The organism is Muricomes intestini, assembly GCF_004346165.1.
GTDB classification, from domain to species: Bacteria; Bacillota; Clostridia; order Lachnospirales; family Lachnospiraceae; genus Muricomes; species Muricomes intestini.
In genome coordinates, this window is the sequence record NZ_SLZZ01000008.1 from 1 (window position 1) to 53,980 (window position 53,980).

At 42.7% G+C, this 53,980-nt stretch carries 56 protein-coding genes; 9 read left to right on the forward strand and 47 right to left on the reverse strand.

What is annotated here, in order from left to right; translation table 11 throughout:
- On the reverse strand, positions 1-1,412 hold a 1,412-nt coding region (locus EDD59_RS07010; protein ID WP_132380367.1), incomplete at its 3' end, for an amino acid permease.
- 437 nt (positions 1,413-1,849) lie between these two features.
- On the opposite strand from EDD59_RS07010, the gene EDD59_RS07015 reads away from it, so the two are divergent.
- Positions 1,850-3,388, forward strand: coding sequence for an FGGY-family carbohydrate kinase (locus EDD59_RS07015; RefSeq protein ID WP_132380369.1), 1,539 nt, complete (start codon positions 1,850-1,852; stop codon positions 3,386-3,388).
- A 133-nt stretch (positions 3,389-3,521) separates the two neighbouring features.
- On the opposite strand, the gene EDD59_RS07020 is transcribed toward EDD59_RS07015, so the two are convergent.
- A complete protein-coding gene (locus EDD59_RS07020; protein WP_132380371.1) occupies positions 3,522-4,298 on the reverse strand; it encodes a GntR family transcriptional regulator in 777 nt (258 codons plus the stop codon).
- Positions 4,299-4,311: 13 nt separating this feature from the next.
- A complete protein-coding gene (locus tag EDD59_RS07025; protein ID WP_132380373.1) occupies positions 4,312-5,031 on the reverse strand; it encodes a GntR family transcriptional regulator in 720 nt (239 codons plus the stop codon).
- Positions 5,032-5,235: 204 nt separating this feature from the next.
- Here EDD59_RS07025 and EDD59_RS07030 point away from each other — a divergent pair, with 204 nt between their 5' ends.
- On the forward strand, positions 5,236-6,096 hold the full coding sequence (locus EDD59_RS07030) for a sugar phosphate isomerase/epimerase family protein (RefSeq protein WP_132380375.1): 861 nt from the start codon (positions 5,236-5,238) through the stop codon (positions 6,094-6,096).
- A 70-nt stretch (positions 6,097-6,166) separates the two neighbouring features.
- On the opposite strand, the gene EDD59_RS07035 is transcribed toward EDD59_RS07030, so the two are convergent.
- Genes EDD59_RS07035 through EDD59_RS07070 form a run of 8 tightly spaced genes read right to left on the reverse strand, consistent with a single transcriptional unit; the run spans position 6,167 to position 13,421 of the window.
- Positions 6,167-6,928, reverse strand: a complete 762-nt coding sequence (locus EDD59_RS07035) for an SDR family NAD(P)-dependent oxidoreductase (RefSeq protein WP_132380377.1) — start codon at positions 6,926-6,928, stop codon at positions 6,167-6,169.
- 37 nt (positions 6,929-6,965) lie between these two features.
- On the reverse strand, positions 6,966-7,487 hold the full coding sequence (locus EDD59_RS07040; RefSeq protein ID WP_132380379.1) for a nitroreductase family protein: 522 nt from the start codon (positions 7,485-7,487) through the stop codon (positions 6,966-6,968).
- Positions 7,488-7,515: 28 nt separating this feature from the next.
- Positions 7,516-8,886 (reverse strand): MATE family efflux transporter, encoded by a 1,371-nt coding sequence (locus tag EDD59_RS07045; protein WP_132380381.1) that lies wholly within the window; start codon positions 8,884-8,886, stop codon positions 7,516-7,518.
- 44 nt (positions 8,887-8,930) lie between these two features.
- On the reverse strand, positions 8,931-9,575 hold the full coding sequence (locus tag EDD59_RS07050) for a class II aldolase/adducin family protein (protein ID WP_132380383.1): 645 nt from the start codon (positions 9,573-9,575) through the stop codon (positions 8,931-8,933).
- Entirely contained in the window at positions 9,565-10,236 is a 672-nt protein-coding gene (locus EDD59_RS07055; protein ID WP_132380385.1) for a ribulose-phosphate 3-epimerase, read from the reverse strand. Before EDD59_RS07055 ends, EDD59_RS07050 begins: the two co-directional genes overlap by 11 nt.
- An 11-nt stretch (positions 10,237-10,247) precedes the next feature.
- Entirely contained in the window at positions 10,248-11,759 is a 1,512-nt protein-coding gene (locus tag EDD59_RS07060; RefSeq protein ID WP_165920884.1) for an FGGY-family carbohydrate kinase, read from the reverse strand.
- Positions 11,760-11,772: 13 nt separating this feature from the next.
- The gene (locus tag EDD59_RS07065) at positions 11,773-12,585 is read right to left on the reverse strand and encodes an HAD family hydrolase (RefSeq protein ID WP_132380389.1); all 813 of its coding nucleotides are present in this window, start codon (positions 12,583-12,585) and stop codon (positions 11,773-11,775) included.
- A gap of 23 nt (positions 12,586-12,608) precedes the next feature.
- Positions 12,609-13,421, reverse strand: a complete 813-nt coding sequence (locus EDD59_RS07070; RefSeq protein ID WP_132380391.1) for a BtpA/SgcQ family protein — start codon at positions 13,419-13,421, stop codon at positions 12,609-12,611.
- 441 nt (positions 13,422-13,862) lie between these two features.
- Here EDD59_RS07070 and EDD59_RS18650 point away from each other — a divergent pair, with 441 nt between their 5' ends.
- Both EDD59_RS18650 and EDD59_RS07080 read left to right on the forward strand, forming a co-directional pair.
- Positions 13,863-14,042, forward strand: a complete 180-nt coding sequence (locus EDD59_RS18650; protein WP_408632281.1) for a class II aldolase/adducin family protein — start codon at positions 13,863-13,865, stop codon at positions 14,040-14,042.
- An 18-nt stretch (positions 14,043-14,060) separates the two neighbouring features.
- Positions 14,061-14,990, forward strand: coding sequence for an FGGY family carbohydrate kinase (locus tag EDD59_RS07080; protein ID WP_132380395.1), 930 nt, complete (start codon positions 14,061-14,063; stop codon positions 14,988-14,990).
- Between the two features lie 221 nt (positions 14,991-15,211).
- On the opposite strand, the gene EDD59_RS07085 is transcribed toward EDD59_RS07080, so the two are convergent.
- From EDD59_RS07085 to frlD (EDD59_RS07125), 9 genes are all read right to left on the reverse strand, one after another.
- Positions 15,212-16,225, reverse strand: a complete 1,014-nt coding sequence (locus EDD59_RS07085; protein WP_132380397.1) for an SIS domain-containing protein — start codon at positions 16,223-16,225, stop codon at positions 15,212-15,214.
- A 1-nt stretch (position 16,226) separates the two neighbouring features.
- On the reverse strand, positions 16,227-16,997 hold the full coding sequence (locus tag EDD59_RS07090) for a GntR family transcriptional regulator (RefSeq protein ID WP_330571966.1): 771 nt from the start codon (positions 16,995-16,997) through the stop codon (positions 16,227-16,229).
- The gene (gene frlD / locus EDD59_RS07095; RefSeq protein ID WP_132380399.1) at positions 16,991-17,776 is read right to left on the reverse strand and encodes a fructoselysine 6-kinase; all 786 of its coding nucleotides are present in this window, start codon (positions 17,774-17,776) and stop codon (positions 16,991-16,993) included. Before frlD (EDD59_RS07095) ends, EDD59_RS07090 begins: the two co-directional genes overlap by 7 nt.
- 30 nt (positions 17,777-17,806) lie before the next feature.
- The gene (locus tag EDD59_RS07100; protein ID WP_132380401.1) at positions 17,807-18,535 is read right to left on the reverse strand and encodes a GntR family transcriptional regulator; all 729 of its coding nucleotides are present in this window, start codon (positions 18,533-18,535) and stop codon (positions 17,807-17,809) included.
- Positions 18,536-18,596: 61 nt separating this feature from the next.
- A complete protein-coding gene (locus EDD59_RS07105) occupies positions 18,597-19,952 on the reverse strand; it encodes an amino acid permease (RefSeq protein WP_132380403.1) in 1,356 nt (451 codons plus the stop codon).
- Between the two features lie 71 nt (positions 19,953-20,023).
- Complete coding sequence (locus tag EDD59_RS07110) at positions 20,024-20,452, reverse strand: secondary thiamine-phosphate synthase enzyme YjbQ (protein ID WP_132380405.1); 429 nt, start codon at positions 20,450-20,452, stop codon at positions 20,024-20,026.
- 12 nt (positions 20,453-20,464) lie between these two features.
- Positions 20,465-21,313 carry an amidohydrolase family protein gene (locus EDD59_RS07115; protein WP_132380407.1) on the reverse strand — a complete coding sequence of 283 codons (849 nt, stop codon included), beginning with the start codon at positions 21,311-21,313 and terminating at the stop codon, positions 20,465-20,467.
- 12 nt (positions 21,314-21,325) lie between these two features.
- Positions 21,326-22,156 carry a fructoselysine 3-epimerase gene (gene frlC, locus EDD59_RS07120; RefSeq protein ID WP_132380409.1) on the reverse strand — a complete coding sequence of 277 codons (831 nt, stop codon included), beginning with the start codon at positions 22,154-22,156 and terminating at the stop codon, positions 21,326-21,328.
- 12 nt (positions 22,157-22,168) lie between these two features.
- Positions 22,169-22,972, reverse strand: coding sequence for a fructoselysine 6-kinase (gene frlD / locus EDD59_RS07125; RefSeq protein WP_132380411.1), 804 nt, complete (start codon positions 22,970-22,972; stop codon positions 22,169-22,171).
- A 413-nt stretch (positions 22,973-23,385) separates the two neighbouring features.
- Here frlD (EDD59_RS07125) and EDD59_RS07130 point away from each other — a divergent pair, with 413 nt between their 5' ends.
- Entirely contained in the window at positions 23,386-24,921 is a 1,536-nt protein-coding gene (locus EDD59_RS07130) for an amidohydrolase (RefSeq protein WP_132380413.1), read from the forward strand.
- Positions 24,922-24,977: 56 nt separating this feature from the next.
- Here EDD59_RS07130 and EDD59_RS07135 read toward each other — a convergent pair whose 3' ends face one another.
- From EDD59_RS07135 to EDD59_RS07155, 5 genes are all read right to left on the reverse strand, one after another.
- Entirely contained in the window at positions 24,978-27,245 is a 2,268-nt protein-coding gene (locus EDD59_RS07135) for a hydratase (RefSeq protein ID WP_132380415.1), read from the reverse strand.
- Positions 27,246-27,263: 18 nt separating this feature from the next.
- Positions 27,264-27,845 carry an FHA domain-containing protein gene (locus EDD59_RS07140; protein ID WP_132380417.1) on the reverse strand — a complete coding sequence of 194 codons (582 nt, stop codon included), beginning with the start codon at positions 27,843-27,845 and terminating at the stop codon, positions 27,264-27,266.
- Positions 27,846-27,952: 107 nt separating this feature from the next.
- Positions 27,953-28,978: an aldo/keto reductase gene (locus EDD59_RS07145; RefSeq protein ID WP_132380419.1), complete on the reverse strand. Its 1,026-nt coding sequence runs from the start codon at positions 28,976-28,978 to the stop codon at positions 27,953-27,955.
- 297 nt (positions 28,979-29,275) lie between these two features.
- Positions 29,276-30,625 carry a glucose-6-phosphate isomerase gene (locus EDD59_RS07150; protein ID WP_132380421.1) on the reverse strand — a complete coding sequence of 450 codons (1,350 nt, stop codon included), beginning with the start codon at positions 30,623-30,625 and terminating at the stop codon, positions 29,276-29,278.
- A gap of 61 nt (positions 30,626-30,686) precedes the next feature.
- Positions 30,687-31,484 carry a hypothetical protein gene (locus EDD59_RS07155; protein WP_132380423.1) on the reverse strand — a complete coding sequence of 266 codons (798 nt, stop codon included), beginning with the start codon at positions 31,482-31,484 and terminating at the stop codon, positions 30,687-30,689.
- 429 nt (positions 31,485-31,913) lie between these two features.
- Between EDD59_RS07155 and EDD59_RS07160 the strand changes: the two genes are divergently transcribed.
- Positions 31,914-32,156, forward strand: coding sequence for a TIGR03905 family TSCPD domain-containing protein (locus EDD59_RS07160; protein WP_132380425.1), 243 nt, complete (start codon positions 31,914-31,916; stop codon positions 32,154-32,156).
- 190 nt (positions 32,157-32,346) lie between these two features.
- Here EDD59_RS07160 and EDD59_RS07165 read toward each other — a convergent pair whose 3' ends face one another.
- A complete protein-coding gene (locus tag EDD59_RS07165) occupies positions 32,347-32,853 on the reverse strand; it encodes a DUF6147 family protein (RefSeq protein WP_132380427.1) in 507 nt (168 codons plus the stop codon).
- 53 nt (positions 32,854-32,906) lie between these two features.
- Positions 32,907-33,908: a DUF4367 domain-containing protein gene (locus EDD59_RS07170; RefSeq protein ID WP_165920886.1), complete on the reverse strand. Its 1,002-nt coding sequence runs from the start codon at positions 33,906-33,908 to the stop codon at positions 32,907-32,909.
- 146 nt (positions 33,909-34,054) lie between these two features.
- Between EDD59_RS07170 and EDD59_RS07175 the strand changes: the two genes are divergently transcribed.
- Positions 34,055-35,122 carry an undecaprenyldiphospho-muramoylpentapeptide beta-N-acetylglucosaminyltransferase gene (locus EDD59_RS07175; protein WP_132380431.1) on the forward strand — a complete coding sequence of 356 codons (1,068 nt, stop codon included), beginning with the start codon at positions 34,055-34,057 and terminating at the stop codon, positions 35,120-35,122.
- A 56-nt stretch (positions 35,123-35,178) separates the two neighbouring features.
- Here the strand turns inward: EDD59_RS07175 and EDD59_RS07180 are convergent, their stop codons facing one another.
- Together EDD59_RS07180 and EDD59_RS07185 are read right to left on the reverse strand one after the other, a co-directional pair.
- A complete protein-coding gene (locus EDD59_RS07180) occupies positions 35,179-35,799 on the reverse strand; it encodes an RNA polymerase sigma factor (protein ID WP_330571967.1) in 621 nt (206 codons plus the stop codon).
- Positions 35,736-36,146: an HIT family protein gene (locus tag EDD59_RS07185; protein WP_132380435.1), complete on the reverse strand. Its 411-nt coding sequence runs from the start codon at positions 36,144-36,146 to the stop codon at positions 35,736-35,738. The genes EDD59_RS07180 and EDD59_RS07185 overlap by 64 nt, the downstream gene beginning before the upstream one ends.
- 223 nt (positions 36,147-36,369) lie before the next feature.
- On the opposite strand from EDD59_RS07185, the gene EDD59_RS07190 reads away from it, so the two are divergent.
- Positions 36,370-37,101 carry a sensor histidine kinase gene (locus EDD59_RS07190; RefSeq protein ID WP_132380437.1) on the forward strand — a complete coding sequence of 244 codons (732 nt, stop codon included), beginning with the start codon at positions 36,370-36,372 and terminating at the stop codon, positions 37,099-37,101.
- Positions 37,102-37,122: 21 nt separating this feature from the next.
- Here the strand turns inward: EDD59_RS07190 and EDD59_RS07195 are convergent, their stop codons facing one another.
- The 18 genes from EDD59_RS07195 to EDD59_RS07280 form a co-directional block, all read right to left on the reverse strand.
- Positions 37,123-37,728, reverse strand: a complete 606-nt coding sequence (locus EDD59_RS07195; protein WP_132380439.1) for a rhomboid family intramembrane serine protease — start codon at positions 37,726-37,728, stop codon at positions 37,123-37,125.
- Between the two features lie 60 nt (positions 37,729-37,788).
- Positions 37,789-38,562 carry a DUF6382 domain-containing protein gene (locus EDD59_RS07200; RefSeq protein WP_132380441.1) on the reverse strand — a complete coding sequence of 258 codons (774 nt, stop codon included), beginning with the start codon at positions 38,560-38,562 and terminating at the stop codon, positions 37,789-37,791.
- A complete protein-coding gene (locus tag EDD59_RS07205) occupies positions 38,559-38,984 on the reverse strand; it encodes a TadE/TadG family type IV pilus assembly protein (protein WP_132380443.1) in 426 nt (141 codons plus the stop codon). The genes EDD59_RS07200 and EDD59_RS07205 overlap by 4 nt, the downstream gene beginning before the upstream one ends.
- Positions 38,985-38,988: 4 nt before the next feature.
- A complete protein-coding gene (locus tag EDD59_RS07210; protein WP_132380445.1) occupies positions 38,989-39,426 on the reverse strand; it encodes a prepilin peptidase in 438 nt (145 codons plus the stop codon).
- Positions 39,427-39,450: 24 nt separating this feature from the next.
- The gene (locus tag EDD59_RS07215; RefSeq protein WP_132380447.1) at positions 39,451-40,248 is read right to left on the reverse strand and encodes a TadE family protein; all 798 of its coding nucleotides are present in this window, start codon (positions 40,246-40,248) and stop codon (positions 39,451-39,453) included.
- A 244-nt stretch (positions 40,249-40,492) separates the two neighbouring features.
- On the reverse strand, positions 40,493-41,767 hold the full coding sequence (locus tag EDD59_RS07220; protein WP_243117362.1) for a DUF5702 domain-containing protein: 1,275 nt from the start codon (positions 41,765-41,767) through the stop codon (positions 40,493-40,495).
- A gap of 94 nt (positions 41,768-41,861) precedes the next feature.
- Positions 41,862-42,062 carry a Flp1 family type IVb pilin gene (locus EDD59_RS07225; protein ID WP_132380451.1) on the reverse strand — a complete coding sequence of 67 codons (201 nt, stop codon included), beginning with the start codon at positions 42,060-42,062 and terminating at the stop codon, positions 41,862-41,864.
- 57 nt (positions 42,063-42,119) lie between these two features.
- Entirely contained in the window at positions 42,120-43,358 is a 1,239-nt protein-coding gene (locus EDD59_RS07230) for a type II secretion system F family protein (RefSeq protein WP_243117363.1), read from the reverse strand.
- Positions 43,355-44,041, reverse strand: a complete 687-nt coding sequence (locus EDD59_RS07235) for a type II secretion system F family protein (protein ID WP_330571968.1) — start codon at positions 44,039-44,041, stop codon at positions 43,355-43,357. The genes EDD59_RS07230 and EDD59_RS07235 overlap by 4 nt, the downstream gene beginning before the upstream one ends.
- A gap of 19 nt (positions 44,042-44,060) precedes the next feature.
- Positions 44,061-45,254 carry a TadA family conjugal transfer-associated ATPase gene (locus EDD59_RS07240; protein WP_330571969.1) on the reverse strand — a complete coding sequence of 398 codons (1,194 nt, stop codon included), beginning with the start codon at positions 45,252-45,254 and terminating at the stop codon, positions 44,061-44,063.
- A 14-nt stretch (positions 45,255-45,268) separates the two neighbouring features.
- Positions 45,269-46,201 (reverse strand): P-loop NTPase family protein, encoded by a 933-nt coding sequence (locus EDD59_RS07245; RefSeq protein WP_132380455.1) that lies wholly within the window; start codon positions 46,199-46,201, stop codon positions 45,269-45,271.
- A gap of 239 nt (positions 46,202-46,440) precedes the next feature.
- Positions 46,441-46,650 carry a pro-sigmaK processing inhibitor BofA family protein gene (locus EDD59_RS07250; protein WP_132380457.1) on the reverse strand — a complete coding sequence of 70 codons (210 nt, stop codon included), beginning with the start codon at positions 46,648-46,650 and terminating at the stop codon, positions 46,441-46,443.
- A gap of 73 nt (positions 46,651-46,723) precedes the next feature.
- Complete coding sequence (locus tag EDD59_RS07255) at positions 46,724-47,212, reverse strand: deoxycytidylate deaminase (protein WP_132380459.1); 489 nt, start codon at positions 47,210-47,212, stop codon at positions 46,724-46,726.
- A gap of 21 nt (positions 47,213-47,233) precedes the next feature.
- Entirely contained in the window at positions 47,234-47,863 is a 630-nt protein-coding gene (upp, locus tag EDD59_RS07260; protein ID WP_132380612.1) for a uracil phosphoribosyltransferase, read from the reverse strand.
- Positions 47,863-49,389: an L-threonylcarbamoyladenylate synthase gene (locus EDD59_RS07265; RefSeq protein ID WP_132380461.1), complete on the reverse strand. Its 1,527-nt coding sequence runs from the start codon at positions 49,387-49,389 to the stop codon at positions 47,863-47,865. The genes upp and EDD59_RS07265 overlap by 1 nt, the downstream gene beginning before the upstream one ends.
- Positions 49,390-49,466: 77 nt before the next feature.
- Positions 49,467-50,165 (reverse strand): N-acetylmuramoyl-L-alanine amidase family protein, encoded by a 699-nt coding sequence (locus EDD59_RS07270; RefSeq protein ID WP_132380463.1) that lies wholly within the window; start codon positions 50,163-50,165, stop codon positions 49,467-49,469.
- Positions 50,166-50,331: 166 nt separating this feature from the next.
- Positions 50,332-52,260, reverse strand: coding sequence for a glycosyl hydrolase family 18 protein (locus EDD59_RS07275; RefSeq protein ID WP_132380465.1), 1,929 nt, complete (start codon positions 52,258-52,260; stop codon positions 50,332-50,334).
- A gap of 101 nt (positions 52,261-52,361) precedes the next feature.
- Complete coding sequence (locus tag EDD59_RS07280) at positions 52,362-52,652, reverse strand: hypothetical protein (RefSeq protein WP_132380467.1); 291 nt, start codon at positions 52,650-52,652, stop codon at positions 52,362-52,364.
- Positions 52,653-53,157: 505 nt separating this feature from the next.
- Here EDD59_RS07280 and EDD59_RS07285 point away from each other — a divergent pair.
- The gene (locus tag EDD59_RS07285; RefSeq protein WP_132380469.1) at positions 53,158-53,877 is read left to right on the forward strand and encodes an adaptor protein MecA; all 720 of its coding nucleotides are present in this window, start codon (positions 53,158-53,160) and stop codon (positions 53,875-53,877) included.
- Positions 53,878-53,980 lie beyond the last annotated feature (103 nt).

The following is a 53,980-nucleotide window of genomic DNA, read 5'->3' on the forward strand; positions in this document are numbered from 1 at the left end:
TCCATATGCTCCAGGCATTGGAAAAATAAGAAATAGAAAAAAGAGTGATTTCTTGAAATTAACACTTGACAAGAGGTCACTTCATAACAGAAAGGTATCGCTGTACCAATAGCAGCCACCGCTGCAATTGTACCGAATAACGGTGCATCAATAAATGTTGTCACTACAAGAACCGCTGTGGGAACAATTGCCAGTATCGCCATTACAGGCCCGCCAGGCATTGTCCATGTTGGATGATAGTTCGCTTTCTTTCTCACCTTAAACCATGTACAGAAACAAAGGGCATTTCGGATCAGGCAAATTAATGTGAAATATCCAAGCAGGGTCTGAAGTGTTGAGAAAAATACAAGTACAATCGCAAATGCACTCTGCCACAGCATCGAAACATAGGGTGTCTTCCATACCGGATGAACCTTTCCCCATGACTTCCACCAATATCCTTCCGTTGCACATTTATACTCCATACGTGCCTGGAACATAATCAGGGATGATAGTGAGCCTGTAACAACAACGACTGCCAGAATTGCCGCAATTGTTCCGGCAGATTTTCCAATAAAAGGCACATTTTCGAATGCAGTAGCAACCGGAGCACTGGACGCAGCCAATGTAGAGACATCACTGAGTCCGACAGCTGCTGATGAAAGTCCCGTGTAAAGCAGAGTTACCAAAAGTACAGTACCAATCAATGCAATCGGCAGATTGCGGTGGGGATTTTTAATCTCCCCGGCCATCGTGCCGCAAGTCTGCATGCCATCATAGGACCAGGTGGTCGCCGCAATACCAGGCAGGAACGACATCACACCCGGGCTCACACCTGCGACTGCCGGAGCACTGTAGTTTGAGCCTGTGACGAAGAACAGACCAACCACTACAAGAAGAATAAATGGAACAATCTTAATACTAGTAATGACATTCTGGAATTTTGCCCCTGCATCCATCTTAATCATATGCAGAAGTGTAAATCCGACAATCAAAATGATAGAAACTGCACGGATTATGCCTGTAGACCAGCCCGTAAAATAGGCAAGGTAATTGGCCACAGTGAGCGCCATAATGGCAATACCCACAGGGTCTGTCGCCCAAAAACAGGACCAGCCTCCAAAGAATGATAAGAAATTCCATCCTGCCTCCCGGAAGTATACAACAAAAAGGCCATCCTCCGGATAAGCTGTCATCAGCTCTGTATAGCATAAGTTCTGTGGAATCATAATAATTCCGCCAATTAAAAAGGCCAATATTGTCAGCACCGGTGTGCCGGCTGTCCCCGCAACCACTCCCACTGAAGTAAAAATACCTGACCCTACTGTAGTGCCAACTCCTAAGACAAGCGCCGCCATCAGGCCCAGCTTACGGGCCAGCTCTTTTTCCCCTCCCATTTGTGTCCGGGGAACCTTCGGTTTATCTTTTGACATAACACACTCTCCTTCCTTAAATGAAATATCCCTAAAATCAATAAGTTCGCCTTAACAGGTCTTGTTTTGTATAATATTTCATTAACTTGTTTATTTCAATAGTTTTTTGTAAAACTTTGTTTTTTCTACATTTTCAACAAAATCGGCATTCATCTTTTGTATATATTTTCCACCATACATTTTTATTTTGTGCATATTTTATATATAATATTATCTTGCACACTTTCAATTGTATTATTTTGTCAAATATATTCCATGTTATCCTTTTTTTGTATATTGTTGTTTATTATTCACATGTGATTTGTAAAACATTAATAAGATATAGGTTTTTATAGTTAAATATATGTCATAAAGTTGTAATTTCACAATATATGTGGTATATTATTTTTACATCTTGTATATTCTTTTTTAAAGTATAGAGAAAGGAGAGTTTTAACATGGAAAAGGCTTACTTTATGGGAATTGATACCGGCACAAATTCTAGTAAGGGGGTATTAATTGATGAGAGCGGCAGCGTTATCTGTGAACATGCGACGGATCATGAGATGACCAATCCTGCTCCAGGTCATTACGAGCATGATGCCGTCAAAGACTGGTGGGGAGATTTCTGCATTATCAGTAAGGCGCTTATTAAAAAATCAGGTACTAAGCCTTCTGACATTAAAGCAGTGGGCCTAAGTGCCCTGGGTGCCGACTGCCTGCCTGTGGATGAGAATTGCCGGCCGCTTCGCAAGGCGATTCTGTACGGAATCGATGCACGTGCCACAGATGAAATGGCACAGCTCACGGAAATGTATGGAGAAGAACAGATTAGAAAATGGTACGGGCGCCCCCTTTGTTCCAGCGATGTTATGCCTAAGATTCTCTGGATCAAGAACAAGGAACCTGAAGTTTATGCAAAGACACACAAGTTTCTGACCGGTTCCAGTTTTATTGCTGCAAAATTAACTGAAAATTACGTCGTCGACCGGTTTCTTGGTCTGGCGAGCTTTAACCCGCTTTATTTTAACGATGGCACACCGAATCCCGAGACCTGTGCGCCCATCTGCCGCCCAGATCAGCTTGCCCAGGTGAGGGAAGCCAATGACATAGCCGGATATGTCACCGGGACTGCTGCCAGAGAAACCGGATTAGCCGCCGGAACTCCAGTCATTGTGGGCACAGATGATTCCGGAGCCGAAGCAATCAGCACCGGTGTTGTGGCACCGGGAAAAATGATGATACAATTTGGTTCTTCAATTTACATGATATTGGGGACCAAAAATTTAGTAGATGACGAACGGCTCTGGAGGGAAGAATTTATTGTTCCGGGTTTATGTGACATTTCTGCCGGGACAAACACAGCCGGATCCTTAACTAAATGGTACCGTGATAACTTCTTTGCGGATGCCATGGATTCAGAAAAAGCCGGAGGCCCGGATGCATATCAAACTATGATGCTGGGCATTGATGAAATCGCCCCGGGAAGTGGTGGACTGATTACACTTCCATATTTTGCAGGAGAAAGGACTCCGATTAACGATCCAAAAGCCAAAGGTATCCTGTTCGGTCTCACGCTGGGACATACACGCCGGCATATGTACCGCAGTGCCTTAGAGTCCATTGGTTACTCCGTAAATCAACAACTTATGCTTATGTTGAATCATAACATCCCTATTGATCAGATTTTTGCAGTCGGCGGCGGGGTTAAGAATGAACTCTGGATGCAGATTGTCGCAGATATCATTGGCAGGGAACTTAGTACCCCCGCTATTACAGTAGGTGCCAGTTTCGGTGATGCCCTTATGGCAGCATCCGGAATCAAGTATCCCGGATTTGAATCTTTCGCAGAACTTACGAATTTTATCAAGCCGGGCAAAACCTATATTCCGAATATAGAGAATCATGAAGCATACAAAAAATATCAGGCTATCTATGATGCTCTTTATCCTGTCACAGCAGACCTGATGCATCAGCTTGACAACACCTGCCTGTAATATACATATTTTTACCCGTCTCTTAAGTCAATAAACCAACATTAGAATAACCACAAATGAGGATGCTGCAAAATGAGTTTTTACATTCTGCAGCATCCTCAAAATAAATAAGTTTCTATTTATCCTGTGCTTTTCAACTATGTAGTTTGATGTTGAACGAGCTCTTATCACTCCTGATAAAAGAACGGCTATATGCGATTACCCTCCCGTTACTGTCCCGATGGTCGCAGGTCAGCATAATCAAAGCAACTCCATCCGGAACGTCAAGCATTTTTCTGAGTTTTGGCAGGCCCCTTATGATTTCCATAGTCTGCTGCATACTGGCAAGTTCCACCCCATAAAAGGCAAAAATGTCCTTTATCGAAAAAACAGAAGAATTTACCGCTTCCAATTCAGGCAGTACTTCCTGTGGAACAAAGATTTCCTCTGAAGAAAGGGGCTGCCCTTTAATAGTTGTAAAATGGCGCATATAAAAAATCAAATCATCCGGCTCAATATCAAAATAATTTGCATATTTATTTCCGGCCGGGCGAAGTGTCTTCGTCTGTTCCTTTACCGATGCATGCTTTTGTTCCGGGAAGACTGTGTTGACAAACCCACCATATCCTTCCAGGGATTCTTCATATTTATCCCCCACAACAAAGACTCCCTTGCCCTGAACTCTCTGGAGAACACCTTCATTGACCAAGGCCTCCACCGCATTGCGCACCGTGAGACGATTAATGCCGAAGGTTTCAGCAAGCTTATTTTCCGATGGTATCGCACTCCCAGGCAGATATTCCCCCTCTTCTATTCTGCTGCGCACAATTTCACGGAGCTGCAGATAAATTGGCATGCGGTAATCCAGCTCTCCGTCTGGCCTTTCGTTAGAACCTTCATTCTTTTCCTCTAATTCCAAACTTGTTCCCATAGTTCCCCTACTTTTACTCCTTGTTAATTACACTCACGAATTTAAACTGATCCGAACGGAACAGCTGTTTATAATATGTCACCGGCACTCCCTTCTCGTCTTTGACTACACCGGATGTAAAAAACAGAGGTGTGTCAGGCTCAATCTCAAACAGCTCTGCCTCATGTTCACTTGCATAGGTCACACTAATATTTTCCTCACCCGATTTCTGTTTCTTGTGGTAAATATTCTTTAATATATAATCCATAGATGTTTTCTCATTATAATATTCATCAAAATCCGGATATTGCTGGCCATCAATATATGTAGTCTCCAAAATACAGGGAACATAATCCACCTTGCGGAGCCTGATATATTCATGGACTTTCCTGCCCAGCGGGATCTTGAGCTTTCTTGAAATTTGCTTGGTGGCCTCGATCACCCGGGCACTGATAATCTTTTTTGACAAAAAGCTTCCCTGCTGGCGCAGTTCCCCGATCATAGAATCAACCCCCACCATATTGCGGTTCTTTTTGGGCACAGCCACATAAACGCCGGAGCCCCGCACCCTATACAAGACCCCCCAGCTCACCAATGTATCCACTGCCTGTCTGAGCGTAGAACGGCTCACGCCCCACATTTCGCATAAATCTCTCTCCGATGGTATTCTGGTATTCGCAGTAAGCCGGTTCACAACAATAAAATCTTCCAGTCTTTCAATGGCCTCTGTCCCTGGCGGTATATGATAATCCATCTGTATCACCTCTTAACAAATAAAATAACTATAACCTTTAAGTACTAACACGGTCTTGTTTTAGTTTATCATGAATTTTTAAATTTAACAATCAAATATCATTACAAAGTCTTGACTTTTATACATGGAGTGCTATTCTTATGTTATAATTGTATGTGTTTCTTTATACTTATTTGTTTTAAAATTGTAAATGGAGGTGTTATTATGTCAATTATCACAATGGGGCAGATAGCTGTCATGAGTGTACAGTATGTTCACTATACTTTTGATTATTATCTGGATTCTATGAAGCGCTGCAATGTACAGAACATTGATCTCTGGGGTGGTTCACCGCATTATTGCAGGCTCGACTATGCCACAAGTGCGGCTGCTGCGCGAAAAATTCGTGAAATGCGCCGTAAAGCAGAATCTCTCGGTATGAAAATTGTAATTTATACACCTGAAACATTAGGCTACCCCTACAGCATCAGCGCACCGGAGCAGAATATCCGTGACCGCACTTTAGACTACTTTGATCTGGCTATGGATGATACTTTAGAAATGGGCACAAACCGGCTGTTTATCAATAGCGGCTGCAGCCCCTTAGATATTCCCCGTGAAGAGGGCTGGAAGCGTGCCGTTGAAAGCATCCGCAAGATTTGCGATATGGCAGAAAAGCGTGGCATTGTTATGCTGCTGGAGCAGCTTCAGCCCTATGAGAGCAACCTGCTCACCAATCTGCCCCAGATGAGTGCCATGCTAAAAGAAGTAAACAGCCCGGCGCTCAAAACCTGTGTAGATCTGGTAGCAATGGAAGTTGCCGGAGAACATCTGGAGGACTACTATCAGGAATTAGGTGAAGATGTGATTCAGTTTATCCATTATGCAGATGGGAATCCCTCTGGGCACTATATCCTGGGAGATGGGAATCTGCCATTAAAGGAATACATCCAGACTCTGGAAAAGCATAATTATACAGGGATTGTTGATCTGGAAATTAATGATTCTATCTATTGGGACGATCCTCATACCTCTGTCCAGCGTTCTGTAGAATACTTAAGACAATTTCTTCCCGAGCATCCCTAAGATGCAGACGCTCCGTCAAATAAACTCCCACTGTTATTTTGCAGCAGTGGGAGTTTTTAATTGAGCACTCTCAGTCCGTTTCGATGGGCTGTCCCAACTGGAAGCCGGTTCCTCCGCCGTCAATGGCGATTTTGGCCCCGTTAATCATACCGGCCTCATCACTTGCCAAAAATACTACTACCTCAGCAACATCCCTGGGATATACAATCCGACCGAGAGGTGTAAAATATCCCTCATCCTTTGTAATATCCTCATCCTCCCGGAAGATTAAGGGCGTTGCCACTGCAGCAGGATGGATGGTGTTAGAGCGGACGTTCTGTTTACAAAATTCAGCTGCAGCTACTTGTGAAAGCATCGTAATCGCCGCTTTGCTGGCTCCGTAGGCTGCATGATTCACAAACCCCTTTGTCGCCGCATCCGATGCGGCATTAATAATTGAGCCACCGCCACTTTCTGCCATCAAGGGTGCAATATACTTAATCCCCAAAAAAGGACCCGTAGTGTTTACAGCCATCACTCTCTCAAATTCCTCCAGGGAAAGCTCTGTATAAGGTTTGCATACCGTGATGCCTGCATTGTTAAAAAAGGCATCCAGTTTCCCATACTTTTCCCGCACAGTATCCACTGCCCGCTTCCAATCTACTTCTTTCCGCACATCTAACTGCAGAGTCATAAATTTGCCTTCCAGAGTTTTTGCGGCCTCCTTAAGCATATCTTCGTTGATGTCACAGAGAATCACCTCCGCGCCCTCCCTCAGAAAACATTTTGTAGTTTCAAGCCCAATTCCGCTTGCAGCTCCGGTTATTAATGCTATCTTTCCCTTTAAACGCATAGTAAGACCTCCTTGTCAGTTTGTCTGTTCCTTAATGCTACCATACTTCCTTTTTCCACTTGCTGCTGTCGTACCTCTCGGCAGGTTTTTTCTCTTCTGCCTCTTTTATCACACCAATAGCGGCCATGCCGATGATATGGATGTCCTGTGGGATTCCCAATATATCCTTTACCTTTTTCGTCTCCTCTTCACTCTCACAAAGTCCCAGCCATACAGCCCCAAGTCCCAGGGCATGCGCTGCCAGCAGCATATTTTCCAACGCTGCTGAGCAACTGTTTATTTCAAGCTCCGCCGCCATATCGGTCATAACAGAAGGGTCAGCACACATAACAGTCAGCACTGCTGCCTTATCCAGCATTTTCCACCATCTTCCAATCTCCCTGACTGCCAGACGCTGTTCCTCATTTTCCACTGTCAGAATCCTCCATGGCTTACGGTCATGGGCCGAGGGCGCCGCCATTGCCGCCCTCACAATTTGCTCAAGCTGACCTCCTCTTAGTTTCTCACCTGTAAACTTCCGGACAGTTCTCCGATTTAAAATCCCTTCTAACAGTTCCATCCTCTATTCCTCCTTTTTTGAATATGTATCAGCGGGCCTTAAGCCAATTTCCCCGCAGATATACAATAGTTGAACAAAGACAGCGGCAACCTGTATCAGCTATCATGCACAGCCAGACTACAGTCAGCCCTTGTTTAAAGACAAATATACAAATCCATGAAAATAATAAGCGGACCCCCCACATTGAAAAAAGTGAGGTAAAAAACGGTACTTTCGTATACCCCGCACCATTATATATTCCTTCACAGATAATCACAACTGCAAAAACCGGCTCCGACAACGCCACCAGTCTCAGTACCCTTGCCCCCATGCGCACTACCTTCAGATCCGGAGTAAACAGTTTCATCATGGCCTCTGCTCCAAAAAATAGGAGTGCACCTCCGATTGTCATGATTATTACAGCACAACAGGCACTCAGTTTGCTGATCCTTCTAACTCTCTCCTCATCTTTCTCACCAAGTGCATTTCCTATCAGAGTAGAGACTGCTGCCTGCATCCCATAGCCTGGAATATAAAATGCCTGCTCTGCAGTCAGCGCAATGGTATGCGCCGCCAGGCAAACTGTTCCCAGGCTCGTCACAAAGGCTGTAAACACCACATGCCCCAGAGACACAAAGATTCTTTCAAAAGCCACAGGAAGGCCTATCTTAACGCAGGAGAGCATGGTCTCCCGGTCAAAGCGTATTTTTTCTTTATTGATGCCCAACTCCTGATTTGTGAGGAAAACTTCAGCCATCAACATTCCGCCAACGCTAAAAGAAATCGCAGTGGCCGTTGCCGCTCCCTCAACGCCAAAGTTGGCTCCCCATATATGAAGCTTCGTGTTGCCCAGAAGAACTGTTCGCGACGGGTAAATCAATAGAAAGTTAAGAAGTAGATGCAGAACATTTATCCCAATATTAATCCACATCGGCTTTTTCACTTCTCTTACCGCTCTGAGTCCTGCACCTAAAATCAGAACGCCTGCCCGAAAAATCATTGGTATACTGACAATTAGATAATAGTGGGACGCCGTCCTGCGGATAGCCGTCCCGGCACCCAATATATTGGGAATCACCGGGCTTATACCCACCATCAGTATACCCTCAGCCAGCCCGACTATTCCTGTCAGCCATACTGCCTGCATGGCAACTTTTTTTATCCTCTCCTTGTCCCCTTCCCCGGACGCCTGGGCAATATTTGCCAGAACCCCGACCCCCATCGAATATAAAGGGGCATTCGACAGCCACACCATTGTCGAGGTCACGCCGACTGAGGCCGAAGCTTCTGCCCCCAAATGGCCGACCATAGCAGTATCTACATACTGAACAACCGTCATCAAAAATTGCTCAATGACGGTCGGCAATGCCAGTGTTAATAACAAACGCAGCTCATTTCTGCTTTCGCTGTTTTCCTTCATCCAGCACCCTTCTTTTTTAATTTGCAGCCCCGTATCCTCCCATACTAAGGCTGCCCGTAATATCCTCTGGGCATGTCTTCCGCTTCAATCTGCTGCGGTGACAGTACTGGAATATCCTTCTTAACTGCCAACGCCGCCAAAAATACTTGACAAGTTTCTTCCAAATATACAGCTGCACTAAGTGCCTGCTCTATACAGTTTCCAAATGTAATAGCTCCATGCTGTTTTAATATAACGGCCCGTGCTTTTCCCACGTATTCCACCGCTGAAATTCCCATACCAACATCGCTGCTTATAGTGAAGGGCGCCACCAATACTTTGGCATGTATCTCATCCACCATCGTCGTAGAAATCACCGGCAGTTCATCTGCAACAAGACTTACTGCAACCGCCTGAGGCTGATGTGTATGAAGAACAACGTTCACCTCCGGCATATGCTGAAAGATATACAAAATAGCCCGCAGATCACTGGTAGGACGGCGTGATCCCTCCACAGTGTTTCCTTCTGTATTTACAAGTACGATATCGTCCGGAGTCATCGCATCATAAGACATGGCAGAAGGCGTTACCAGGAATGTACCGTGCCCCATCCGTCTGCTGGCATTTCCGCCGGAAAGTGTTACAAGCCCATGACTTTCCATCTGCTGTGCACACTCAATTAATTCCTGCCGTTCCTTCTCATACTGCATTTGAATCACGCTCCTTTTCATATCCTCTACCCAGCTCTAAAAGCTGCACATACGTATCTACTGGATTTTCCGAGCCAAATACCGCACGCCCAAGTACAACGCCATCCGCTCCGGCATCAACTACGCTCCGCAAATTTGACTTATTTACACCGCCATCCACCCAGATTTTTGTGTGCTCTTCTAATTTAAGTCTAGCTTCCGAAAGCTTCTTTAACACGCCCCTGCGAAAAGGCAGTCCATCCACATCTGCCTCACAGGAAACCAAAATCAACTGGTCAAGCTGATCCGCATATGGTTCTATATAAGCTATGGGTGTCTTTATATTCAGCGCCAGTCCTGCTTTTTTGCCGTAACGGTGTACACTGCTCAGAAACAAGCTGGGAAAATCCAAAACTTCCACATGCGCACATATTAATTCCACCCCGGCTCTGGCCAGAGGGGCTACATAATCCATCGGGTTAAGAACCTCCAGATGGGCATCAAGAGGGATATCTGTACATTCTGCCACTCCCTCGATGACATCCATCCCAAAACTGATTCCTCTGACAAAATTCCCGTCGTCCACATCAAGATGGAGATGCTCAAATCCTTCCAGTGATCTTAATACCTGCCGAATATTCAATAAGTCTGCCGAATAGAGAGACGGACTGATCGTAAACATAACTCTTCTCCTTACAGCCGCTCTGCAAGCAAATCTACTGCCCCCAGTGCGGCTTCATATCGCTTAAATTTTTCTGCATAAACCGAACCATATTCGGGCCGAGGCGTATATGTTTTCCCTATATGGACCATATGTGCCGCCGCATCCTCAAGATCCGCAAAAATACCACAGGCAACACCTGCTCCCATCGCAGCGCCCTTTGCTCCCGGTTCCCCGTCTTCCAGAGTCTCAATCGGAATCTGAAGAACATCACTCATCATCTGTGACCATACTTCACTGTTGGACACACCGCCCGAGAGTCTTGCCTTCGTATAAGATTCTATGGGCCGTTTCAAATTATATACATGATGTGTACTTGAAAATACAACTCCCTCATAAACCGCACGCAGCATCGCTCCTCTGTCATCACCGCCAGTCAGATTTAAAAAGGCCCCATGGGCATCCGGGTGTGTTGCACTTCCAAAAAGATAGGGGACAAAAATGACCTTACTATCCTCTGGTTTTGTGGACTCCACAAAACCGTTGCATTCATCATAAATTTGATTCATAGCCTTTTCCGGCCTGTCCGGGTGCAATAACGTCTTAATGAACCAATTAAAATTGCTCGCCGAAGTTGGCGTGGAATCCTCCATGATATAGTAATCTTTCAAATAACTTAATGTTACCGTATTCTGTTTATGTTTCATATCCCTCGGCGCATCTTTGCTTAAATATTCATTAATAGACCATGTCCCTGCAATCAGACAAAGTTCGTTTTCCGATAAAACACCGCTCGCCAGCGCATTTGCATCAATGTCAAAATATCCGGCTGCCACCGGAACCCCTGCTGCCAACCCTGTTTCCCGGGCCGCCGCCTCTGTGACATATCCGCTTACCTCAGTGCTTTCTAAAATTGGAGGCATTTTTCCATAACAGCCTTCAATGCCAAATGCCTCAAACAAAAACGGATCGTATTTTCTTGTATCCAAATTCACCAGACACCCTGAAGATGCATCTGTAATTTCACCGGCCAGTGCCCCTGTAAGACGAAGCCTGATAAAATCCTTCAGCGAAAGAACCCAACGGGTTTTCTCCAACACCTCCGGTTTGTGGTCGCGAAACCACGGAAGCAATGCTGCCGGCTGAGCCCCCCAGGTTGTCTGGAGAGTATACGGGAAAACTTTTTCTTCAATACCGCTCTCCTTAAACCGGCGGCAATAATCACCGGCACGATCATCGGTTGAAACGATCACCGGATATACTGCCTGAAACTGTTCGTCTATCAGCACCATACCATTCCCATAGCCTGTCAAACCCACGGCTGCCACTGAATCCCCGGATATATCAGCTTCCTTCAAAGCCTCCTGTATCACAGATACATTCGCCCGCCAGACTGCATCCGCATTTCGCTCAGTAAATCCCGGCTCCGGAATATTCATAGGCACCTGAGTGCCCGCAACCGCAATTTCACGGCCCTTCAAATCAAAAACTGCACACTTAATATCACTTCCGCCATTATCCACTCCGATTAAATATTGTTCCATACACATTCCTTTCTCATGATAGCGGAATATCAAATTTGTGGTCTAACATTTTAGAAATAATCTCGGCAACCGCATCATGGTTATTATCATTTTCTGTGATATAATCTGCTTCAGCTTTTACCGGTTCCAGTGAATTTGCCACAGCAATTCCCACAGCCGCATGCTGCAGCATATCGATATCATTATAATAATTGCCGGCTGTTATAATATCCTCGTGGCGGATTCCAAGGTGTTCTGCCAATATCTGAATTCCTTCCCACTTAGAAATACCTGCCGCCATAATATCAATACAGCCTGGCTCAGAATTCACATAATACACTTGTGGGAGAAACGCATCTATATACTCTGCCACACCATCCCAGTCCCGTGTGGCCATAAACCCTTCCAAACCATTCTGCCAGTCTGTCTCATTTAGCGAGCCTATGATCTCCGGTATAACTCCGACATCCTTTGCATACTCCATAGTTTCCTCTGTCATGCATGTGACCTGCCAGGTCAGACCGCTGCATATCTGCAGTTGTAAACCCTGATTCAGACAGTAGGTTATCAAACTTTTACACACTTCCGGAGTTATGAGTTTATTATAAAGTATATTCTTATCATGGCAGCGCAGTATTTTTCCTCCCGTGTTCAAAATGTGATAATCAACACCCCACTGTTCTTCACCCATAGTTAACATATCAATATCTCTCCGCCCTGACACGAATGCAATGATATGCCCCAGAGCCCTTGCTCTTGCAATTGCCTCTCTGCTGAGTTTCCCCATGCTGTAATCATCGCATACCGCTGTTCCGTCCAAATCCATGGCTAACAGTTTTCGTCTCATAGCCTTTACCTTTCCTGCCGGGCTTATAAGGTTTCACGATACTTATAAACAACATCCATAAACTCTTTCACACGGTTTACATCGACGCGGTTCTCAAACACGCCACCGGCCTTAAATGTAGTTCCCACGACTGCCGCATCCGCTGTAGAAAGCTTCCGCTCAACAGTATTCACGCGGCACCCCGTGTTGCACAGAACAACAATGTCCTCGTTGGCCTCTTTTACACTTGCTATCAGTGCATCATCTACATCCTGTCCCGCTGCATTTGCAGAAATGCACAGCCCATCCGGAGCCGCCTTTGCAATGGTAGATTTAGCAATATCTGAAAGAGGTCTTATATCCAGATTTCTGTCAGATTCCGGATTGATAAAATAAAGCATTTTTAGCTTATCTAGATGCAGAGCAGCTTTTCTGCGGAGCAAATGGCTGAAATCATTATCATATAAGCCCCCATCACCCACATAGACGCCGCTGAATGTACCGCGGACATACTGCGCCTTCACTGCTGCCGCCAATTCTAGACATGCCTGGCCGTCGCTGATCGCATCAACTCCAAAGGGAACCTTTATTTCCGATCGCAGACATCCTATTACATAAGCCATCGCCGCAGGGGTCACCATGTCCATCTTCCTCTGGTAAGGCAAACTGAATTCATTGCTGAATATAATCCCGTCTACACCGCCTTCCTGAAGTGCATGCAGATCAGCCCCTGCATGTTCAACTACCATGTCCATATCACCGTCATGCTTAAACATCGGATCCCCCGGAAGCGCGTCTAAATGCAGCATTGCAATAATAGGTTTTTTTACACCAAACATTTCCTCCGTCCACAGCATAATTCTTTCTCCTTTCCACTACATAACTTTTATTTTTTTAAAACATTTTTATGGTTATAATTATAGCACTTGAATACATATTGTCAATAATATCTTTCAGTCTCCATTAATCCAAATAAAAAGAAAATTTGTCACTGCGAATATAGCATTTCCCGTATTCGACAGTACATTCATAAGTGTCAATTGTAGGCAATTTTGCATACATGGCCTGGATTGAATCTGTAACTAAAAAAATTACATTTGCAGCAATGATAGGCGAGCCACAAATAATTGGATAAACAAAAAGGGGATTCATATGGAAAATTATAATACATTTCAAAAATATAAGGAGATTTTATTTAAGAATGAATGCGCACGGGGATACCAGCGTTCGTGATTTAGAAACAGGCTACATATATGTTTCCGGCAGCCCTTCCTGGTGTTTTCAACGAAATTTATTGGATGCAAGGGGTTGGGAGCGTTTCATTACTAACACTGAAGAGGAAATCTTTGTTCCTTGGAGCGAACCATGGTGCGGTATGTGTAGGAAAAACATTGGATGACGCTTTTTCCAAAGTTGCCTGGATGGAACAGGCCTGTGAAAAAGCATACTATACTTTACTTGCAGCAAAAAAACAATAAAAGGTGGGTTATAATACAATGCGTAAAGATTTGAATTTGATTGTCATGCTGACTTGGCATGATGTGACAGTAGCCAATGCCAAAGATATTTTCCTGGAAAGTAAGGGTTTTCTGGCATCTGATTGGGGATTTAAAGTAGCCGGAAGATGCGGTGCAGATCATTTACTTGGCACCATATATTACAAAAGTGTCCAGGAAGTGTGCCAGGAATACAATATGAGCTACTCTGCTTTTGTAGCTTTGGATGAAGATACAAGGATGCGGGCACCAATTGCGGATGTGGTTTCATCAGCGAAGGAGGCCGAAAAAAGAGGTGTCACAGGTATTTGTCTGTCTGCATTCAGATATTTAGGGGACGAACCAGAGGAGCTTTTGCTCGCGGTTGATAAAGCGGTAACTGCTCCCTTTTATATTGCAGGCAGCGTTAATAGTTACGAGCGTATTGATTGTCTTAAAACTTTGGCAAAATTACGCGGCTTTACTATTGGTGGCGCATTTTTCAAAAAAAATTTTGCACCATTCGCAGGAATACGAATTGATAAAGCCTTTGCCATGGATTCATCGGCAGAAACAATTGTCTTTTTGGATGAAAAAATGGAACCTCTCAATAATTTTTATGTTTGGTTAGACAGCCGTGCCGAAGAAGAGGCCGTTGAGATCAATACCCATTTTATAGCTTCGGAAATTGTAAACACTACCGGTCAGACCCCAATTGATCCGGTATATCCCGCAGCTAAAATTTTATGGTTTCGCAAAAACAAACCAGACCTATTTAAAAAAATCCAAATGATGTTTATGTGTGATGACTATATTCTTTGGAAAATGAGTGGCCAAATGATAAGTCATGGCTCTAGTTGGTGTACTTCTTATTTGTGGGATATCACGAAAAAGGAGTGGTGGCCGGATATGGGTATGGTGCCTTTTATTCAATTAATGATACAGCACTAGAATTTGCTAAAACAGATAACGTGTATATACCCAATGCCCATAACCGGAAAGTATACGATCAGTTATTGAAGAAATATGATTTGTTTATTGAATGCACTAAAGGCCATACCAAGGAACTCTCAAAAAGCTACCAGTGCATAGAAAACCTAAAAAACAATATTTTAAAAGTGTGGGGCTGCCGCGATACAAAAGCTTTTTCGCGGCAGCCCCACAGTCTGCTTTTAATATTCAAACTGGCGGTAATAGCGGCGGATCACCATAGGATGCCTGAACTCCTTCTCCAGGTGTACATCAACCCGGTTATTTACCGCATGCATTACTAAATGTGATACAGAGCCCCTGAATTCTTCGCTGATGCCCTTTAGCTCATATTCTTTGGAATCAATAATTGTATAGTTTTTACAGATCCTGGGGAGGAATTTGCTCACCCGCTCTGCCAGAGGTCTTTGCTCGTCCTCACCCATAAACAATGTCACCGGGGTTTCAGCTTCAATAATTTCTAATGTGCCATGCAGGAATTCAATGGCCGAAACAGATTTGGTTCTGATCCACAGCTGTTCTTCCCAGTAGCACATAGCGTATGAATAGGTTGCTCCCCACTGATTGCCGGCTCCGATGAAATAATACGGCATATCCGGATGTTCTTTTACATATTCGTAAATTTCCTTGGCATATTCTGCAGCCCATTCATCCGCACTCTTTTCTACTTCTACCAGTGCCTGGGGCAGAAACCTTTCCATTTCTTCATTGTAACACTCATATTCCGGAAACTCCCCATTATTGTGCATCAAACGGTTTGCTACCATATAAAACTTCAGTTGTTCATTTTCGGGATAAGAAACGCAGTCATCGCAAAATTCATGCAGCGGCGTATTCGGTTTGTCAATAAACCCAAATACATAGGCTCCTATTTCTTTTACTTTCTTTATTGCGCTTACCATCTCTGCGGTACTCCCGGTAACAGATGAAAAAATCACAACAGACTTATCAGTGAGGCGCTTATTGCCTGTAGTCAAAAACTCACCTGCATTTTCTACAAAAACCGGAAGTGTGCTTTTTCCTCTCATGTATACTTCCACCTGCATGCCGGATGCCCAGGTTCCGCCAATTCCCAGAAAATAGATTCCGTCGAACCCTTTGTTCTGTATTTTATCTACAACTTTTTCAATCTCCGGCCTTAGGGCCAACGCACCTTTCACGCTTTCAACTTTTTCATTCTCATCAAATTTTATCATATCAAACCTTCCTTTCATTATGAAAATGAACAGTAAAATTGCACTTATCCACTCTGGTATAAGATTTCGAATACTCAATAACTCTGTCATCTTCATCATAAGTTGTACAGGCAAACAAGAAAACTGTCTGCTCCTTATTAATATCAATGAGGCGTGAATCTGCCTGGGTAAGCCGGGCCAGGTCTAATGTCTGCCATGCTCTCATTGGATTTATCCTATAAAACTTATATATATCAAACATTTGAAATACACTTAAGTCAATTTCCTCTACATTGGGAACCAAAGTATAAGGTATAAAAATTTCCTCAATGGCGATAGGCTCACCATCAGCATAATCCAGTCTCTTTATATAGTAGAGCATCTCCCGTTCATCAATTTCAAAAATGGAAGCATATTTCTTCCCCGCCCGGCGCTGCCCTTTCTGCAGGATTTTCTTTGTAGAACGTACCTCTTTCTCAGCCATCGTCTGAGTAAATCCACCAAGCACTTCCAAATCTCTTTCAATCTGCTTCAGTACATAGACACCTTTCCCCTGTATTCTTTTAAGAAGCCCCTCTTTTACCAGTTCATCAATAGCATTCCGCACTGTAGAACGATTTATTCCATAAATACTCATAAGTTCATGCTCTGAAGGAATCGCCGTGCCCGGTGCATATTCGCCCTCTTCAATTTTTGAGCGGACAGCCTCCCGCAGCTGTACATAAATTGGTGAATTATAATCTACTTCCTGTGTCCTGGACAACGCGTAATCCTCCCTTTCTTTAATTACCATGCTCCTTGATATTCCAGTGTCTGACTGGCATTTGCAGCCCCCATCTTCATACACTCTTCTATCTCTTTATTTTCCAGACATCCCTTTAAAAATCCTGCAATATAACTGTCTCCTGCACCCATACTGTCCACTACATTGCATGGTATAATTCCAAATTTTTTATATTCTCTGCCATTGTATGCCAGGCTTCCCGCTTCACCCAGCGTTGCAATTACCAGCTCAGGGCCTTTTCCATAAAGCTCCTTCATCAGTTCACGTATTTCTTCCGTGTCTCCGTCATCCGACGCAAAAAAGAGATAATTCACATGGGGAATTGCTTCCTTTGCTGCAGGATCATCGGGTCTGGTAGCTGCATCAAATGCTATTTTTGTTCCTTTTTTCCTGATTTCTTCAAAATAACTCTGCACATTTCCCCAGAGTCCTGAAACCACTAAATCCTGACTGCACAAAAACTCAATATCTTCCGGAGTTAATTTAAAATCAGCTAAAACTCCTTCATCATAGTCTCCAAATACACGGTCCCCATCTATCAGTTCTACCTGAGTAATTGCCGTATTCCCTTCCTGTCTGCGCACATGAGAGACATCAACACCTTTTGCTTTGATCGACTCAATCATCAGTTCTCCGTATTTATCGGAGCCTACTACTCCCGTATATGAAGCTTCGCCACCCATCCTGACGAAATACACGGCTACATTTACCGGATTTCCTCCCGGATAGGCTTTTCCCAATTCTTCATAAACATCCATACAATTATCACCGACTGTGGCTATTTTCATTTATTTGTCCTCCATAAAATCCTGGAGAGACTATCCTTGTGTCCTCGTCAATTCGCTTGCAAAACGGATATACTCCGCATTTGTAAGCGATTTAAAACATTCCAAAACAGTATTTGCATCGTCAATCGTAACTCCCGACTGATAGATAACCGGTGCCCCCTGCTCTACCTTCAGGTAACGGGCCTCCTGCTCATCACAGTATGCTATGCTGAGCTTCTCGGAGCCTTCCAGAATATTCACTTTATAATGCTCTTTTAAAATATGGTACAAGGACAGTCTCGCAAAATCATAATCTTCCAGTCCCTCAAATCGTTCTGCATCCAGATGTGTCGTTTCATATATTACCGGAATATCATCCAGGTACCGGAGACGAGTGAGCCTCAACAACTTATGCCCAAGGGGCAGCCTCATCTTCTGTCCGATGTTTTTAGATGTTTCACAAAAGCTGACATCTATTACTTCTGTACTGACCTTGCGGTTCATTTTAACAACAGTGTCATAAAATCCATTTGTATCCTGAAGATTTCGAATGAGCTTTTCTTTTGCCACATAGGTCCCGGAGCCTGTTTTGCTGTATAGTTTTCCTTCCAGTGTCAATTGTTTAATCGCACTTCTCAATGTGGCTCTGTTATAATTCCACATCTTACACATTGCACGTTCTGAGGGAAGTCTGTCATCCTGTTTTAATTGATTCTCTAATATATAATTTTCTATTCTTTCCATCGCCCCTTCCCGGGGCCTCTGATTTTCCAAACTCATGGCAGGTGTCCTTCTAATGTTATAGTCTTCATCTTATAACATCTGCCAAAAAGTGTCAATCCTACTGGGTTTTCCGATTTCTCCTATCCCAGAAATAATATACCGGCAGTCCTGTCACTACTGCCACACCTGCTGAAATGAGTCCCGCTGCAGGTGCCCAGACAAAGGTCGACCAGATAAGTGTTCCTGTCATAATCATTGCCACAGCAACCATAAGGGGTCTTGCTGGCATTCTGTAAGCCGGTTTATAATTATCCTTTTTGCGCAGCACAATAATAGTTCCGAATGTAAGAAAGTTCTTCAATAATGCCACCAAGGTAAAGTATCCCAGCAAATCAGAGAGTGAAGTGGCAAATATTAACACAATCGCTACCATACACTGTACTATAATAGAAAAATAAGGCGTTTCATATTTCGGATGTACTTTTGCAAAAGATTTAAAGAATAATCCATCCTTTGCCATTGCATATTCAATTCTCGGCTGAAACATAATGCAGCTGGACAAAGAGCCGATAACTACAATAACAGCCATAATTGCCACTATTGTGCCCGCATAACTTCCGATAAACGGAATTTTAGATGCCAGCAGAGCAATCGGAGCATCCGAAGCGCTCAATTCATCTACAGTAAGCAAGCCAGATGCAACCAAAGTCAGACACACATAGAGCCCCAAAACAATAAATGCAGTTAAAATCAAGCCCTTCGGCATGTTCTTTTCCGGATTTTTAATCTCACCTGACATATAGCAGGGAGCGGCCATCCCGTCGAAGGACCAGGTTGTAGCGGAAATGCCGGCTAAAAGTGCAGTGATGCCGGTTGCACCGGCCGCTGCAAGGGGGGTGCTTGATAAGAATAAGTCTCCTCTAATAAAGAATGCACCAATACCGATAATTAATACAAAAGGTAGGATTTTTAATACTGTAATAATTGTCTGAAATTTTCCGCCTCCCTCTACAGAGCGCAAATGTACAAACATAAAAATGAGAACGAATACAACTGCCACTAACTTTAATATAAATCCATGTACCGGAATAAAGAATCCAAGATAGTTTGCAATTGCCAGCGCCATGATTGAAATGGACGGCGGGTCCGTTGCCCAGAAGCTGATCCAGCCGCATAAGAACGCTAAGGGCCTTGCACCAGCTTCCCTGAAATATACATATTGCCCTCCGTCTTCCGGGAATGCACTGGCCAATTCTGCATAGCAGAAGTTTGCCGGAATTTGAACGATACCTCCAATTAAAAAGGCCAATACCAAAAACAGACTGCTCCCCGCGGCTCCTGCAACTTCTCCCAATGAAGAGAATATTCCTGAACCGACTGTAGTTCCTACACCTATTGCGATTACCGCTCCCAGCCCAAGCTTTCTCTGTAATTCATTTGTTTTTTGTGCAGGGGTTTGTTCTAAATTGCTCATAATTCTCCCTCCTTTTCCTTTCTTGGATTTTAAGACTCCCGTCTTATATAACTCATACCCTCAGGGTATTGTTACTCTCCCATCACCTGTATTAAAATTGTCCGTTTCGCCGGACCATCAAACTCACAGAAGTAAATCTCCTGAGCCCCGCCTTTTACGATTTCGCCGTCTGCAATTAACATGTGGCAATGATTCCCAGTAAGCAGGGATTTTAAATGTCCCGTTGGGTTTCCCGCTGTCGAGCCATAGTCCTTAAGCATCCGGGCATGGGCGTAAGGATGATCTTCCGGCACAAGCCGCTGTAAGAACTCATTAATATCACTTTCCAGGCATTCCAGAGATTCATTTACCAGGACTCCTGTCGTTGTATGCTTTGACACAACATTGACAACGCCGTTTTTAATTCCACTTTCACGCACTGCCTGTTCCACTTCTTTTGTAATCAAAATCATTTGATTATATTTATTAGTCAGCATTGTGTGTGACACTAATCTAACCATGTCTGGCCTCCTCTAAATTCCGCCTAAAAATTCTATTGCGTTTTTCCCTTTTATCAGCTCCAGCGTTTCCTCCCGAAATCCCAGTTCTTCAATGGCTGCCGCCATCCGGATCTGTTCAAATCTCGGGTTACTGCTTCCAAACATCACCTGATGCCGCAAGCTGCGGTCAATCCACGTATATGGAATGTCCACGGTAAATATCTGTCTGTAAAATTCTCTTGCATTGTCAAAATACAGAACTCCCGTATCCGCATACACATTTGGGTATTTCAGCAATAGCATAGCAGTCTCTTTTACCCAGGGCCAACCAAACTGCCCCAGTGAAAATTTTAGGCCGGGCCTTTTTGCCGCCAGTTCTTCAAACTCTATCGGCCGTGAATATTTTGCCAGCGTATTCGGCTCCCAGGACAATCCACTGCTGAAAATAACTGGTTTATTATACTTCTCACAGATATCATAAAGTGGCTGTACTTTTTCCTCATAAGGATAAAATTTTTGTCTGGATGGATGTAGCTTTAATCCTTTGAGATGCAGCTCACTGAATGCATATTCTAATTTTCCTTCTGCCTTCTCATCAAAGGGATCCACTCCGGCAAAAGCAATAAACTTGTCAGGCGCCATATCTGCCAGCTTTTTAACCTCTTCATTCGTGACCACCGGCCGGCCTGTTTCACTTGTATAGTCATCTGGAAGAAGACACAGCCGATCCAGTCCCGCACAATTCATCTGGTTAAAAATATGCTCCAGCAGCGCAGTTCCATTCAAATGGATGTTCAGTACCTCATGCCGCATTTCTTCTAATTCTTCATCCTGATTGATCGGCTCATAAAAAGCCGGATTTACATGCATATCAATAAACACTTTTTTCTCCTCTTAATAACCTGCTTCCTTCATGTATTCACGTACCCTGTCAATGGCTCTTCTTGCATACAGCCTAGGCTCATTGATATAGCCCGTCACCAACTCCAGCGTAGCTGTTTTATTATAATTGACATATTTTAGCTCTTTTATAAGCTCAGGCAGTGGAATTGAGCCTTCTCCAGGGACAATATGACTATCCGTTCCCTGTTCTCCATCAATAATATGGAAATGGTACATTTTCCCTCCCAGAAGTTCCAGATATGACATAATACTTTCATGTTGTACAAACGGCGGAACAATATCGCACATCCCCACAAGATACGGAGAATCAATTTCGGCAAATAGCTGAACCATGTCCCTTGCATTTTTAAAAGCATTCGATTCATAGGGCGTTAATGACTCTATTACAATCTTTACACCTGTTTTTTCTGCATGCTCTGTCAAAGGCTTAACCGCTTCAATCAGTCTGCTCCAGATTTCTTCCTGGGTGACATAGTATCCCGCATGAGCAGGTGAAATCAGCATATAATCTGACCCAAGTTCTTTTGCCATATCAAGGCACAGCTTTAAGTATCCCACTGCATCTTCTCTCTGCCTCTGACTCCCTATCATAAAATTGTAGGGATAAGCATTGTGTTCCGGTGTGTATCCCAGAACCGGCATTTCATACTTTTCAATCAGTTTTTTGACCTCGCTGATCTCACCTGCTTTCAAATCCGGCGCAAAGGCATGAGGTCTTCCGCCCCAAAGCTCAATATAATCGTACCCAAATCTCTTTGCGTCCTCAAAACAATGTTCCAGCGGGTTGCGCTGATACCCTGAAGTAAACATTCCCAGTTTCATTTTCATTTCCTCCTATTCGTTTTCTGATACCCATGGTTCAAATACACCGACTACCTCGGCTGCTACTTTGGCTCCCTTGTCGAGAGCCGCCGCCACATCACCTCCCATTAATATTTCATAAAGAAATCCTGCAATAAAGCTGTCACCTGCACCTACTGTATTAACAACCTCAGCCGGATATACTCTGCCTTCGTAAAATGTCTTTCCGTCATAGGCAAGGCTGCCTTTCTCCCCAAAGGTTGCAACAGCCACCTTCATTCCCCGGCTGACCTTATCTTTTAGATATTCCGAGATAAACTCGTCTTTGCTCTTATGATAAGAAAAGAAACCATAATCTACAAAGGGAAGGGTCTTTTCCACCAGTTCATGATCCAGACGGTCGGCATAATCAAAACTAATAAGTGCCTTCGACAGCTTTTTTATCTGAGGAAGTGTATCTTCCGCCTTTCCCCACAAGGCTGTATGTACCAGGTCATGCCCGGCAGCATATTGAACATCTTCTTCACTGAATACAATATTTTCAAGCACACCCTCCACATAATCCCCGTGCACCCTGTCCAGGCCATCCATGTCCATATATGTCACAGCAGTTGCTCCCTCACCGACATGAAAATGGCTGAGCTCCAAATTTTCCTTTTTCAACGTATCAATCATCCATTTTCCATTTTCATCAGAACCTGTTGTACTGATAATTGATACAGGAATCCCCAGCTTCTGGATATTCACACCTGTGTCTACCACATTGCCGGTCGGATATTTTCGATTCAACCGCTCATAAACGTCAATACAGTTATCACCGATAGCTGCAACCTTCATTTTTTACACCTCCGTACATGTTATCAATATTCTTATACCAATTTTAAGTATATCAAAGTTGTTTTTGATCGTCAATTAACTATATTTCACATAATTGTCACTCTATTTTTGTCTATTTTTTCCTTTTAAATGTTCTCCTTAATACATGTTTTGGAGATTCTTATGCAAGTTATACGCTTTTTTAAACCACTTTTATCTTTTACATTTTTTGTGTTTGTGCCCTAGTTATAAGGCACAAACACAAATTCTCTGAATATTCTTCAAAATGTTCAATTCTATGCATATATCACAAACTGATTTTCATTTCTTAGTCTTCCTTGATTTATCATTTTTATTATGTTATCTTTAAAAAAATCGGTACAACTTTATCCAACACTTGTTTTATCCAAAACAATAAAATTTAGGAGGATATTATGAAAGCAGACAAAATTTTACGCTCCAATGCAATTTTTACTTCCCTAGACAAGGAACCTTTCCCAGGCTTTGTCGCTATAAAAGGGGATAAAATTATTGCTGTGGGAAACGGCAATGAAATGGATTACCTTGATTCATACACTGAAGTTACTGACCTGGGCGGCCAGCTGATCTGTCCGGGATTTGTAGATGTGCATTGCTTTTTCACCGGTTATCTATTAATGCAGACAGGCATAGATGTGAGTTCTTGTCCAACTGGTGAAAACGTATTGCAGGCAATTAGCAGCCATTCTAAGATGTTAAAATCAGGAAAACCCCTCTTGGCCAGAGGACTGAAACCCGAAATTTTCTTTTCCGTCCAGACATTAGATCACTTATTTCCTGACATTCCCATAATTATTTTTATAGAAGGACATGAAAACTGTTGTATGAACAGCCTGGCTATTTCAACTTACGGCTTTACTCCGGATAAATGTTACTCAGAGGCTTATTGGAAATTGTTAAGATATGTGTTATCAGATATTGAATATTCGCTTCGGAAATTCAAAGACTACCTTTCTATGCTGAACTCCAGGGGGATTACTTCTATAAAGGAAATGGGATTTGATGATTATTACAGCTTTACTGATATCCTCAAAAGCTTGGAAAGTCAGAGTGCCCTGACTGCACGAATCCATTTTATGAGCCAGCCGGTGGGGGCCCCGATGAATTTAGAATACGGAAAAGAAATGCGCAAAAAGTTCCAGGGGGATTTTGTTCGGTTTTCTGGATATAACCAGATGACCGACGGCTCTATCAGCCAGTTGGAAGCCGATATGAAGGAGCCTTATCTTATCGCGGATACTTGCTGCAAATTGAATATCAATTGGATTAAACTGGAGCAGGATACACTTACTGCCGACCAAAACGGCTTCCGTTTTTCATTGCATGCCCAGGGAGACGGTGCCATTCATAAAGTATTAAATATTTTTTCGAAATGCCGGAAGGCAAAAGATGGCACAATCTTACATCGCCACGCCATTACAGACCTGGAATGCTCTGATCCAGAAGATTTAGAATATATGGGCAAACTAGGAATAACAGCAGAGGTTTATCCGCAGATCATGTCCCTGGCCAGCCGCAGTGAAAAAGTAGCCGTGATCAACGAAACCATTGGCAGTGAACGGGGGAAAAATTATTGGAACCGCCGTAAAATGGAGGACAGCAATGTCACATTGTCGTGCGGTACCGATTTGCCATTACTTTTTGATGATATTCCTGAATCCATCTATCATGCCGTCTTCGGCTTATTTCCGGAAGGCGGTGAACCCTTCAATCCAGAGAATGCTCTTTCTATAGATGAGCTATTGAAGGCCTGGACTATTGGAGGTCAGTACAACCTCGGGCAGGATAACATCCTTGGAACTTTAGAACCCGGTAAAAAAGCTGATATTGCCGTTCTGGACCACAATGTATTCGAAGTGCCTATAGACGAAATGCGCAAGGTCAAGGTTTCACTGACTATGGTAGATGGGAAAATTGTATATCGCATTTAATTCTATGAAAAAGTGGCCGCCGATCATCATAATCAGCGGCCTCCATTCATTTTCTCTTACCCTTTGTAGTAATTAATCAGACATCCCTTTAATATAATCTCTCGTTCTGCATTTGTCAGGTCCCCAAGATGAAATTGAATTTTCTCCAGACCGTCATGTACAACATAAGCCTTTATCACATCTTCCTTCTCCTCCACTGCCTTTCTTATATCAGGAACAAAGATGTAATCTCCATTTTTAAAAGGAAGATTCTCATGATCAGTATCTGTCAGAAATGGCAGCATTCCCCAGTTGATCAGATTTGAACGATAGCGCTTAGTTGCATACTCATTGGCTATATTCGCCCAGCCGCCGAGCACTTTCTGGCAGGATGCCGCCTGCTCGCGGGCAGAACCATCTCCCGGTTTTACAGCAAAAATCGTACTTCCCACACCTATATTTCCTTCCCCGGCATACGGATATTTTTCACGCACCTTCGCCATCACGGGCTTTAGCTCCTCCAATACGTCCAATGGACATATATTTGCCTCAATTGCTTTCTGTGCAGCCTGCACTTCTTTCGCACGGCCTACATAGTCCGGATCCTTCCTGGAAAGCGTAAATTCCGCAAGTCCAAGAGGATTAGACCTGTAAGAAGATGTCTCCCCAGAAGGAATCAGTTCATCCGTAGTCGTTACCGGATCATGTATCTCAGAAACCACCTTCAAAACGAGATTCTCCGGCAGAGGAGACATTTTGGGCCAATCCTTAATGTTCGGACCGAACTGAATTTTTACGCTTGAATCTGCAACGCCTTTGCTGTCAAACACCCGGTTCTCGTAAATCCGCTTATCAAAATAATATTTTTGTCCCTTATACTCCACGTCCATAGCCTCAGCAGATGTCAGGAATCCTCTATTGGCTGCTGTCGCCGCGATAGAGCGTGCATCCATCAGTGCAACGGAAGCAATCTGCCCACTCTGGAGCTTAGAGCCTTCCCTGTTGGGGAAATTTCTCGTCGAATGCCGGATGGAAAAGGCATTATTGGCAGGTGTGTCTCCCGCACCGAAACACGGACCGCAGAACGCTGTCTTCACAACTGTTCCTGCCGCTATCAACTCGGCAGCCACACCATTTTTCACCAGTTCCATATAAATCGGCATACTTGCGGGATATACACTGAAAGTAAACTTATCGCTGCCGATGTTTTTCCCTTCTATAATATCAGCCGCAGCACATATATTCTCAAAGCCGCCGCCTGCACACCCTGCAATAATCCCCTGTTCAACATAAAGCTTTCCGCCCACAATCTTATCCTGCAGTGAATAGTCCACCGTGCTGCCCAGACTTACAAGTGCTTTCTTTTCCACTTCATGTAAAACATCTTTCAGATTTGCATTCACCTCATCTATAGTATATACGTTGCTTGGATGAAAGGGCATGGCAATCATAGGTTTAATCTCACTTAAATTTACATAAACCATACCGTCATAATATGCAACTACTCCTGGACTCAGCTCTTTATAGTCTCCGCTTCTCCCGTGAATTTCATAGTATTCATGAATTTTTTCATCCGTTTTCCAAATAGAGGACAGGCAAGTCGTTTCTGTTGTCATAACGTCAATGCCTATGCGGAAATCGGCACTCAATTTATCCACTCCCGGCCCGACAAATTCCATCACTTTATTGTTTACATAGCCATTTCCGAAGGTTGCTCCAATAATTTCCAGCGCCACATCCTGCGGTCCTACTCCCTTCGCCGGTTCTCCATCCAGATAAATACCGATAATGTCCGGCATCTTAATGTCATAAGTTTTATCCAGGAGCTGTTTTACAAGCTCCGGGCCGCCTTCACCCATAGCCATTGTCCCAAGGGCACCATAGCGGGTATGACTGTCGGAGCCAAGAATCATCTTACCGCCCCCTGCAAGCATCTCACGGGCATACTGATGAATCACCGCCTGATGAGGAGGTACATACACCCCGCCATATTTCTTTGCACAGGTCAGCCCAAACATATGGTCATCTTCATTAATCGTACCGCCCACCGCGCACAAGCTGTTGTGGCAGTTTGTCAATACATAGGGAATGGGAAACTTCTCAAGACCGGAAGCCCTTGCCGTCTGAATAATGCCGACAAATGTAATATCATGGGATGTCAGTGTGTCAAATTTAATCTGCAAATGTTCCATATCAGACACAGTATTATGGGCACTCAAAATGCCATAAGCAATCGTATTGCGGGCTGCCTCTTCCTTCGTTGCCGGGATGTTAACATTGCCTGTATCTTCAACTATTTCAGTGCCGTTCTTCAGATAGACACCGTTTTCATATAGTTTTATCAAACCTTAGTCCTCCTAAATCTAATTTGTTTCTCTTAAAATTTTGATAACCTCAAGTTCTGTCTCCCCCAGAGAAATAAAATCTTCCTTTTGAATTACAATAGGCTTCTGTATCTTCTTTCCGTTTAAAAACGTATGATTCTTTGAGCCTTCATCTCTAAGGTACAGTTTATCGTCACTTCTCACAATTGCACAATGAACTTTAGAAATCCGCCTGTCATCCGGAATGGATAAAAATTCCTCAAAAGCTACTTCTTTTGTTGTTCTGCCAATTCCAAGATTGTCATAGAAAATATAAGTATATTGTTCTCCTGTATCCGCATCTTCCAAAATAATCTTCCAACGCCTCTTCTTTCCTGACGGGCGCCTGGAGCCCGACTCCCTGCCGCCGGAATAAGCCTGCTGTGCACCGGATCTTTTGCTCTTTTTAGGCCGTCTGCCCTCTTCATAATCATCACCGTAGTCATCATCCTCTGTGTCACGCTCTTCATCAAGCTTATATTTTCTGTATTCTTTTCTCTCTTTTACTATGGTTACTATCGTCACAGCAATGGTGACTAAAATTAAAGCGGCCAAGCCTATAAGAATAATCCAGTACATCATTTGCATATCAACTCCTTCAGGAATTAATATTACTATATTTTCCCGGTTCAGGCAAGCTCTTTAACTACAGCTTACCATTATTCTCTTTCTCATCCTCTGGCAGAATTTTATAGTGTCCACCCGGTTCTGTCAATTTCATTATTTAAATCCCAGATGTTCTTCCAGCTTTCTGCTCCCGGCCATAAAAATACTTTACCTTTTATCAGCCGGTCATTTCTATCTGCCTGACGAATAATCTCCATCTCCTCATCAGTGAGCGGATCCTCCGTCACTGCTGCAAGATTGCTGCAATATTCAGTTTGTTTCACAGAAAACGGCACTGGTATGTGCCCCCTTTGTACTGCCCATTTTATACAGACTAATGCAGGATGAATTCCGTGGTTTTTTCCTATTTTAACTAATTCTGGCATTTCCATCACAGCAGTATCCCCGGCTTCTGTATCCCGCTTGGGCCTTTCGGCTGAGCCTAATGGTGAATATGCTATCGGAACAATACCTTTACTTCTGCAATATTCAAACATTTCCCATTGCTGAAATGCGGGATGGATTTCTATTTCGTTAAAAGCAGGCATAATCCTGCACAATGGCAGCATTTCATCTAACTTGGGGATTGTCATATTAGAAACACCTATATGACGGACAAGCCCCATATCTGCCAGCCTTTCCATCTGCTTCCATGTCTCCATAAATTCTTCAATAAAAAAAGGCCGGGCATTAGGGTTCCGATCGTTTACTCCTGCTCCCTGAGCATGGCCATTTGGAAACGGCCAATGAACTAAATAGGCATCCAGGTAATCCAGCTGCAGATCCTTAAGTGTCTTAGATACAGCAACTAGTACATCTCCTTTCCCATGCATGTCATTCCACACCTTTGACAGTATATACAAGTCTTTTCGTTTTACAATTCCTTCGTTTATAACTCTTGAATAAACATTTCCTATATCCTGTTCATTGCCGTATGCGGCGGCACCATCGAAAAATCGGTATCCTGTCTTGATTGCATTATACACCGCAGTTGAAACCTCTTCCGGTGTATACTTATCATTTCCGAATGTGCCCATCCCGATGGCCGGAATAAAATCTCCATTTGCCAATTTGATCTGAGGTATCTGATCTGCATTGATCGTCTTCATACTGTTCTCCTCCCTGGTATATTATGATGTAGGGATCAAAAGGTATTTTGCCCCCTGATACCTACGGATTGCTCCGCACTTTGTGCTCCCGCAATCCTAAAAACATTCGAAATCCGCCCTACTCGGGCTACTTTCTCATGTTTTGCGGGTCCCAAAGTCATGCTTTTTCATGCAAGCATGAAACGCATGACCTTTTGACCCTGGTATCATATTATCACTATACTTAAATGTGAAGCGGCATTCGAGTCTCTTTTTATCGGACTCGAATGCCGGGTTTCCCAGAATATTTAGAATTTCCTACAATCTCTTTAATAGCTCTTCTCTTTCCTTTTCATAACCTGGCTTGCCTAAAAGAGCAAACATATTCTTCTTATAGCTCTCTACACCTGGCTGATTAAATGGATTAACGCCGAGTAAATATCCACTTACGCCAATTGCAAATTCAAAGAAGTAAAACAGCTGTCCCAGATAAAACTCTGTCTGCTCCGGAACTGTCACCATCAGATTCGGTACATTGCCGTCTGTATGGGCCAGAATCGTTCCGTTCATTGCACTTTTATTGATAAAATCTACCGTCTTTCCTGTCAGGTAATTCAAGCCGTCCAGGTCAACCGGTTCTTCATTGATAATAATTTCTTCTTTGGAAGTTTCTACATTCAGAACTGTCTCAAACAAAATTCTGTTTCCATCCTGGATGAACTGTCCCATGGAGTGCAAATCGGTCGTCAAATCTACGGATGCCGGGAAGATACCCCGCTGGTCTTTGCCTTCGCTTTCTCCACATAACTGTTTCCACCATTCAGATACATAATGCAGGCTTGGCTCATAATTAGCCAGAACTTCCACTGTCTTGCCTTTCCTCAACAGGATATTGCGAACTGCCGCATACTGCAGAGCCCCGTTTTGTGCGAAATTATTTCCCAGTGCCTCTTTTCTTGCTGCCTGAGCACCTTCCATCAGTTTTGTGATGTCTGCGCCGCTCACTGCGATCGGAAGAAGTCCCACCGCTGTCAGTACGGAGAAACGTCCTCCCACATCATCGGGCACTACAAAAGCTTCATATCCTTCTTCTGTGGCAAGATTTTTCAAAGCTCCTTTTTCTTTATCGGTCGTGGCATAAATTCTCTTTGCCGCTCCTTCTTTTCCATATTTTCTTTCCAATATTTCTTTAAACACGCGGAAGGCAATCGCCGGCTCTGTTGTAGTTCCCGATTTGGAAATCATATTGATGGAAAAATCTCTGTCTCCTACTACATCTATTAAATCCTTTATATATGTACTGCTGATGCTGTTTCCTACATAGTAAATCTCCGGAGATTTTCTGATTTTTTTAGAAACAACATTTGCAAACGAGTGTCCGAGAAAATCAATTGCTGCCCTGGCTCCCAGATAAGAACCGCCTATGCCGATTACCAGCAGTACCTCTGAATCACTGCGGATTTGCTCTGCCGCTTTCTTAATGCGCCCGAATTCTTCTTTATCATAATCAACCGGAAGGTCAATCCATCCAAGGAAGTCATTCCCCGCTCCTGTCTTTGCGACAAGCCTGTCCTTTGCCTGAGCTGCCAGTTCACTCATATATTCCATCTCATGCTCCTGGATAAAACTACTTGCCTTTGAATAATCAAATATAACTTTGTTAGCCATTGTTTACCCTTCCTCTCTATCCGTATTTTAATAATAATTTTACCAAATATATCTCATGTAATCAAGCTAAAAACTCCTCTAAAATTTGGCGTATTGCCTCTTCTTTCAGTGCGGGCTGCTCATTATCCTCCAGTTTTTCTTTTAGAGCAGCCCCACGGCTTTGTCTTACCCTTTCCTCCTTTTCCACTCTCCTTGGCTCGCCCTCTATGTTAATGGACAATTCCGGTTCTTCTCTTGGTGCGGCTTTTTTCTGCACTGCATCCTTTTGCACCGCCGCCCTCGATGTACCTGCCCCTTCCGGGCTTATCACATCAATATTATCTCTCTCCGTCTGCTTCGCCTTTTTATAGCGGTGTGCACACACATTTTCCAAATAGTCCACCATGTAATTCTTCGCGGCTTTTATTTTATAGCCTTCATCGGATAACTGACTGATAACAAATAATGCAATCATCTCTGCTGCCCCCGCTCCGATATATTGGTACATTCTTTCACTGAATCCGCTTACAATATAGCTGCTCAAACCTCCAAATGCAGCCAGGGCACCGGAGAACCATATACTCTGTATCTCCAACTGTTTCCATGTGTGAATCCTAAGGAGAAACCCCCGGTATTCATATATGTATTTTTCTACAAACGCTTCTACATTATCTACGGTATCATGTATCATACATGCGTGTTCATACTTCGCCCGCACAAGCTTCATCAGTTTGTGTGTACTCTTTGACATGTTACCCGCTGCCGTTATCATGCGGCGAAGAGTAATCTGGTTCACAATTTTTCCAAGAACCCCGATGACACCTACGACAATCATTAGATAAAAAATGGCGTTAGTGTCTGCTACTAAAGTTTTCAACATAATAAGACCTCCTGTTTTATGGTTGTGCCACAACTTCCACTTTTTGTGTGAACTTATTATAGTCCAATTTTTGATGTTCTGCCTCAAAAACCGTTCTACATAATTCGTCATTGCTTCTTGATTTTAACAGAAAACCGGCATATCTCAGGGTTCAGAATCATAAAATGAAAAGCAGGCTTTAGTCCCTCAATTTAGCAAAACATTTAAGACTTCATCTCATATATGAGCCTTGAGAAAACCCTTGTCATTTTATAAGATAACTGCTCGAAAAATAAGGTGAAAAAATATGTACTGGATTTTTCCGTTACCTTTTGCTATAATTTTTATGTTCTATTTGTGATAGAGCTTAGTACGCGGGCCAGTGCACTAGTGTACGGGACAACGCACTAGTAACTCAAACAATCCGGATTTTTGCAGGAGGTTTATGAAATGCAATATAAAACAAAAGGAGTCTGTTCTCAAATGATAAACTTTGAGATCGATGATAATAAAGTAAGAAATGTAGAATTCATCGGAGGCTGCAGCGGCAATCTCCAGGGTATTGCCCATCTTATAGAAGGGATGGATGTAGATGAGGCTATTTCTAGAATCGAAGGCATACAGTGCGGGTACAAAGAGACATCCTGCCCGGACCAACTGGCAAAAGCATTAAAAATGGCAACCGGAAAATAATCCGATTACCATTTTTCGCCTTGAGCACCTGAAGCAACCGCCAAATGCAGTACATTAAAAAATTGTGGGTTTTTTCAGTACAGGTCTTTTCTATAATTTATTTGGTTTATAGTTTCTCCTGCTATGTAGCGCACCAGCGGTAGCTCCTTCAGATGCTCAAAGTGAAAATTTATTGAAAAAACAATAAATACTATTTTATATAGATTCCATTAGTAACTGAAAAAGTTTCGTCATAGGGCTGAGCATCGTCCATTCCGCCAACATGTGAAGCCCGAACTCTATAATAATAGCCTCTGTCCACCTTCAACTGTTTACTGGTGGCCACATAATATGTGTCATAAGCCTCTGCCTGTTCGAAATAAACCTGTCCCCAATTCCCCTCCTTTTCATCGTATTGATCCACGTACATCACTACTGAAAGATAATCAAGGTCAGTATTTCCGGTTGTTGCAGCATAGACATATACCTTACCTACACCAGCATTTGTAACAGAGCACTCTCCATCCATTAAATAAACTCCCTGGGGAGATATTCCCCCACTAGTACTTCCTGTGGATTTATCCTCTGTAGTTAAATAAGATCCATCCACCTGAATATCATCATTATAACCTGATGCCCTGACATCCATTAATGATGTGGCAAACATACCAAAAATCACTGCCAGGGTGCACAGAATTGATGGGATTTTTCTCTTCATCACTTTTCTCCTTTGTATTTGTTCACTAATTAAACAATTGTATCCTTAATAACTTACGCGCTTTTGTTAAAATAGATAATATTTTTAAGTATTTTGACAAAATCCTTTCTATCCATTACACCTTTTAATTGATAATTAACACCTTTATAAGAGAAATTTGTCACAAATCTGCTTTCTTCAGACTCCTTCATCTCATACTCTTCCACCGTCAAAGTTTCTATGTCCGTCTCAACAGTAAATTTACCTTCCAATTTATCTTCTTTCTTTTGACCAAAGGATGAATCTGCATCATTTAAATATATTGTGTACCGTATGATCTGTCCATTATATCTGTAAAACAGACGTGCGCTTTTCTGCTCCTCATCAATATTTATATTTTGAAACTTCATGCCTTTTGGCATATAACCGAAACGGACTGTCACTACCCCCAGCTTCTTTCTAATCTCCGCATAAGCACTTACCTCCTTCTCATCCTCAGTATTCTGTTTCTCCATATCTTTTACATCTATAGTCTGTGTGTCTTGCTTTCCTGCCCATTTGTCTAACAGGGTCTTCAGATATGATTTACTTCCCACACTGGTCATACTGAGCCCAGCCACTAAAACCAGAACTGCCGCAAGAGCAACTAGAAGCCGCTTTTTACGGGGCATGTGAAATGTTCTGCTTTTCGTTCCTCCATTACTGTCATTAAGATGTTTATGATACTTTTTATTTACCTCTTCCAGCTTTATCTCATCATTTTTCTTGTTCAGTAATTTCCGGTCAAGGCTTAAAGCCCCCCTTTCTTTCTCGGACAGAAGTCCTTCAGCGTTATGATTTGTGCCACAGGCAATATCAGAAGCAGGCTCTAACAATATTTCGAATGCACTTTTTTCGGTATTAGGCTTCTTCACGTATTTTTTCTTATATTCCTTTATCCGGAGAAAAAGTTGATTTTCCATCTTTTCAGACACTTTTACATTTTTAAGAGCAGGATTACCAGCAATTTCTTTTTCTATTTTCCTGGCATCCTTCTTTACTTCTTCCTGCAGTGACAGTTTTACATTATGTTCCATTGGTATTCCTCTTGTTTGAGCATTATTACTTTTTCTTGACATTTTATTAAATAAGTTTAATATAAAATGGTGTAGGGGTCAAAAGGTATTTTATTCATTACCGTAAGCCTTAAATATATAAACATTCAAATCTGGAGGTTTTCATTATGAAACGAATCATCCTTACCGGCGGAGGGACAGCCGGGCATGTTACCCCCAACATAGCACTCATTCCCCGATTAAAAGAACTGGGGTATGATATTCAATATATAGGATCTTATAAAGGAATCGAGAAAGAACTGATTGAACCTTTCGATATTCCTTATCATGGTATCTCTTCCGGCAAGCTCCGCCGTTATTTCAGTGTACAAAATTTTACAGATCCATTCCGTGTAATAAAAGGCTTCAGTGAGGCTCATTCTATCATTAAACAATTGAAGCCCGACGTTATTTTTTCTAAGGGAGGCTTCGTATCTGTTCCTGTAGTACTGGCCGGCAAGCGCTGCAAGGTTCCAACTGTTATACATGAATCCGATATGACCCCGGGACTGGCCAATAAAATTGCAATTCCATCTGCAACCAGAATTTGCTGCAACTTTCCCGAAACCCTCGACTCGCTTCCGAAGGAGAAGTCCGTTTTAACCGGCTCACCTATCCGTCAGGAACTGCTGTCCGGGAATAAGATTGCCGCCATGGATCTGTGCGGATTTTCTGCAGATAAACCAGTTGTCCTCGTTATTGGAGGAAGCCTTGGATCTGTAGCTGTGAATAATGCCGTCCGCCTGGCGCTTCCCGAACTTTTAGAGTGCTTCCAGATAGTCCACCTCTGCGGCAGGGACAAGGTTGATGATACTCTAACCAGTATGAAGGGCTACAAACAATTCGAATATATCAAAAATGAGCTTCGTGATATATTCGCACTGGCAGATATCGTAATTTCAAGGGCCGGTGCCAATGCCATCTGTGAACTGCTCGCTTTGAGAAAACCAAATCTTCTAATTCCTCTCTCCGCGCACGCAAGCCGGGGTGATCAAATTCTAAATGCCCGTTCCTTTGAACGGCAAGGCTTCAGCATGGTGCTGGAAGAAGAAGATCTCACAAAAGAGGCACTACTTGAATCAGTACAAAGTCTTTATGACAATCGTGCATCGTACATGGATGCAATGCGGGACTCAAGACAGCAGGACTCTATCGATACAATTACAGGACTTATAGAAGAAATACGTTCGAAGTAATTGTCGAGTTACAGCATATTCAGGAAAAGCGGGTGGTCATCTTAGCACCCGCTTTCTTACAATTGGTTCAGCTCATCATACTCTACATCGAACGTCTTTTTTATCCATTTCTTGGCTCTATGCAGTATGCTGTGCAGCACCTCAATACGTATTCCCATTTCTTCTGCTACTTTTGCCTGAGGAATCTCAAGAAAATATACCAGCGAAATCGCCTCATACCATCTGGGATTTTTTTCAAGCAATGCTGCAAATATACGCCCATGCAATTCTGAACGGTCAAGCTCATTTATTCCTTTCAAAAACTCACTTTCAGCACTTTCTACTGTTTTCAGGATAAAACTTTCTTCCGCAATTCCTTCATGCAATATCTCGCGATTTGCCTTCTTTTTGTAATTCAATGCATAATTTTTAGCAGTTGTATATAACCACGACTTCACATTGCTGTGATTCATATTATCGTAATAAATATATAATTGTAGAAATGTATTTTGAGCAATATCTTCTGCTATATCATAATTGCCTGAATATGTATACGCTGCTTTAAGGACGAGATTTTTATATGCTTCATAAATCTCATCAAATTCACAATTCTCAGTCAACATCTTATCCTCAGTTACTGGCTGAACCCGTTCAATATTTCTTCTTTGTCTTCTTCTAGAAGCTTGCCCATCTTCCATCCCAGTCCTACTTCATCGCCCTTGTATCTTGGAATCAGGTGCATATGAAAATGATATACAGTCTGTCCCGCAGCCTCTTCATTATTTTGTACAATATTATAACCGTCACATCCCAATACATCTTTAAGCCTGATTACCACTTTTTTCGCCAACACCATTGCTTTAGCTGCCATTTCTTCATCCAAGTCATATAAATTTCGGTAATGTTCTTTTGGAATAATCAATGCATGTCCTTTTGAAGCAGGGCTGACATCCAAAATAACCCGAAAGTCTTCATCCTCGTAAAGCGTTGCAGATGGAATATCTCCTGATGCCAACTTACAAAAAATACAATTTTCATCTTTCATAACGTTTTCTATTCCTCCCTTATAAGGTGCTCTAATGGTAGTATAGACTATTTTTACCAAATTGAAAAGAACTTTTGTTAAAGGCATGACAAGATAGCATTTAGGATATCACCTATTCATGGATTTTGATATTTGCTGTCGAAAATTGTCTGTCTGATTTTATTGAACAAAGGGCACTGTCGTGCTAGACTACAAGTACATCATACAAAAGGAGGTAAACCATTTGTTACATAACATTGACATCAATAAAATGAATACACTTACAGAAGAAAATTCCGATGCAAAACAAATTATCGGTCAGTTATTGGAAAATCATCATAGAATAGTGTCGACAATTGCACACGAGATCCGGAACCCACTTACGCTGGTTTCCTCATCGTTGCAGGTCACGGAACTCCAGCATCCCGAAGTGAAAGAATTTCCCCATTGGAAGCAGACCATTGAAGATGTTGAATTCATATGTCAGCTTTTGAATGAACTTTCCGCTTTCAACAATGGAGAGGTTCTGAATTACTCTGTGTTCTCCATTGAACGGCTCCTCAAAAACATCGCAGTTTCATTTGCAATTTCTTTAGATAGTGAAGTTTCTGATATCGAATTCTCCTCTTCCATCCCTTCTAACCTTGGTGACTATACCGGTGATAAAGTTAAACTGGAACAGGTCTTTTTAAACCTGCTTTACAATGCCAGGGAATCTATTTGCGGCAAAGGTCAGATTTATTTTTCAGCCAGCCGCTCCGAAGATTTCCTGGTCATTCAATGTGAAGACAGCGGATGTGGTATTTCTGATGAGGTTATTGATTATATCTTTGAGCCATTTAAAACTTATAAAGCTGGAGGTACCGGACTTGGGTTATCACTCTCGAAAAAAATTGTTGAATCACACGGAGGCTCCATCTCTGTCGATTCAAAGGTGGATCAGGGATCCATATTTACTATCAAGCTGCCGATATAAATGCATATATAGTACCTGATACTAAACTGCCGATATAGGAGTCTGGTATTTCCTGTGATATAAGATAACTGCAGCTGCAAAACCACAGACAAGTCCTCCTATATGGGCAGCATTATCTACCCCTGAACTTGTAACTCCAAAATACAGACTTAAGGCTACCATAAACAATATTCCCCGTCTGGTCAGACGCCCCGCCCTCCCATGGTTCTTAATCACTACCCACAAAAGTGCTCCCATGAGACCAAAAATTGCTCCTGAAGCGCCTGCAGAAACCACCGCAGCCCCTGCCCTGTCATTTAGCCAGAATGAGAACAGATTCCCCCCCAAACCAGCAGCAAAGTAAATAAGCAGAAATTTAAGTTTGCCTGTTTCCAGCTCAAGATTCCATCCCAGTGCCCCCAGGAGAACCATGTTATTTAATAAATGGTTGATTCCAAAGTGTAAGAACAGGCTGGTAAACAGTCTGTAATACTGGTGTCCTTCTGATATATACGGCCCATATGCCGCACCATGATTCAACATGAATAAAGTATTTTCTGTATCCCCTAAAAAAGAAAATGCCAGAAATACAATAACATTTGCTGCAATCAATCCTACTGTGCATACTGCTTTTTTGTCCTGGTTCAAAACGGTACCTCTTTTCATATTGATATTCTAACCAAGTATACCATATGGGACATCGACAGTTCAATATGTATCCTCCTCCGTTATCAAGTCCTTCCAGCTTCCCCATCTCAACTTTTTAGACTTTGCCCCGGTCCTTTTTCGAAAATTCCGCCAGGCCCCCATTTCACGGATAGTCTCGGAATCCCCCGATGGTTCATATTCTTCCTCATTGATAGAAAATATATTCTCCTCCGGAAGTCCCTCCTGTTCCTCTTTCATTTCTTCATTTGTTTCAGAGACTTCGCTTCCTCGTCTTTTTTTCTCATGAATTCTGTATTCATTCATTATTCTTTCCAAATCATAGTTTTCCTGCAAAGTGGCTTTGTGGAGTTCATATGCCAGCAAAATCCCCTCTACTTCTTCGTAATCCAGCTTCTTAACAAAGTATTCTGTCATTATATGAAACGCTTCCCCTAATGGCTTCCTTCTTCCCGGAAGGTAACAGAAAAACCAATTATCCTCCCTAAAGAACACAAACTCCGGGTACAGTAACAACCCATCTGGATTCAGCATATAGCTCCCCAACAGCTTTACAACCTCTATCAGACGATTTACAAATATCAGCATATCGTCCTTTCTGATTACAGAAGTCTCAAACATTGTTTTCATTGATACCATGCCGGTCACTACATAGCTGTATCTGCTTTTTCCATTTATTCCGCATCCTGTTACCTCCAGCAGGCCGGAGATTTTATTTTCCTTCATCATATGTATCTGGTAATCCTCTTCATAAAGTTTTGATAAATCAACATGCAGTAATACCCTGTTTAATTCTTTTTCATATCCCGTTTTCATTCTTTTTCCTTTTCTTGTTCTGTCAGAGAATCCAGCAGTTGTTTCCTTCTAATGTCCTTCTCTGGTTCGGGAATGACCGCTTTTTGTACCACCGAAACCCGCATCCGCCCTTTTCCCGCCTGAGCCGTGACCGCCATGTCTCCCTTGTTTTTGCTAACCTCAATTCCCGTTAAATGAAGGAAAATCAGTTTTCCCTTCACCCGCTCTCTGTAAAAACTGTGAAGATCTGCTTTATTTTCCTCTTTCTGTCTTTCCATCTGGGCCCCTAATATCGCTGTTTCTCCTGCGGCGCCAATTAAAACATTTTTGTCATGATAATAAAATACGGTGTAAATAGTTAATAAAAGCAACAGTATCACCGTCGGCAGGACATAAGCCATCTCTACTGTGATGCTCGCTTTTAACTTTATATTCCTGTTCAATTTGTCAACTCCCTCCAGACCAGAGCCAAATGCAATAGGAGACCAGTAAAAACGGCAGAAAAGGATAACCCGCCCTTTTATTTATCCCCCTATATATCAAAAATGCAGCCGCAAAGAAAGAGGATAATAAAAATGCACCTATCAGTACCCCCAGAAGGCTCCAAAAACCAAGAAAAATTCCCATTGCCAAAATTACCAGGCTGTCGCCGTATCCCAATGCCTCCTCCGTCGCCTTGCTGATAACCAAAAACACCACACCAACTACTGCACCTCCCAGTACTACGATTAACGGTATTTCTGGCTGCCATATCCTCACTGCAGCAAAAACTGTCCCCCCCACCGTCACCAGCCAAACCGGTATTCTCTGTATTCGTATATCTATAATAGAGAGTATCGCCAAATACACTCCATACCCTATATGAATCAACTCGTTTATTCCCATAGCCTCCTCCCCTGTCTGTCACATTTATTTTGAGCATCTGCTGCAGCCCGCTCTTATTCCTGTTTCCGATTTCTTCACGGCATATATTGTCCGCTTTAATCCACTGCAGCTTAATGAGTTATGGTACTTTCCACCTGTAGTGGTAATATATACGCCTGCAAAGCTATCTCCATGAACACACTTTTCACATTTATAATATTTTCCGCCGCCTTCATTGCGCATCCCGGAAAGTTCACTGTAGGGAACAAACTGAATGGATAACTGCAGATAAGAGCACTGGTAATCCTCATGGTAGACTAATCCTGTGTCTGTTATGTATACAATCTTCCCCTCCTCCTGGTTCCCGTCTCTCTTTGAATACCCGGTCCATGCTTTAACCTTCATCTCATCCTGAAACTTGGCAGTGAGATTAGTAAATTCCGGAAAGGGAAGACGTATTGAATACTCCACAACTGCATAAATTTCTCCACTCAAAGGGGACATGTATGTTTTGGCACAGCTAAGCCCCGAGCTGCCCCCTGAAAGTATACTTTTATCCATTCTACCGGCTCCCACCGACTCCACAATGTCCCGTTCAAACTTTATGACATTCACTGCCGGGAACATTACCGTCTCCTCTGCTGCTCTCTTTGCCGCACTTTGCATTCCCTGTTTTATACTTGTCCGTATAGCCTGTATTTCCAGCAAATAGACTAAGCTTAAAACGGCAAATAGGAAAATCGGAATAACCAACGCTGCTTCTACAGTTACACTTGCTTTTGAGCCCAATACAGATGCCCTTTCCTTATTTGAGTTGGATGGGGTTTTATTTGATTGTGACATCGCAGTTTTTCCTTTCTTAATATTTTTTGCAGTTATTCAGGATGGCAGAAATATTCACGAACAGCCCGTGCAAGCTCGCTTGTTAAGGACCGTTTGTGGATATTTCTATCCGGCGCTTAGCCGAAGCGAGATGAAGCAAAGCTGATTCGAGCTTACCCTCCTGAATATCTTCCTGTCGGAAGGGATGACTGACAGGATTAGAAGAAAGGGCATCTATATTGGACTCAAAAGCTTTTCTAGTCTCTTATTCGTACCCAAAATATACCGGAAATTGGTACGTAAGACCCCTGCGGATCTCTGCCGTATTTTGCAGTCTCAGCTTTACAACACAGGAATCCACACAAAATGTATCCTTTTTCTCTTCCGTTCTCATGTTCTGCTCCACCCTGTCCAATGCTTTTACAGTCAACTCATCATCATTTTCTAAAAACAGAAGAGCTCTCAGGTAATCCTCGTAAGTAATTCCCTCCTCTGCATTCATTCCGTCCTGCATATCTTCTTCAGTACCTAGTGTTGTCAGTGAAGAAAGGGATAACTGCCAGTTTTCATTACTTTTCATCAATGCAGCCTTTTTGCCCGACAAAAGGCTGCGCAAATCCACTACACTCTCTCCGAAAGCCCACGCTGCCAGCAAGGCCTGCTTTACAACCGCTGATACTGCCGGCAGGCCTGCCAGTGTTGACAGCGTTAGCGCCAATGCTTCCGCTTCAGCTTGTTTTTTAGTATCGGACTGGAGATATAGGTAGTTTATTCCAAACCGGATGGCAAGCAACTTTTTTATTACCATTTCCAAGTTTTCTGCATCTGAAGCTTTCCGGCCTATCATATATTCCAGTTCATAGGAAAGGCTTCTGTTTTCTCCTTTTATATCTGTTGCATTACTAAATTTCTTTAAAAGGTATTCCTGAAACAATAGACGTTCCTCTATGCCATTCATTCCCTGCCGCACATAAAAACTTCCTCTTCCCCTTCTCAAGTTTCTGCCGCTGGCCTGTTCTTCGGGGATAATCTCCCGGGCAGACAAATGAAATTCTTCCGGGAGCACCAGCTCCAGAATGCTGGATTGCTTCAATTCCTCCACCAGAGGAAGAGGATTGTCCTCCTCTGGAAGTATAATTTGATTCTCTTTTACAAAATCGTCCAGTTCTCTATTGACAGTTTGATCTCTCTGACTTGCTTCTTCCCCCTGCAGTTCCTGCTCTTCCCAAATATCGGTTTTTCCCACCAGTTCGCGGACGGCTGAAATACCATATGCCTGTTCCATATATTGCAAAGCCTGCTCCTTAAAGGCGTGTCCTTTCTGGTCAGATAGATACTGGATACCCTGAATATTATGCTCCATGCCGGCAGTGCCGTAATAATACATATGATCCAGCAAGTTCTGCTCATTAGAAGAACATGTTCCATAACTGCAGTCAATAGCCAGAATTTCATAGTTCTTCAATAATTCATTTTGATATTCGCCAAATATGGAAAATATTGCGTTATCCGCGATCAGCCGCTTTTGATTTTTTGACACTTGTACTACTGTGCTTTCAAGCATCGCGGCCATAAAGGAAATGAGAAGAACAAAAACAAGACTTAGAAAGGCTGTAATTTCGCCCCGCTGCAAACTAAATGCCTGCACTTTCACTGGTGATTTTTTCAAAAATGGAGTTTACGAGACTAATTAGCTGTGTTTTAAATATCAAGATAAGGGCAATAATAACGACTAAAATTAAAATCATCTCAACAACTGAAAGTCCCGCGTCATCTTTTAATAAATGCTCTATATAAAACAATTTTTCTCTTACTTTGTTTCCAAAACCTTTCATATGTCCTTAGTTCCTCCTTTTGTCTCTCAGTTTTCTGCTGCTCCTTTAAAGTTCTGCCTAAATCTGTATAGTTAAAAACGCAGGCACAACAATAATTATCAATACAATTGCCAACATCATGAACATGGGGCCCAGCAATTTTGTTCCCGCTTCCTCTCCTTTTTTACGTGCCTGCTTTTTTCTTTCTTCAAAGGCCTCCGCCGCCTCTCTCCTAAGCAAATCACTCATCCCCTTTGTTCCTTTTCTCAGATTTTGAGATAATAGGGCGCCAAATTTACGGTAGGAGGGCAGCTGGCACCTGCTGCCGAATCTTTCATAACATTCCCTCTCTGAAACACCGCCCTGTATCTCATGCATGGTATACAGCATTTCTTCGTAAGCTGCATGAATCTTCTTTTCTTCTCTCTGCTTTTCATATTCCTGAACCATTTTGAACCAGGCCTTCCGCACTGTCATCCCTGCCCCAAGAAAAAGGGTAAACTGGCTGACAAGCTGAGGATAATCAGATTCTAATTGTTTTTGCCTAGCCTCTTTTCTTTGTTTTTCTTTCTGACGCTCTAAAATATAAATGGCACCGGATGCTACGATCCCCAAAACAAATAGACCTAATGCACGGGAATCACCGGCATATCTCCATGAAACTGGTTTTTCATCCAACTTGTCAGGAAGTATGAGATACGCATCCTCCCTGGTACTTTCCTCCTGTTTCTTAATCTGCTGATTCAGATTTTGGAGTTCCTTTTCCTTTACATTTAATTTGGGTGGGTAAATATTAGCATAAAAGGTATGTACTGCCTCTTCATCTTTGCAGGAAAGCAGGGCGCGGAGTTCAACCGGTGTTCCTTCCTCCTGCAAATGTTCTCTCTGCAGCTCACCCATGATATTTACCACATCGTAATTATCAGTTTCCCAGGCAACAGTAATACCGGAATCCGGAATCTTATCTATCAGATTCAAATCATATCTGACTTCATCCAGGCTGGTGTTTTCTCCCAATATTAAATTTTCTAACCGGGCTGCACCTTTCTTAAAAATTTCGGGCAGCTGTTCCTCACTATACTGCTGTTCTCCCACTGTCACAGTAAGAGGCTCTCTCTCTTTTTCCAGGCAAACCTCCAGGTCTATAGCTTTATCTCCCGCCCCATAGGTGCCTCGTTCGAGAACATACTTTCCCTCCTTGTTCTTTTGCGGTGTATTGTTGTTGTCTGCAAAGAACACTAGCACCGCTAACACACTTACCGATAAAAAAACCACACTCATTCTTCTATATACAGAATTCCACATATCCAAACTCATACCTCAATTTCCACCAGGCTTTTTCCTATTTTATATGCCGCCCCGTAAATTCCCAGGCAGCAGCTCATCAGTCCCACACCCAACGGATTTTTGTAAAGTACTTCCATAAATTCAGGAAAGGCAAGACGCATGTACAATAAAATTCCAAATGGAATGACACACATAACTTTAAATTCCATTTTTTTTGCCGCCAATAGTGTTTGTATTTCTTTCTCCACTTCAATCTTTTCACTGATATCTTTCACTGCATTTCTAATAATTGTGATACTGTCACCGCCCGTACGTTTGGCTGCTGCAAACACAGTTACAAAATTGCGGACATCTTCCTGATTGACTCTGTCAGCAAATTCATTCAATACCTGTTCCACCGTCTGATTCATGTCAAGCTGATGAATCATCCTTGCAAATTCCTTTCTGATTCTGGTATCTTTCCTGAAAAGAGGTTTTATATCCTTTGCTGTCTCACGTACCGCATTCTCCACGGAGTATCCCACATTCAGTGCTGAGGCCAACGCTTGTATGCTTTCTTTAAACTGCTCTCTGAATTCTGCTTCCTTTACCCTGCATCTGTCCTTCTGCCATGCCCGCAGATAATAACAAAGAGTAGGCAAAACCAGCAAACCAGCTGTCCATGTATCATAAAATAAATATGCCGCCGTCGCCATCAGAGCTGTCCCTTTCACAGCTGCAAATGCATATTCCTCAGGCCGTATATCCTGCTGCCAGCAGTTTTTCCCTATGAACCAGTTCTTCCACTTTCATAAGCTTTCCTTGAATTTCCCCATTTCCCGTTCCCTCCTCTCTAAATTCATACAATGTCTGAGTCCGCACCTTTCCCTCCTCATATCCCACCACCTCTGCTATCTCCAGCACCTTTCTGCTCTTATCTCTTAAACGCCCCAGGTGGATAATAATGTCAATTGCCGATGCAATCTGTCTCTGAATGGCAGCAAGGGGCATATCTATTCCCATCATCATCATAGTCTCCAGTCTGTGCAGCATGTCCGTTGGATTGTTGGCATGGCCTGTAGACATAGATCCACTGTGCCCGTTGAGCATTGCAGAAGATATCATATCCACGGTCTCCTCACCTCTTACCTCTCCGACAAGAATTCTGTCAGGCCTCATTCTAAGTGCAGCTTTTATCAAATCCCGGATAGTCACGGCACCTTCCCCTTCCAGATTTACGTTTCTTGTCTCAAGCCTGACCAGATTAGGCACTTCTTTTATCTGAAGCTCCGCATTATCCTCGATGGTAATCAGCCGTTCATCTTTTGGAATATAATCAGATAAGGCATTTAAAAAGGTTGTCTTCCCTGCACCTGTTCCACCGCTGACAAAAATGTTGTATTTGGCACGGACTAACACTTCCAGAAACTCCGCTGCCTCGGCACTGATACTCCCCCATGAAATCAACTGTTCCATCGTTACTTTTTCCCGGGGGAACTTTCTGATTGTCATAATAGGGCCGTTTAGTGCCACGGGCTTCAGCACCACGTTCACACGGGAACCATCTTCGAGCCTGGCATCTGCAATCGGTGACGCTTCATTGACATACCTATTTGTTCCCGCCACTACCTGCTGTATCACATCCTCCAGTCTGGCCGCTGACAAGAAATGCTTGTCTGATGGATAAACCCGCCCGTCTTTTTCAAGGAATATATTATCCGTCCCATTAACCATAATCTCCGTAATGTCTTCATCCTCAATTAAATCCTGCAGGATATCAAGTTTTCTAAACGCATTGAATAACTCCTTACTCAGATGTATCTTTTCCTGGAGAGGCATATACTTTTGTTCACTAGCTTCATTTAAGACCACATGTATCAGCTCCAGAAGTTCCTCGTCCTCCATCTCATGCTCCATGTCCATTTGCCGCAGTACTTTATCATACATTTCTTCCAGCCTGTTTATGTGTCCTCACCTGCCCTTACCTCAATCTTTTTCTGTATCGTATGCTCCAATACATCCTCATACCCTGTCTGCCTTAAATTTCTGACATACTGCTTAAGCTTAGCCTGCGAAACCGGCTCCTCAATATATGGTGTATAGACGGTATAGCACCTTCTTAAAATTTCATACAAACCGTCGATACCATCCCCTAAGTCAAGAATTACCGTCCTATAGATGCAGTTTGCAAAAATCTCCTCAAAAAGATTTATCCATTCTTTCTCCTTCACAGACCTTAAGTCCTGTATTACAGGCATTGGGGAGATATAATCCAGGCCTTTAACCTGCCCGGCAATTGCACTGATTCTCAGTCCGAGGTTTCCCGTCTCCTGACGAATGTAGTATAGAAGATCACCCAGGTTCGCTTCCTCTTTCTCTGGAAAATAGTAACCGTCTCCCGAGTACTCTTCCAGATTCAGATACAGCACCGGACCGCTCTTTGCAAGATCCATCCCCAGATTAATAGCAAATTTTGTCTTGCCAACTCTGTGAATGGGAGAGTAAATCCCTATAAGCTGTCCTTTGGTAGTGTTGATGCTTTTTCTTATCAGTGCTTCTCCGGCACTCACTGTCTCTTCCAGAATACTTCCCAGAATCATGTCGGAAGACTGATACTTGTATATGCCTTTTTCTCCGGGCAACAGTTCTCTCTCACCGCCTTTCACAAGCACATAGCGCTTGTCCGCCTCAATCAGCCGTCGCTCTTGTGCAGGATAATCTTCGCCAAGAAGCATAATATGGACAGTCTTTTGCTTTGAAAACTCCTTAAGCTGGTCCAATTCCTGAAACAAGTGCATCTGAAATCCCAATTCCCTGTGCATGCCTATGGCTTTCATAAGATTTTTGCCATATTCCTGCTCCACATCGCAAATCACAAAATTCTTTGGATGCAACCTATCCCTCCTGTTCATTTGTAAAATAAAACTTTGAAAATATTGCTGCGACCCTGCAGCATGATTCAATCATGATGGTCAAATCTAATATAACAATCCAACCCAAGAAACATCCGGCACCTGGAACCAGTGCCTGAATGAAACAGCAGTTTGAGTAACTACTGTATAAATCGTATTATAAATATAGATTTTAGAAATGTCTATACCAATTTCTAAATTTGCACTTTTTTGTAAAAACCTCACAAATTTTGGTAAAATAAAATACCATAGAGAAGACAGACTCCCGGAATTCCAAGGCCTCCCGCTGTCAAAAAGGATACCACGTTCAAACCTACACTCAATGTATCACTCCCATGAAGTAAATATTGATTGATCAAATAAATTAACCCCATTCCAAGAACAGCACGGATGACAAAATTTACAACCGTTGATGCCAATTTATTTTCCATACTCCTTCCCTCCAATCTGCATATATGACATACTATTCAAATTGGTTCAGGAATATTCCGCCTTCCCTGTAATTTACAGTTGTATTTGTATCTCTCTGTTTGTTCTTTGGTACCGATGATATCTGACCCCTGACGCATCCATCATCTTTTTCGATGCCACAACAGACGCTGTATCTGCATATTTATCACACTCAAATATAACTTCTTTTATTCCTGCCTGAATAATTGCCTTGGCACATTCATTGCAGGGAAACAGGGAAACATACAACTTTGCTCCTGCCAGGCTTCCCCCGTTATAGTTCAGGATAGCATTCAGTTCGCTGTGGGTGGAATATACATACTTGGTCTCCAACGAATCATCCCCTTCCCTGGCCCAGGGAAAATCATCATCCGAACATCCTATCGGAAAACCATTATATCCCATAGATAATATTTTATTATCCTGACTTACTATACAGCAGCCCACCTGTGTATTCGGATCTTTGGAGCGCATTCCTGACAGCTTCGCAACTCCCATAAAGTACTCGTCCCAAGACAGATAATCTTCTCGTTTACCTGACATATCTACCGGCTCCCTTCGTTTCTATTTTGTTCCGAAAATACGGTCACCGGCATCGCCAAGACCAGGAACAATATATTTATGCTCATTGAGACGTTCGTCAAGCGCTCCAATATAAAGGTCAACATCCGGATGCTCCTTTTGCATTCTTTCCACGCCTTCCGGTGCTGCAATAATGCATAGAAAACGTATTCTTTTCACACCTTTTTCTTTTAGCATCTGTATCGCGGCCGTACTGGAGCCGCCTGTTGCCAGCATGGGGTCTACCACAAATACCTCTCTCTCATCACAGTCTGCCGGGAGCTTACAGTAATACTCCACCGGTTCAAATGTCTCCGGGTCACGGTAAAGCCCTATATGCCCCACCTTTGCGGCAGGTATAAGGGATAACATTCCATCCACCATTCCAAGTCCGGCCCTTAAAATAGGTACTACCGCCAGTTTCTTTCCGGTCAGTTCTTTCCCGACTGTCTCACTTATCGGTGTCTTAATCTTCACATCCTGCAATTTCAGGTCCCGTGTTGCTTCAAAACACATCAGGCCTGCAATCTCTCCTACTACTTCACGAAATTCTTTTGTTCCAACCTCTTCGCTTCGGATGTAACTGATTTTGTGCTGAATCAATGGATGATCCATAATGTGTACTACTGACATCATTTTCCTCCTCTAGTAAATGAATTGAGTTTATTTGTTAATTTTTTTATTAACATGCAAATTATTTCATAGCATTCCCCATATGCTGTCAATGGTTGTCCATATGGATTCGGTATCTCGGTATTATCTTCTGTAAACTCATTTAAAGTATAAACATTTTTTATATTATCATACTCAGAGACAATTTTCCATTTCTGACTTTCATCCATTGTAAGAATCAGTGTATCTTCATCCAAATCTTCGTCTGAAAGGGCAACGGAAGAATACTCTTTCAAACTCATCTGACTGCTCTTTAGGATTGCTTCTATTTTTTGATTCACAGGCTCGGGAAAGAGTACCACAAGTCCGCGGGAATCTATCACATATTCCTGCTCCAGATCTTGATTTCTCAGAAGTTCCGCTGCCATAGGTCCTCTGCTTGTATCTGTGTTGCTCAGAAAAAGAATCCGGCGGTATTTCTGCTGCCTTGCAATAACAGATGCAGGAATTCTTAAGTGCCCTGCCGCCTTCTCAAGGCGGTTCATGATTGCACTGCCGATTCCCCGGGCTGCAAAGGATTCACTGTATATCTCCCCTACATCTTCCTCATCAAACTCCCGAAGCACCGCATAGAGATTCCTCGCAATCGTCTTATCATTGTCGCGGGTTCCGATATTCTTTACAATTCCGTGGGTATAATAAGCAAAAGTCTCATTTGTAGCAATGATACCTACTTCTTTTCCTTCTCGATAGGCGGCATAGGACAACTGCCGTATTGCAAGTATCTCCTCCCGAAGAGTACCTTCTACAATCATCATTTTAGCTTTTGGCGCATAATGACGATATTTCATGCCTGGAGCCTTTGGATGCTGATTACTTTCACTTCCGTAAATAGTCTCATCCACACTGACAGGCCCGACGACTTCCTCCAGCATGTCCGCTGTAATTGCACCTGGACGCAGTATCATAGGTGGAACAACAGTCATATCGACAATTGTAGACTCCAGTCCTATGTCAACACTCCCTCCATCCAGTATCATATCAATCTTCCCACCCAGATCTTCCTCCACGTGCTGTGCCGACGTGGGACTTGGCCGACCAGATGTATTGGCGCTGGGGGCAGAAACATATCCCCCCGCTGCCAGTATCAGTTCTCTTGCAATAGGGTCACTTGGCATACGCACGGCTACAGTCTCCAGCCCGCCTGTTGTTCCATAAGGGACAATTTTACTTTTTTCAAAAATCATCGTCAGCGGACCCGGCCAGAAATGAAATGCTAATTCCTCTGTCTCTGCCGGCATATTTACTGCTACTTCGTCCAGCGCCTGGACATCTGCAATGTGCACTATGAGAGGATTATCCGAAGGGCGCCCTTTCGCTGCATAAGTCTTCTTTGCCGCCGCTTCATCCAGAGCATTCGCTCCCAGTCCATAGACTGTTTCTGTCGGAAAAGCAACAAGACCGCCTCTTTTTAATAGCTCTCCTGCTTCCTCTATTATCTTTTCATCTATCTGATCTTTATCTACTTTTTTTATTATCGTTTTCATAGTTTTCATTATACCATTATTTATCCTAAAAAAAAACTCTCTTTGTAAAAATAACGCTCCACACCTCATGGGTACTCTTACTTTGACAAATAATTTTGGATTCCTTTGCATATTGCCTCGGTGAGAGCATTTTGATATTCATCGTCGGCAAGTTTATCTGCTTCCGCCTTGTTGCTCAAAAATCCACACTCGACAATAATTACCGGTGCATCCGTCTTTTTTAGCATATAATATGTATCATTTGCTTTTGCCTGCCTTGTATTATCCGGATCTGCATCTAGCAGAGCCTCCTGCATGATTTTTGCCGACTTTTCTCCCTCACTGGAATGTGTGAAGTAAAATACCTGGGCTCCATGTATGCTTTCTTCATGATAGCTGTTCTGGTGTATGCTCACTGCCAACGCAGGTTTTTCTTTATTAATGATAGAAACCCGTTCTTTCATATCCTCCACCTTTGAATCTGCAAGGCCATTTTCATCGTCACGGGTCATAATGACCTTAATTCCCTGCTTTTCAAGCATTGTTTTTACCTTAAGTGCTATCTGAAGATTCAGGTTCTTCTCCTCAGTTCCAGTTACTCCCACTTTCCCAGGGTCTCTCCCTCCATGTCCTGCGTCAATTATGACGACCTGCTTTTCTTTTTTGCCTGGTGCAGCCGTTTCTTTTGTATCGCGGTTGAGGTAATTCCTATAAAGGTATTCCCCTGCTTTCTGGCTCCCTATTACCGCACATACAAGCAATACAAGCAATCCTAATATTCCCAATTTACGGCGCAAAAAAACATCCCCTTTCCTACTCTTATTGAACGTTAGCCTTTCAATAAGTATGCATTCTTCCTATATATATGCGGAAAAAGGATGTTTCTTTCGTCTAGTGCGCCGTCCCACTAACATTTCGCAAAATAGCTTGTGTTATTTTTCTGAAAGCCACTGAAGCAGTGCACTAGTTCACATATTGAAGGATAAGATCCCATATTCCGGGATTCTCCCAACCGAGTCTCCATTCAGCAGCTCCGGCAAGTTTGTTACTCTTAATCACTTTTAGCTTTTCTTCTATTGATTCCTTGTCTTCCAACCATATCTTATATGTTGTGCCGTCGGCTTCCCACTGAGCGTAATTCTGCTTGGTCTTCTCATCCCACTTGGCCTGAACACCCGCCGAGTTAAGCAATTCTTTTGCCTCGTCCATACCGACAGCCCTGCTTGTTATCTTATTTGGATAGTCTGCCGCCTCGGTGCCAGCTTCCTCAGCCAGTTGCTCCTCAGTCTTGGGAGTCTCCTCCCACAGTCGTGAATAGAAAGGAATACCTCCTACAAGTCTTGTTTCGGGAACAGCCTTAAGCGCATTCTCAATTCCATCCTTTACAAAATGATAGGATGCGACGGAACCGGCTTCATAGGAATTCTCAGTATGTTCATCATACGCCATGATAATCACGTAATCGGCAACCTTTCCCTGTTCCGCCAAATGATATTGTTCATTATATGGCATCGGAACATAATTATCAATAGTAAAAACAAGATCATTCTGTCTGCACTTTACAGACAGTTCACGCACAAACTGTATAAAATGTTCTCCGCATTCTTCGGAAACCAACTCAAAGTCTAGATTGATTCCATCAATATCGTTCTGAAGCGCTGCAGCAATAACCTGATTAATCAGATTCTCGCGCTTTGAAGTATAACTCAGCACTTCATAAGTCTCATCGTAGGAGTTAATTCCTCCATGAAAATCTCTCAGCGTAGCCCACACGTCAATATTAGATTTGTGAGCATAGTTCACATACTCAGAACTGACAAGAGATGAAATGTTTCCATCCGTATCAGAAATATTAAACCACGTAGGTGCTATTGTCGTAAGCCCTTTTGTGCTAGCTATCATCTCAAGGATATAACTGTTGGCCGTATCATTCTCCACATTATGCCATGCCATGTTGATGGTATAATCCACTGATATATTAGTGTAATCGGGTTCCTGAAAGTCTCTTTCCACCACTTCTTTCGTGCTTTTTTTCAGTGAATTTGTCTTGACATAACCAATAAATCCGTCGCTGGTGCGGACTTTCATCCAGTCACCTTCATCTTCCAATATCCATACTTTATCTGATTTTTTGACCTCCGTCAAAATAGGACTCTTTACACCTCCCTGATACCTGACCTGAGTGTCTCTTCTAAGTACAGATACCTCCTTTTCACTCCAGTCACAGTCAATTACAGTTTTAGATATTGGCTTGTCATCTACAGAATACTCCATATCCGTGTATTGCTTTATAAATGCAAGTGCGATATATGCAGTCTTGCCTTCTGTCTTAAGTATTACATAGTCTTCACTCTTTTTCTCTTTTACATCTGTATATTCTTTACTTCCGACATTTACAGAAACACTGCCATCCGGCAATGTATACAGCAGGACATTTTCATTGGAGTCCCAATAAAACCTTTCGTTGATGTAATCACGGACGACCGAGTATTCTATATACGGGACACCTTCAAACAGCTTACCTCCTGCAGAGGCACCTTCAGAAGCCCCCATAATTTGATCATCTACTACTACTGCAAGATCATCATTATTCTGTATACCATAATATTTTTTCAAATCTACCTTCTCTTTTGATGAGCCGTATTTTTGCCAGAATAATAGTCCGCCTGCTGCAATAATAATCAAAACAATAAAAATAAGTATTCTTATAATCAAATTACGTCTTCTTCGTCTTGCCCGGCTGCTCTTTCTTCGTGGCCTTTGACCATATGATCCTGTGCCGCCCGGTCTAAAACTTCCCGGCCTCTGGTTACTGCCGCCTGGGCGTCTTTTTTGTGCATTCTGCTGGAATGCCCTCCGGGCATATTCGGCTTTCCTTTCTCTTTCGTCCATGCCGCACCTCCTATGTAGAGCCTATTATATCATACCTTATTAAACATTAGTAGTTTAATAAGCAAAAAATATAATCTCCGCAAAAGGCTTTACAGAGCTGTTCAGCTATACCTTTTTTGCCTTTCTGTACTGTCGTCTTCCGGCGCATTGAGGGGATTCTTCGCCTGATTATTACCATTAATGTTTACAAAAATAAGTGATTCTATGTATCCCTTTTCATCCATGACATAGTCCCGCATATAGCAGCCTTCTTCCCGGATCATGTGCGCTGTCACAATCTGCAGCGGACTCGCCGGGCTGCCCTCCAGATGCATAGGTACACCATTTTTTTCATAATTCTCCAATTCCACATATAAATCTTTGTATTTGTACGCTGTCTCACCAATCTCCATGGTTCTCCTTTCTCCGTAGATTCAGATAAATATTGGACTGCTGCCTGGCTTTTCAGTTTCTCGGAGGTATCGTGACGCACCGCCGGATTGTGGCAGTATGGAAGATAGTATGAATCTGCGGTTCCTTTCTCATTAAGAAAATTTTGATGATTTTGTCCTTGAAGCGGACATATGAATTATACGAATGTTTACTAGATTTGATTAACTATTTGCACCTCCTTTTGTATAGACATCTATTTATCCTGGAATACTATCTTCTGTAACTGCAATTATAAAAAAGGTATGCACACTTTTCAATGTGTTTATTGTTTATAAGCTCTTCCCATTTGTTGATAACATAAAAATTACAACATGGACTAATGAATTAATGCACTCGTCCATGCTTATAACCATAAAAGTAATATAAAGTCTTCTGGTTTCTCTTTACATCTTTTTTATTTTTGTTTATACTAATAGTGAGAAGATATATATTTTTTGATATTACAATTCGTAAGGATGTGATGATATGAAAATCGAAAAACTGAATGACAATCAGATTCGTTGTACCCTGACACATGCCGACCTCGCAGCACGTCACTTAAAATTAAGCGAACTGGCATATGGCACGGAAAAAGCCAAATCTCTTTTCAGAGACATGATGCAGCAGGCATCTTTTGATTTTGGCTTTGAAGCAGAAGACATCCCTTTGATGATAGAAGCAATTCCTGCTTCTGCGGACTCTATCGTTTTAATTATTACAAAGGTAGAGGATCCGGAGGAATTAGATACAAGATTCTCTAAGTTTACACCTCTGGGGGAAATTGATTCCGACACGGCAGAATCACTGGAGAAGTTAGAAGGGGCAGAAGAATTTCTGAATCTTTTAAACAAAGTGAAAGAAGCGGCATCTGATACGCAGAATACTTCTACCGTTTCAGATGCACCGGCACCATTTAATGTACGGTTGTTTTCTTTTGACAGTATGGACCGGGTAATTCAGGTTGCACATCTTCTTCAGCCTGTATATCACGGCTCAAACACACTATACCATGATCCAGAGAATTCGTTGTATACTCTGGCACTAACACAATCAGATCACACAAACAGTGAATTTAACAAGATATGTAATATGCTTTCTGAGTATGGCTCACTTGAAAAAGCCTCCGGTGCTACACTGGCATTTTTGGAAGAACACTGCGATATCATGGTATCTGCAAATGCAGTACAAAAGCTGTCTGTAATATAATCTTACGCAGCCCTGCTGCTATCTCAGGGCCTGCCTGAGGCAGTCCCTGAGATGAAGAAAACCCCACACTTCTGACGAAGTGAGGGGCTTTCTTCTGTAGGGG

Coding starts and splice junctions, on each gene's coding strand:
- EDD59_RS07015 (WP_132380369.1), top strand. CDS start 1,850: ATGGAAAAGGCTTACTTTATGGGAATTGATACCGGCACAAATTCTAGT.
- EDD59_RS07020 (WP_132380371.1), bottom strand. CDS start 4,298: ATGGGAACAAGTTTGGAATTAGAGGAAAAGAATGAAGGTTCTAACGAA.
- EDD59_RS07025 (WP_132380373.1), bottom strand. CDS start 5,031: ATGGATTATCATATACCGCCAGGGACAGAGGCCATTGAAAGACTGGAA.
- EDD59_RS07030 (WP_132380375.1), top strand. CDS start 5,236: ATGTCAATTATCACAATGGGGCAGATAGCTGTCATGAGTGTACAGTAT.
- EDD59_RS07035 (WP_132380377.1), bottom strand. CDS start 6,928: ATGCGTTTAAAGGGAAAGATAGCATTAATAACCGGAGCTGCAAGCGGA.
- EDD59_RS07040 (WP_132380379.1), bottom strand. CDS start 7,487: ATGGAACTGTTAGAAGGGATTTTAAATCGGAGAACTGTCCGGAAGTTT.
- EDD59_RS07045 (WP_132380381.1), bottom strand. CDS start 8,886: ATGAAGGAAAACAGCGAAAGCAGAAATGAGCTGCGTTTGTTATTAACA.
- EDD59_RS07050 (WP_132380383.1), bottom strand. CDS start 9,575: ATGCAGTATGAGAAGGAACGGCAGGAATTAATTGAGTGTGCACAGCAG.
- EDD59_RS07055 (WP_132380385.1), bottom strand. CDS start 10,236: ATGTTTACGATCAGTCCGTCTCTCTATTCGGCAGACTTATTGAATATT.
- EDD59_RS07060 (WP_165920884.1), bottom strand. CDS start 11,759: ATGGAACAATATTTAATCGGAGTGGATAATGGCGGAAGTGATATTAAG.
- EDD59_RS07065 (WP_132380389.1), bottom strand. CDS start 12,585: ATGAGACGAAAACTGTTAGCCATGGATTTGGACGGAACAGCGGTATGC.
- EDD59_RS07070 (WP_132380391.1), bottom strand. CDS start 13,421: ATGCTGTGGACGGAGGAAATGTTTGGTGTAAAAAAACCTATTATTGCA.
- EDD59_RS18650 (WP_408632281.1), top strand. CDS start 13,863: ATGCAAGGGGTTGGGAGCGTTTCATTACTAACACTGAAGAGGAAATCT.
- EDD59_RS07080 (WP_132380395.1), top strand. CDS start 14,061: ATGCGTAAAGATTTGAATTTGATTGTCATGCTGACTTGGCATGATGTG.
- EDD59_RS07085 (WP_132380397.1), bottom strand. CDS start 16,225: ATGATAAAATTTGATGAGAATGAAAAAGTTGAAAGCGTGAAAGGTGCG.
- EDD59_RS07090 (WP_330571966.1), bottom strand. CDS start 16,997: ATGGTAATTAAAGAAAGGGAGGATTACGCGTTGTCCAGGACACAGGAA.
- frlD (WP_132380399.1), bottom strand. CDS start 17,776: ATGAAAATAGCCACAGTCGGTGATAATTGTATGGATGTTTATGAAGAA.
- EDD59_RS07100 (WP_132380401.1), bottom strand. CDS start 18,535: ATGAGTTTGGAAAATCAGAGGCCCCGGGAAGGGGCGATGGAAAGAATA.
- EDD59_RS07105 (WP_132380403.1), bottom strand. CDS start 19,952: ATGAGCAATTTAGAACAAACCCCTGCACAAAAAACAAATGAATTACAG.
- EDD59_RS07110 (WP_132380405.1), bottom strand. CDS start 20,452: ATGGTTAGATTAGTGTCACACACAATGCTGACTAATAAATATAATCAA.
- frlC (WP_132380409.1), bottom strand. CDS start 22,156: ATGAAACTGGGAATGTTTACTTCAGGGTATCAGCGCAACCCGCTGGAA.
- frlD (WP_132380411.1), bottom strand. CDS start 22,972: ATGAAGGTTGCAGCTATCGGTGATAACTGTATTGACGTTTATGAGCGG.
- EDD59_RS07130 (WP_132380413.1), top strand. CDS start 23,386: ATGAAAGCAGACAAAATTTTACGCTCCAATGCAATTTTTACTTCCCTA.
- EDD59_RS07140 (WP_132380417.1), bottom strand. CDS start 27,845: ATGATGTACTGGATTATTCTTATAGGCTTGGCCGCTTTAATTTTAGTC.
- EDD59_RS07145 (WP_132380419.1), bottom strand. CDS start 28,978: ATGAAGACGATCAATGCAGATCAGATACCTCAGATCAAATTGGCAAAT.
- EDD59_RS07150 (WP_132380421.1), bottom strand. CDS start 30,625: ATGGCTAACAAAGTTATATTTGATTATTCAAAGGCAAGTAGTTTTATC.
- EDD59_RS07155 (WP_132380423.1), bottom strand. CDS start 31,484: ATGTTGAAAACTTTAGTAGCAGACACTAACGCCATTTTTTATCTAATG.
- EDD59_RS07160 (WP_132380425.1), top strand. CDS start 31,914: ATGCAATATAAAACAAAAGGAGTCTGTTCTCAAATGATAAACTTTGAG.
- EDD59_RS07165 (WP_132380427.1), bottom strand. CDS start 32,853: ATGAAGAGAAAAATCCCATCAATTCTGTGCACCCTGGCAGTGATTTTT.
- EDD59_RS07170 (WP_165920886.1), bottom strand. CDS start 33,908: ATGGAACATAATGTAAAACTGTCACTGCAGGAAGAAGTAAAGAAGGAT.
- EDD59_RS07175 (WP_132380431.1), top strand. CDS start 34,055: ATGAAACGAATCATCCTTACCGGCGGAGGGACAGCCGGGCATGTTACC.
- EDD59_RS07180 (WP_330571967.1), bottom strand. CDS start 35,799: ATGGAAGATGGGCAAGCTTCTAGAAGAAGACAAAGAAGAAATATTGAA.
- EDD59_RS07185 (WP_132380435.1), bottom strand. CDS start 36,146: ATGAAAGATGAAAATTGTATTTTTTGTAAGTTGGCATCAGGAGATATT.
- EDD59_RS07200 (WP_132380441.1), bottom strand. CDS start 38,562: ATGAAAACGGGATATGAAAAAGAATTAAACAGGGTATTACTGCATGTT.
- EDD59_RS07210 (WP_132380445.1), bottom strand. CDS start 39,426: ATGGGAATAAACGAGTTGATTCATATAGGGTATGGAGTGTATTTGGCG.
- EDD59_RS07215 (WP_132380447.1), bottom strand. CDS start 40,248: ATGTCACAATCAAATAAAACCCCATCCAACTCAAATAAGGAAAGGGCA.
- EDD59_RS07225 (WP_132380451.1), bottom strand. CDS start 42,062: ATGAAAGGTTTTGGAAACAAAGTAAGAGAAAAATTGTTTTATATAGAG.
- EDD59_RS07230 (WP_243117363.1), bottom strand. CDS start 43,358: ATGAGTTTGGATATGTGGAATTCTGTATATAGAAGAATGAGTGTGGTT.
- EDD59_RS07240 (WP_330571969.1), bottom strand. CDS start 45,254: ATGTATGATAAAGTACTGCGGCAAATGGACATGGAGCATGAGATGGAG.
- EDD59_RS07250 (WP_132380457.1), bottom strand. CDS start 46,650: ATGGAAAATAAATTGGCATCAACGGTTGTAAATTTTGTCATCCGTGCT.
- EDD59_RS07255 (WP_132380459.1), bottom strand. CDS start 47,212: ATGTCAGGTAAACGAGAAGATTATCTGTCTTGGGACGAGTACTTTATG.
- upp (WP_132380612.1), bottom strand. CDS start 47,863: ATGTCAGTAGTACACATTATGGATCATCCATTGATTCAGCACAAAATC.
- EDD59_RS07265 (WP_132380461.1), bottom strand. CDS start 49,389: ATGAAAACGATAATAAAAAAAGTAGATAAAGATCAGATAGATGAAAAG.
- EDD59_RS07275 (WP_132380465.1), bottom strand. CDS start 52,260: ATGGACGAAAGAGAAAGGAAAGCCGAATATGCCCGGAGGGCATTCCAG.
- EDD59_RS07280 (WP_132380467.1), bottom strand. CDS start 52,652: ATGGAGATTGGTGAGACAGCGTACAAATACAAAGATTTATATGTGGAA.
- EDD59_RS07285 (WP_132380469.1), top strand. CDS start 53,158: ATGAAAATCGAAAAACTGAATGACAATCAGATTCGTTGTACCCTGACA.